Source organism: Pseudoalteromonas sp. Ld19 (genome assembly GCF_045064135.1).
In the GTDB taxonomy this organism is placed as follows: domain Bacteria; phylum Pseudomonadota; class Gammaproteobacteria; order Enterobacterales; family Alteromonadaceae; genus Pseudoalteromonas; species Pseudoalteromonas aliena.
Genome location: NZ_JBISHA010000018.1, coordinates 403699 through 454474, shown reverse-complemented (window position 1 = coordinate 454474; position 50776 = coordinate 403699). Strand labels below are relative to the sequence as shown.

34 protein-coding genes, 2 tRNA genes and 3 pseudogenes (1 of these 39 cut by a window edge) are annotated in these 50776 nt (G+C 37.7%); 15 read left to right on the top strand and 24 right to left on the bottom strand.

Annotation, left to right across the window (positions count from 1 at the left end; all coding sequences use genetic code 11):
* The 3 genes and pseudogenes from ACJJVZ_RS09845 to ACJJVZ_RS09835 form a co-directional block, all read right to left on the bottom strand.
* A partial coding sequence (locus ACJJVZ_RS09845; protein WP_405621624.1) for an amino acid adenylation domain-containing protein occupies positions 1 to 3959 on the bottom strand: 3959 nt, incomplete at its 3' end.
* Between the two features lie 156 nt (positions 3960 to 4115).
* The gene (locus ACJJVZ_RS09840; RefSeq protein WP_405600074.1) at positions 4116 to 10808 is read right to left on the bottom strand and encodes an amino acid adenylation domain-containing protein; all 6693 of its coding nucleotides are present in this window, start codon (positions 10806 to 10808) and stop codon (positions 4116 to 4118) included.
* Positions 10809 to 11684: 876 nt separating this feature from the next.
* Positions 11685 to 12358, bottom strand: a pseudogene (locus tag ACJJVZ_RS09835) (integrase core domain-containing protein); the annotation flags it as partial.
* A 401-nt stretch (positions 12359 to 12759) separates the two neighbouring features.
* Here ACJJVZ_RS09835 and ACJJVZ_RS09830 point away from each other — a divergent pair.
* Positions 12760 to 13331: pseudogene (locus ACJJVZ_RS09830) on the top strand (IS5 family transposase).
* A gap of 534 nt (positions 13332 to 13865) precedes the next feature.
* Here the strand turns inward: ACJJVZ_RS09830 and ACJJVZ_RS09825 are convergent.
* The 10 genes from ACJJVZ_RS09825 to pyrC form a co-directional block, all read right to left on the bottom strand.
* Positions 13866 to 14927, bottom strand: a complete 1062-nt coding sequence (locus tag ACJJVZ_RS09825; protein WP_405600072.1) for a hypothetical protein — start codon at positions 14925 to 14927, stop codon at positions 13866 to 13868.
* Between the two features lie 803 nt (positions 14928 to 15730).
* On the bottom strand, positions 15731 to 16804 hold the full coding sequence (locus ACJJVZ_RS09820; RefSeq protein WP_405600070.1) for a hypothetical protein: 1074 nt from the start codon (positions 16802 to 16804) through the stop codon (positions 15731 to 15733).
* A gap of 61 nt (positions 16805 to 16865) precedes the next feature.
* Positions 16866 to 18125 carry a tetratricopeptide repeat protein gene (locus tag ACJJVZ_RS09815; RefSeq protein WP_405600067.1) on the bottom strand — a complete coding sequence of 420 codons (1260 nt, stop codon included), beginning with the start codon at positions 18123 to 18125 and terminating at the stop codon, positions 16866 to 16868.
* An 11-nt stretch (positions 18126 to 18136) separates the two neighbouring features.
* On the bottom strand, positions 18137 to 18754 hold the full coding sequence (locus tag ACJJVZ_RS09810) for an energy transducer TonB (RefSeq protein WP_007583869.1): 618 nt from the start codon (positions 18752 to 18754) through the stop codon (positions 18137 to 18139).
* Positions 18754 to 19158, bottom strand: coding sequence for a biopolymer transporter ExbD (locus tag ACJJVZ_RS09805; RefSeq protein WP_077537659.1), 405 nt, complete (start codon positions 19156 to 19158; stop codon positions 18754 to 18756). Before ACJJVZ_RS09805 ends, ACJJVZ_RS09810 begins: the two co-directional genes overlap by 1 nt.
* A 14-nt stretch (positions 19159 to 19172) precedes the next feature.
* A complete protein-coding gene (locus ACJJVZ_RS09800) occupies positions 19173 to 19697 on the bottom strand; it encodes a MotA/TolQ/ExbB proton channel family protein (RefSeq protein WP_077537658.1) in 525 nt (174 codons plus the stop codon).
* Entirely contained in the window at positions 19697 to 21061 is a 1365-nt protein-coding gene (locus ACJJVZ_RS09795; RefSeq protein WP_405600064.1) for a MotA/TolQ/ExbB proton channel family protein, read from the bottom strand. The genes ACJJVZ_RS09800 and ACJJVZ_RS09795 overlap by 1 nt, the downstream gene beginning before the upstream one ends.
* A 6-nt stretch (positions 21062 to 21067) precedes the next feature.
* Positions 21068 to 21838 (bottom strand): DUF3450 domain-containing protein, encoded by a 771-nt coding sequence (locus tag ACJJVZ_RS09790; RefSeq protein ID WP_077537656.1) that lies wholly within the window; start codon positions 21836 to 21838, stop codon positions 21068 to 21070.
* Positions 21839 to 23045: 1207 nt separating this feature from the next.
* Positions 23046 to 23249 carry a cold-shock protein gene (locus ACJJVZ_RS09785; protein ID WP_138584805.1) on the bottom strand — a complete coding sequence of 68 codons (204 nt, stop codon included), beginning with the start codon at positions 23247 to 23249 and terminating at the stop codon, positions 23046 to 23048.
* 393 nt (positions 23250 to 23642) lie between these two features.
* Positions 23643 to 24695, bottom strand: coding sequence for a dihydroorotase (gene pyrC / locus ACJJVZ_RS09780; protein WP_405600470.1), 1053 nt, complete (start codon positions 24693 to 24695; stop codon positions 23643 to 23645).
* A gap of 242 nt (positions 24696 to 24937) precedes the next feature.
* Here pyrC and ACJJVZ_RS09775 point away from each other — a divergent pair, with 242 nt between their 5' ends.
* The 4 genes and pseudogenes from ACJJVZ_RS09775 to ACJJVZ_RS09760 form a co-directional block, all read left to right on the top strand.
* Complete coding sequence (locus tag ACJJVZ_RS09775) at positions 24938 to 27307, top strand: EAL domain-containing protein (protein ID WP_405600061.1); 2370 nt, start codon at positions 24938 to 24940, stop codon at positions 27305 to 27307.
* A gap of 689 nt (positions 27308 to 27996) precedes the next feature.
* Entirely contained in the window at positions 27997 to 28884 is an 888-nt protein-coding gene (locus tag ACJJVZ_RS09770; protein ID WP_077537653.1) for a LysR family transcriptional regulator, read from the top strand.
* A 54-nt stretch (positions 28885 to 28938) separates the two neighbouring features.
* Complete coding sequence (locus tag ACJJVZ_RS09765) at positions 28939 to 29262, top strand: hypothetical protein (protein ID WP_405600059.1); 324 nt, start codon at positions 28939 to 28941, stop codon at positions 29260 to 29262.
* A gap of 191 nt (positions 29263 to 29453) precedes the next feature.
* Positions 29454 to 29969: pseudogene (locus tag ACJJVZ_RS09760) on the top strand (YdcF family protein); the annotation flags it as partial.
* Positions 29970 to 29989: 20 nt separating this feature from the next.
* Here ACJJVZ_RS09760 and ACJJVZ_RS09755 read toward each other — a convergent pair.
* Complete coding sequence (locus ACJJVZ_RS09755) at positions 29990 to 30742, bottom strand: Nif3-like dinuclear metal center hexameric protein (protein ID WP_405600057.1); 753 nt, start codon at positions 30740 to 30742, stop codon at positions 29990 to 29992.
* Between the two features lie 150 nt (positions 30743 to 30892).
* Here ACJJVZ_RS09755 and ACJJVZ_RS09750 point away from each other — a divergent pair, with 150 nt between their 5' ends.
* The gene (locus tag ACJJVZ_RS09750; protein WP_096792834.1) at positions 30893 to 31249 is read left to right on the top strand and encodes a hypothetical protein; all 357 of its coding nucleotides are present in this window, start codon (positions 30893 to 30895) and stop codon (positions 31247 to 31249) included.
* A gap of 112 nt (positions 31250 to 31361) precedes the next feature.
* Here the strand turns inward: ACJJVZ_RS09750 and ACJJVZ_RS09745 are convergent, their stop codons facing one another.
* From ACJJVZ_RS09745 to ACJJVZ_RS09725, 5 genes are all read right to left on the bottom strand, one after another.
* Positions 31362 to 34541 (bottom strand): amidohydrolase family protein, encoded by a 3180-nt coding sequence (locus tag ACJJVZ_RS09745; protein ID WP_405600054.1) that lies wholly within the window; start codon positions 34539 to 34541, stop codon positions 31362 to 31364.
* A gap of 105 nt (positions 34542 to 34646) precedes the next feature.
* Positions 34647 to 35471, bottom strand: a complete 825-nt coding sequence (locus tag ACJJVZ_RS09740) for a M90 family metallopeptidase (protein WP_008138451.1) — start codon at positions 35469 to 35471, stop codon at positions 34647 to 34649.
* 175 nt (positions 35472 to 35646) lie between these two features.
* A complete protein-coding gene (locus tag ACJJVZ_RS09735; RefSeq protein ID WP_405600469.1) occupies positions 35647 to 36285 on the bottom strand; it encodes a chloramphenicol acetyltransferase in 639 nt (212 codons plus the stop codon).
* Positions 36286 to 36470: 185 nt separating this feature from the next.
* Positions 36471 to 37511 (bottom strand): Leu/Phe/Val dehydrogenase, encoded by a 1041-nt coding sequence (locus ACJJVZ_RS09730; RefSeq protein ID WP_405600051.1) that lies wholly within the window; start codon positions 37509 to 37511, stop codon positions 36471 to 36473.
* Between the two features lie 426 nt (positions 37512 to 37937).
* Positions 37938 to 39464, bottom strand: coding sequence for a fumarate hydratase (locus tag ACJJVZ_RS09725; protein ID WP_405600049.1), 1527 nt, complete (start codon positions 39462 to 39464; stop codon positions 37938 to 37940).
* Between the two features lie 155 nt (positions 39465 to 39619).
* On the opposite strand from ACJJVZ_RS09725, the gene pabB reads away from it, so the two are divergent.
* The 3 genes from pabB to ACJJVZ_RS09710 all read left to right on the top strand — a co-directional run bounded on the left by pabB (position 39620) and on the right by ACJJVZ_RS09710 (position 43037).
* Positions 39620 to 40978 carry an aminodeoxychorismate synthase component I gene (pabB, locus tag ACJJVZ_RS09720; RefSeq protein WP_405600047.1) on the top strand — a complete coding sequence of 453 codons (1359 nt, stop codon included), beginning with the start codon at positions 39620 to 39622 and terminating at the stop codon, positions 40976 to 40978.
* A gap of 6 nt (positions 40979 to 40984) precedes the next feature.
* Positions 40985 to 41560, top strand: coding sequence for an NUDIX hydrolase (locus ACJJVZ_RS09715; RefSeq protein ID WP_405600045.1), 576 nt, complete (start codon positions 40985 to 40987; stop codon positions 41558 to 41560).
* Between the two features lie 100 nt (positions 41561 to 41660).
* On the top strand, positions 41661 to 43037 hold the full coding sequence (locus ACJJVZ_RS09710) for an L-serine ammonia-lyase (protein WP_405600467.1): 1377 nt from the start codon (positions 41661 to 41663) through the stop codon (positions 43035 to 43037).
* A gap of 95 nt (positions 43038 to 43132) precedes the next feature.
* Here the strand turns inward: ACJJVZ_RS09710 and cysB are convergent, their stop codons facing one another.
* The gene (cysB, locus tag ACJJVZ_RS09705) at positions 43133 to 44110 is read right to left on the bottom strand and encodes an HTH-type transcriptional regulator CysB (protein ID WP_077537641.1); all 978 of its coding nucleotides are present in this window, start codon (positions 44108 to 44110) and stop codon (positions 43133 to 43135) included.
* Positions 44111 to 44410: 300 nt separating this feature from the next.
* On the opposite strand from cysB, the gene ACJJVZ_RS09700 reads away from it, so the two are divergent.
* Positions 44411 to 45169, top strand: a complete 759-nt coding sequence (locus tag ACJJVZ_RS09700; RefSeq protein ID WP_405600043.1) for a hypothetical protein — start codon at positions 44411 to 44413, stop codon at positions 45167 to 45169.
* A 78-nt stretch (positions 45170 to 45247) separates the two neighbouring features.
* On the opposite strand, the gene ACJJVZ_RS09695 is transcribed toward ACJJVZ_RS09700, so the two are convergent.
* Complete coding sequence (locus ACJJVZ_RS09695) at positions 45248 to 46540, bottom strand: NCS2 family permease (RefSeq protein WP_405600041.1); 1293 nt, start codon at positions 46538 to 46540, stop codon at positions 45248 to 45250.
* 118 nt (positions 46541 to 46658) lie between these two features.
* Here ACJJVZ_RS09695 and ACJJVZ_RS09690 point away from each other — a divergent pair, with 118 nt between their 5' ends.
* The 3 genes from ACJJVZ_RS09690 (at position 46659) to ACJJVZ_RS09680 (ending at position 48367) form a co-directional block, all read left to right on the top strand.
* On the top strand, positions 46659 to 47123 hold the full coding sequence (locus tag ACJJVZ_RS09690) for a tetratricopeptide repeat protein (protein WP_405600039.1): 465 nt from the start codon (positions 46659 to 46661) through the stop codon (positions 47121 to 47123).
* Between the two features lie 290 nt (positions 47124 to 47413).
* Positions 47414 to 47857: a SulA-like leucine-rich domain-containing protein gene (locus ACJJVZ_RS09685; RefSeq protein WP_077537637.1), complete on the top strand. Its 444-nt coding sequence runs from the start codon at positions 47414 to 47416 to the stop codon at positions 47855 to 47857.
* Positions 47858 to 47887: 30 nt separating this feature from the next.
* Complete coding sequence (locus ACJJVZ_RS09680; protein WP_405600037.1) at positions 47888 to 48367, top strand: YchJ family protein; 480 nt, start codon at positions 47888 to 47890, stop codon at positions 48365 to 48367.
* A gap of 483 nt (positions 48368 to 48850) precedes the next feature.
* On the opposite strand, the gene ACJJVZ_RS09675 is transcribed toward ACJJVZ_RS09680, so the two are convergent.
* A complete protein-coding gene (locus tag ACJJVZ_RS09675; protein ID WP_405600034.1) occupies positions 48851 to 49153 on the bottom strand; it encodes a DUF6172 family protein in 303 nt (100 codons plus the stop codon).
* Positions 49154 to 49470: 317 nt separating this feature from the next.
* The gene (locus ACJJVZ_RS09670; protein ID WP_405600032.1) at positions 49471 to 49998 is read right to left on the bottom strand and encodes a VC2046/SO_2500 family protein; all 528 of its coding nucleotides are present in this window, start codon (positions 49996 to 49998) and stop codon (positions 49471 to 49473) included.
* A 112-nt stretch (positions 49999 to 50110) separates the two neighbouring features.
* Here ACJJVZ_RS09670 and ACJJVZ_RS09665 point away from each other — a divergent pair.
* Together ACJJVZ_RS09665 and ACJJVZ_RS09660 are read left to right on the top strand one after the other, a co-directional pair.
* Positions 50111 to 50195 (top strand) — tRNA-Tyr (locus ACJJVZ_RS09665).
* Positions 50196 to 50244: 49 nt separating this feature from the next.
* Positions 50245 to 50329: transfer RNA gene (locus tag ACJJVZ_RS09660), tRNA-Tyr, on the top strand.
* A gap of 30 nt (positions 50330 to 50359) precedes the next feature.
* On the opposite strand, the gene ACJJVZ_RS09655 is transcribed toward ACJJVZ_RS09660, so the two are convergent.
* Positions 50360 to 50776 carry the 3' portion of a M48 family metallopeptidase gene (locus tag ACJJVZ_RS09655; protein WP_405600030.1) on the bottom strand. Its footprint extends 270 nt past the window's final position, so 417 of the gene's 687 nt are visible here — the last part of the coding sequence; its start codon lies beyond the right edge, outside the window — the gene reads right to left on this strand; it ends in the stop codon at positions 50360 to 50362.

Below are 50776 nucleotides of genomic sequence, written 5' to 3'. Positions count from 1 at the left end.
AACTTTAGTAATGCAAAGTAATGTCCCTGCTCATCCGCCTCAGTAATGGCGAGTTGGATCAAAGGTGCCGTTTCCAAATCAAACCCATGGGGCCCTTGTGTAACATAATTTTCAAAAGCAGTTTTTAAATCTGGGCCACGCAAATCTAATTTAATTACAGGTAACTGAGCGTGTCGCTGAACTAATTGTAACGCTTGTTGACGACCACGCCATAAGATGGCCGTTCTTAAAACATCGTGTCGATCTATTAACCAGCCAATCTGTGTTTCAAAATGATTTAGGGCTTCGACATCACCAAAAACAAAGCTTGCTGTCGTTACATACGGGTCTTGACTAGGGTTAATTGTATGGACAAACAATACACCTTCTTGCAGTGGTGCTAATGGATAAATGTCTTGGATGTTAGTCATATTACCGTTTACGTTCGCCGCTATTTGCTCAATTTCATTTTGTGACAGCTCAACCAGCGGAAGCATTGCAGGCGTAATATTTTCACAGTTTTCGGGGATCATACTATCCGGTATCTGATATTTATCTTGCGAACAAATTGAAGTTGAGATCTCTTCCGCCATCATTGCTAAACTTTCAGCCTGAAACAAACGCTGAGCTGAACAAATCAAGTTATGTTGTTGAAGTTTTGAGATTAATTGCATGATCAATAATGAATGGCCACCCAACTCAAAGAAATTTGCAGTGGTACTTATTTTTTCACTTTTGAGTTCTAATAGCTCAGCCCAAAGTAGAGTTAGAAGAAGTTCAACTTCATTTTCAGGCGCAATATATTCTTGTGTTGAAAGATCGCTATTCGGCGCAGGCAATAATTTTTTATCTATTTTACCATTCGGTGTTAATGGCCATTGAGCCATTAACACAAACTGATTAGGTACCATATGACTCGGTATGTTAGCACTAATAGTTTGTTTAATTTTCACCAGAAAAAAACATTCATTTTCTTCATCTATCGTTGTCTCATACGTGAGACAGGGCTGTATATAAGCGACTAATTGTTGTCCACCACTTAGTAATGTTCGAGTAACAACTAACGACGTTGTTATTTCTGTTAGTTGGTTAAGACGATGTTCAATTTCTCCCAATTCAATTCGAAAACCACGTAGCTTAACCTGATCATCCATACGACCAATAAACTCTAAACAGCCATTGTCGCAATAGCGTACTAGATCTCCTGTGCGGTACAAACGCGGACTATTATTAACACCCTTTTCTTTATAGTAAGGATTATTAATAAAACTATCACTTGTTAGTTCATGACGATTTAAATAACCTCGAGCAACACCTGCACCACCTAAATAGAGTTCACCGATACTGCCAATTGGTAACCTTTCCTGAGTAAAACCAAGAATATATGCCTGACTATTGGTAATCACTTTGCCAATATCTGGCACTCGGTTTAGATGTGAAGTAAATCTAGCATAAGTCGAGTAAGTAGTATCTTCAGAAGGTCCATAAAGGTTACAAACTGCAACACCTGGCAAAATATCGAAAATCAAGTTAACTTGTTGCGCAGTTAACGGTTCACCAGCGAGGTTAACCACTTTTAAGCTGTCGGGTAACGCATTTGCCTCCAGCAGAGCTTTCATCGCTGAAGGAACTGTATTAATCATACTTATATCAAGTTTTTGCTCGGTCAATGCCAAAGCATTTTTCACAATCACACTTTGATAACCAAAACATAACGGCAAGAAAATTTCGAATACTGAAAGGTCAAAATTTAACGATGTTGAGGCAAGTACTTTTTCCAACTCAAAATCATTAAATGCTTGTTTAGCCCAGTGTAACATTGCCACCGTATTACGGTGCTCTATCATTACGCCTTTAGGATTTCCTGTTGAACCGGATGTATAAATAAGGTATGCCAAATTAGTTTCATTTACACCACTTTCATCTCGGCTTAAATTACTCTGTGAATAACACGAATACTTACTATCAGATAATCCTATCAGTCCATCCAGCATGACCATATTCGCTTCTGGTAATGTCACTTTGGCCATTACTTCACGTTGACTCAACACCACGGATAATGATGCATCATCAATCAAATAGGCCAAACGCGCTTCAGGATAATCTGGATCTAACGGTACATATGCTCCGCCTGCTTTAAGGATTGCCATCATGGCAATAACCATTTCTAGCGAACGTTCAACGCACAAACCGACTGCACGTTCAGGGCCAATATTATGTTCAAAACGAAGATAATGGGCAAGTTGATTTGCCTTGATATTTAACGCTTTATAAGTAAGTGACTGTCCAGCAAAGTGTAGTGCGATACTTTCAGGGTTAGCTGCTGCCTGGATCTCAAATAACTCATGAATACATAAGTCATTGGCATAACTCACTTTATTATCATTAAATTTATTTAGCTGAATCAATTCCCGCTGAGTCAACATTTCGACCGAGGCCGTTGTACAATTTTTACTTTCATCCCAATCAGCTAAAAACTGTAAAGTATTTTGTAAATGATCAGCCAAACTTTCGATGTGACCATGAGAAAATAAAGCCACATCATAAGTCCACTCTATCATCCCTCCTTGCTCACTTAAGGTCGCATTGATATCCAGATCGTATTTAGTAAATATTTCTTCACCATGAAGTGGTGAAATAGTTACTCCAGCTAGATCCGTGTCACCATTATCTTTGTGAGTAACACCATAGTCTGAATTAGTCGTTAACATGATCTGAAATAGTGGGCTATGCGCAGTACTACGAGGTACCTTTAATATTTCAACCAGCTTTTCAAAAGGTAAATCTTGATGCGATTGTGCATCTAGATGCACCTGCCTAAGTTGCTCAAAAAAATCTTGAAGTGATTGGTTGCTAACATTAAGCCTTAGCAATAAAGTATTAACAAAAAACCCAATTAGTGATTCTAGTTCCAATTGTCTGCGATTGGCAACTGGCGTACCAATGACAATATCATGGTTATTGCTATTACGAGAAAGCACTAATGCCAGCGCACCATGCATCAACATAAATGGAGTCAGCGAAAAACGTTTAGCCAGTGCCTGTAATTTTATGCAAAGATCTGCGGGGAATTCTCGAAAAACTAATGCCCCATCATAAGATTTAATCTCAGCCCTCGGAAAATCAAGAGGTAAGCTATGCACTATAGGTAAATCAGCTAATTGCTGTTGCCAATAAGTCTTTTGCGACTCAAGTATTTCACCTTGTAACCAATCCCTTTGCCATTGAGCATAATCACTATATTGAATTTTTAATTTAGTCAGTGGATTGGTTTTACCAGCACTATAAGCTTGGTACAAAGTAAAGAACTCTCTGAGCAGTATCTCCATTGACCACCCATCCGTTGCTATATGATGCATATTAATAAACAAAACACCTTGCTGTATTTTATCATCGGGTAAAGTCAGATAACTGACTCGGATCATAAAATCTTTTTCCAGGTTAAAAGTTTCTTTCGACTCACTGGTAACAAATTCAGCTATACTTTGTTTCTGTAACTTCTCATCATCAATGTTAGACTGTACGTGTTTGATAGCAAAATCTTGGACCTCACGTAAAGTCTGCACTAGTCCTTTTTCATTTTGACAAAATATAGCTCGGAGCACTTGGTGTCGCTCAACAATTTTAGTAAATACACGTTCTAATATGGAAATATCAACATCACCAGATAGTTTAAATGCCATCGGCATATGATATTCAATCGAACCACCTTGGATCTGATCTAAGGTGTATAGACGCTGTTGCGCAAAAGAGATCGGATAGTTTGTCTTATTTTCTCTAACAGTCAGCTGACTAACAGAATGGACTTTACTCAATTTTTCTAAAGTATCAATAATGGCCATTTTATTATTTTTAATTTTTGCTGCAATATCTGCTGTAATAGCACCATTCTTTGCCTTTGATTTTAACTTTTCGTTTTCAAGGTATAGCCTGATCCCAGCTCTTTCAAGCTCAACTAGCAGTTGTTTGATATTTTCCATAATGACTGACTAACTCTAATTTATATTTGTTAAATTCTCTTAATTGCAAAAGCAGAAACCTGTTGAACCACATCCTGCTTTTACCCATAAAAATGTATCGTTATTTGACATTCAATAAAGGTATTCTTGGCTGTTATGATAAATAGATGGGTTGACTTACCAATCCGTTTCCTCAAACCCTTCTTCGTTATCTGTTGCTTGATAAGATAAACGACTTAAAAGATAATCAATATGCAATGACTGATCCTTTAATACCGTTATAGCGAATAGCTCTTTTATAGAGAACTCAACCGAAAATTGATTACGGATCAAAGTTTCTAATCTGGTTATCAAAATTGAATTGCCTCCCATTTCAAAGAATTTAGCATTGCACCCTATTTCTTCTGGTGCGATACCCAATAACTCGGACCATAAATCAACCATTGTTTGCTCTGTTACTGTTTCAGGTTTTATGTATACTAATTGCGCTGAATCACCAACTAATTCTGGTAATGCTTTTTTGTCCACTTTACCATTTGCAGTCAATGGCCAGCTGTCTATTTTAATAAAGGATGTGGGCACCATATAATCAGGTAAATTGACTGAAAGCTGCGTCTGCACTGCAAAAGTCAACTCGGCCAATGAAAGTGACTGTGATATATCTTTGGGGTTAATATAAGCAACCAAAAATTTAGTGCCATTTTTGGCCTCTTTTACTACCACTAGTGCCGAATCCAACTCGTTACATTGACTAAGTTGCGCTTCAATTTCACTTAATTCAATCCTGAAACCACGTATTTTAACTTGTGCATCAATACGTCCAACAAATTCAATATTACCATCCGGCAGTATTTTTGCCAGATCACCTGTTTTATAAATAAGCTCACTATCGCGATGCCCAGTTAAATTATAATATGGGTTAATGATAAACTTTTCGGCTGTCATTTCTGGACGCTGATGATAACCGCGAGCAAGACCGTCACCACCAATATGTAGCTCACCAATAACACCAGGCGGTACCAATTCAAGGTATTTATCCAAAACATACAAACTCACATTATGTAACGGTTTACCAATCGTTATTTTCATTCCAGGATAAAGTCTTTGATACGAACAACACACTGATGCTTCTGTTGGTCCATAAGCATTATAAAAGGGGTATTTTTCAGACCAAAGGTCAACTAATTCAGGATCACATGCTTCACCAGCCACAATAAGCCCTTGTAGTGCCAGATCAGACCTAAAATTCATCATTGCAAGAAAAGCAGGAGGCAAGGTCACATGTGTTATTTTTGCATCATATAGTAAATTACCAATAGCCTCAGGTGATATACGCTGGTCTTTATCAGTAATCACTAAGGTAGCACCATTTAATAACGCCATAGCATATTCCCATGTACCAGCATCAAAGCTCATAGAAGCAAAATGTAATACTTTACAGCTAGGTTCAATGTTAAAAGCAACGCGTTGATTTTTTGCTAAATTCACGATCCCCCGATGCTCAAGTAACACTCCTTTAGGTTTTCCTGTGGACCCTGAAGTATAAATTTCATATGCTAAGTCCGTAGATGACAGCTCCAATTGTGTAACTGCTATATTTTCATCACTATATTGCGTGAATAACACATCTTTTGGCGAAAATAGTTCATCTATATTTATAGCTTGGTATCCTACAAGATCGATTTCATTAGTGGTCGATTTTTTTGTAATAATGGTTGTTATACCAGAATCCTTTAGCATATAGTCTAATCGTGCTTTAGGGTAACTAGGATCTAATGGCACATACGCCCCACCAGCTTTAAGTACTGCTAAAGTAGCAATAATCATTTCGAGTGACCGATCTAAACATATTCCAATTAAAATATCAGACTTAACAGTACTATGATCAAGCAAATAATGGGCAAGTTGATTAGCCTTACAATTGAGTTGCTTATAACTCAATTGTTGCTGCTGATATACCAATGCAATTTGTTCCGGAGCAAGGTGGACTTGCTGCTCAAAAAGTTCATGTATACATAAAGCACGTTCATACTCACAAGCATTATTATTCAAAGCTTTAACCAAATAATCACTTAACTCATTTGGCACTACATTTAGCTCTATCGGTGTCTGCTTATTTATATGTGCTATATCGCCTTGCCCCAGGCGTTCTACTAACAAATTAAGATGCTGACTTAATTCCTCTATATGTGAGTGGGTAAACAATGATTGATCATAAATCCAATTAATTTGTAATCCGTCTTCTAAGAGAGAGAACTCAACTTCGATATCAAATTTTGCTATACAAGCATCAGCCAGTAATGGCGTTAATTGAAGGTTAGGTAAAATGGGAATAGTGTAATCTTGCTTATCTAGTTGGCCAGTAAAAGAAGCCATCAATTGACAAAGTGGTGCAAGTGCCTCACTTCTAGGTACTTGTAACGCATCAACTAATTGCTCAAATGGTAAGTCTTGATGGCTTTGAGCGTCTAAATGGGTCTCTCTAACATGCGTTAAATAAGTATCAAACGACGCTTGCTCAGTATCCACCCTAAGTGCCAAGATATTAACAAAAAATCCGATCAAAGGTTCAACTTCAACTTGCATTCTGTTGGCCACAGGCGTACCTATAACAATATCAAATGTATTACTATAACGACTAATGGTCAATGCTAATGCCGCATGCAGTAACATAAACGGAGTCATTTGATAATCTGTAGCCATTTTGCACAGTTGCTGAGCCTCCTGCAAAGGCACACGGCTCATTACCATAGCACCTGAATATTGCTTCTCTGCTGGTCTGGGGAAGTCTAGTGGCACACTGTGAACACTTGGTACACTATTTAATTTAGTTTGCCAGTAATCCAACTGCTGTTGCAACACTGTACCTTGCAACCAATTACGTTGCCACTGAGAAAAATCAGCATACTGGATGGACAATTCGTTAAGAGGACTTGGTTTACCTTCTATGAATGCATGATATAAAATAAAGAACTCACGTTTTAGCTGATTTAACGACCAGCCATCCGATGCAATATGATGCATATTAAGCATTAATACTCCTCGAGCTTCAGATAAAGAGATATAGCTTGCCTTTAGCATTAAGTCGGCCGATAAATCAAAAGGAGTTTGTGCATCCTCTAATAGTTGTTGTTTAACTAGTGACTGAGATTGTTGAGCCAAATGACCAAAATCTAGGCGCTGAATGATAAATGGTTGTGCTGGCAGAATGTATTGTTTTGGCCCACTTTCACTTTCTCGATAAACGGTCCTAAGCACTTCGTGCCGTCTAACTATTGCTGTCAAAACCTGCTCTGCACTAATTAGGTCAAATGAGCCTTCTATCTGAAACGCCATCGGCATATTATATTGTGGAGATCCACCCTGAAACTGATCTATAAACCATAACCTTTGCTGTGCAAAAGACAAATCAAATTCATTCTGTTCACGACTCTGCGATAAAATTTGAGGCCTCACTACTTTACTGCTACAACCAATCAGGTAAGCTAATTGCTTAATTGTACTCGACGAAAAAATTTGCTTTACCGTCACTTCAACACTTAACAGCTCGCGGATTTCTGATACCAATCGCACCGATAACAGTGAATGACCACCCATCTCAAAAAAATCATCTGTTGTAGATAACTGTGGCAACTCAATATTGAGCAGACGAGACCAGATCTTAGCAAGCTGCCATTCTGTATCAGTATCAGGTGCAACTAAATTACGATTTGATTGGATAGAAACGACAGGGGGTAAAGCACTTTTGTCTAATTTACCATTACTAGTCAACGGCCATTCAGCAATTACAGCGAATACGCTCGGAATCATATACCCAGGTAGTGAATCTTTAAGTGTAACCTTTATTGTTTCTATTAGAGCATGCTCTTTTGCCTCTGTCTCACATGTGAGACAAGGACGAACATATGCTACTAGTTGTTTATTTCCAGTTACTTCATTAACCTCTGCTATAACAGAATCAACATTTTCCAACGCTTCAATCGCATGAACTACTTCACCCAATTCAATTCTAAATCCGCGAATTTTAACTTGATTATCAACTCGTCCAATAAAATTTAGACGACCATCACTATTATAACGAACTAAGTCACCTGTCTTATATAAAACCTCATCATATAACTCAGAGTAAATAAAGCTCTCATTGGTCAGTTTCTGATTATTTACATAACCAAGAGCAACGCCTTGACCAGCAATATACAACTCTCCGACACATCCTAATGGTACTGGAGTTAATCCTGAACTCAAAACATAACAACAAGTATTAGCAATCGATCTACCAATACTTATATCACCTGAATCTTCAACTAATACTCGATAAGTACTTGCGACATGAGTCTCTGTAGGACCGTAATGATTATACAGTTTGCATTGTTGATGAGTAATCAAAAACTGTTGGATATTTTTGGTCATTTTAAACACATCACCAGCGACAAACACCTCTTTTAAACAAGGTAAACCATTACCTGTCGTATTGACATGCTCAGTAATTAAATCAAGCACAGCTGGAGGCACAAATAAGCGTTCAATATTTTGCTGATATAACAACTCAGCCAAATACTCCAACTGATCTTTTTGCTGTTGAGAAATTAATGTTAAACAACTCCCTGTCAGCCAGCTAGTTGCCAATTCTTGAGCTGATACATCAAACGTTAATGGTGTAAATTGTAATGTATTATACGCTTGAGTGATGCCATCAATCTCAGCTTGATGCCTAGCCAAATTTACCAATGTGCCATGCTTTTGGCACACTCCTTTTGGACGTCCTGTAGAGCCTGACGTATAAAGGATATAAGCAGCATCGGCTATCGTTATTTCGGGCCGCTTAACGTTTATATGGTTAATATTTTCATTCTCGAGGATATCAAGCCCCATGACAGCTAATGAAATCGAATTTCCTGGACAATCCGCACTTGAATTACACAATATTAATGCTAAATTTAGCTCATCAACAATATAACTTAATCTATCAGCCGGAGCAGTACGATCTAAGGCAACATAAACAGCTCCGGCTTTTAATATTGCTAAAACTGCACAAATTGTAGATTGTGAACGTTCACCATATAAACCTATTGGCTGTCCTTTAGTTACTCCATAATTAGCAATTAAAATATCAGCTATAGTGTCCGCTCGTTCATTAAGAGTCTGAAAAGTGAATTCAATATCATTTTTCTTTAATGCAACTTTCTGAGGATTAATCATTACCTGATGTTCAAACATACCATGCATAGATGTGAAGTTAAGAGGTAGCTGTGGCCCTATCGCTATTTTAGCTGCTAAATTATTCTCCTCCGAGCTAAACATTCTTACAGCGGATATAGGTACCTTTTGTAATTTTTCAGACGCAAAATCAGCCATATCTGCAAACGACACTAACACAGACAATAAATGTTGATTTAGCTGTTCTATATGTGCTTTGTTAAACAAAGATACGTCGTAGGTCCAAGCTGTAGAGGCACCATCACTATTTAATGCCATGTGAATATCAAGATCGAATTTAGTCGTGAGATTTACCTCACTCATTGGCTGCAAATAGGCATTTCCCAGTTTCAATTGTTGCTTTTCATCTTTATGTGCTACAAATTGATTATTGGTTGTGAGTAAAATCTGAAATAATGGGCTATGAGCATTATTTCTTGGTACATTTAGCGCTTCTACTAATTGCTCAAATGGAACATCTTGATTATCTTGTGCCTCCAAATGTACCTGTCTGAGATGCTTAAAGTATGTAAGAAGATGGGTATGCCCAGTATTAACCCTGAACACCAGTGTATTAACAAAAAAGCCAATCAGTGGTTCAAGAGTTGCTTCTCTGCGATTTGCAACTGGACTACCGATAATAATATCATCACTACCACTATGGCGACTAAGTACCAATGTCAGTGCAGCATGAAGTAGCATAAATGGCGTTAATTGACAAAGCTTTGCGAATTGCAATAGTTTTTCAGCAATATTTTCATCTAGTACGGTAGAAACTAAATCGCCTTTATATTGTTTTTCAGCTGGTCTATCATTGTCTAAAGATAATTGATGTAGCACAGGCGCTTCGTGTAATTGCCGTTGCCAATAATCTAACTGATACTGCAGTCGATGTTGTTTAAATTCATTTTGTTGCCAATGGGCAAAGTCTAAATATTGTATTGGCAAATCAATAAGCGGTGATGATAAGCCTTGTTCAAAAGCCTGATAAATAACAAAGAACTCTCTAGTTAAAACATCCATAGACCAGCCATCTGCAGCGATATGATGAACATTAAAAGTTAAAATACCATTGCTACTTACTTCTTTATTATCTAAGGCAACATAACTAGCGCGAATCATTAAATCTTGGCTTAAATCAAATGCTCTAATTGCTTCTTCACATAAGTACGCTTGCACGGTTTCGTACTGTGATTCGATATCACAAAAATCTTTATAATCTATAGTTAATTGGATATCTGTCAGAACTTTTTGGAGCGGCTCACCTTGATAGTCCTGATAAATAGTTCTTAATATTTGATGCCGTTTAATTACATCATTTAGTGTTTTTTCAACAAGCGTAATATTTAGGTGCCCTTTAACATTAAAGGCAATAGGAATATTATACTCACTAGAGTCTTGTTGTAATTTATCAATAAACCACAAACGGCGCTGAGAAAATGACAGAACACCAGAGTTTAAACCTAAGCGCTCCGGAATAACTTGAGGTTGTTTGTCTGGTACAACAACAAGATTATTTTTGATAGTACTAATAATTTCCGATTTATTATTCTTTAAAAAAACTTTTTCTTCTTCTGTTAAAAACTTAATTTTACCCCTGACCAATAATTTACCTTGTTCATCAACAGTAAGCTTTATTCCTTTCTCTCCGAGCTCTAAAAAAACCTGTTTCATATTATCGCTTTTGTGCAGTCAAGTTAATGAGGAAACATAGCTGACAAACAGGCCTATGCCTATGAAAAATAGATATTTATTAACAAACATTACATACTACAGATTATAAGGGTCTGCATCTAAAACATATTAGATTTCAATTGGTTCGCTAAATTAAACTAGAACAACATATTGCCTTTTAGAACTTGGCTAAACCATATTTATAAATTACGACAAGAATATTTTTACGTGTGAAGTAAATTATTTAGAACTAACTTTAACTTTGTTATATGTCAAGAACATTACATATTCTCTTTATAATAGGCATCTAATAAATATAAATTACAGCTAATGATTAACAAGAAAAAATATAGATATATTAAATTCTACTTACAAACTACTTTGCGCTCATTTAGTAAAGTAAAAGAAGATGAAGGGCAAACATAAATACCATTACAACCATCTTTATTGCCAAAGTCATATGCTATCTTAAAAATATGATGTATCAAATGTACATCAATGTTTTCTGATGTTATCTCTTGCAAATTTAAAAGAGTGCTAAGTTCCGTTAATGCGTCATTACCCATCTTACTAGTCCATGTTATAAATAGTTTACAAAATGCTTTCTTATTATACGTATAATAAAAACCTTTTAGCTACATTTTTTTACAAAAAAATAATTCCATAATTGATAAAGAAAAACAAATATTTTCATGCATGTTCATAACTGAAGAGACTATTCCATTATGCGCTTTATTTTCCAACTAAAATAGAATGGATAAAAAAGTAGTCAGGTAAATATAAGCTGATCCACGGTTTGTCGAGAGCTTCATCGCAACACAGGTAAGTGTGGTTATCGTTTAAAACACTCACAATACTTATGGTAGTATCACATTTTTAATGAGGGTTAGTAGTAAAATCTCTGTCATGTAATTGCTTCAACTTTTGTATTGGTATAATACCGCCTAACCCGATGTTAGATCTTTCATCATTATAAGGCCATAATAACTCTGTGGCTTTACCTTGTAACTCACTAATATCACTGTAGGTATAGTGACTTAACCAATCATAACGCACTGTCCGATTAAAACGCTCTATATAGGCATTTTGCTGTGAGTTTCTAGGTTGAATAAACTGTAATTTAATATAATTACCTCGTGCCTAGTCAGTTAATTTATGACTAATATATTCAGCCTGATTATCACATCTGATGGCTTTAGGTCTCCCCGCTATTCTATAACTTGATTTAATAAACGAATAATATGCTCGACTGGCAATGATAAATCAACGTCAATCACCAGTCTTTCTCGGTTAAAATTATCAATTACATTAAATAAATGAAACGCTCTGCCATCTGAGAATTGTTCAGCATTCGATAATAAATTTAGGTACTGATAGTGGCTCTGGCTTTTCGCTCTTTAATCGTTTATTTGGTTTTATACTGAGATTTAATTCGAGTTCACAGTAAATACTTTGAACCCACTTATGGTTCAATGTATAGCCTTTCCATTGCGTAAATATAAAAAGCATAGGCCAACCCCCAAATTACGCTGCCATTCGCTGAGGCCTAGGGTGTGTTGACCTTTCGTGATTGATTTTACAGCAGACTGTTTGGTATTTAGGCAAGGCAGGCCCTATGTAGTGTGGTTATTCCCCATAAATAAGCGATAACGCAGCATAAATGCAAACATGCGCGGCCCTTTGAGTTCTTTCTAGAGACGATTGACTCTTTGTTGCTCGGTTTTTACTTATTCTTACAAGGATGTAAGCCATTAGAGTAACGCAGGAGCAGTTACCGAGCCCACTAGGTTATAAACCTCGCGTCGCGATTAAATCGCCCCTAGATAGAACAAATTTTAATCCTGAAAGGTCAACAGGCTCTAGGGGCTGTTGATCTTTCAAGTATACTTTTTAAACAGCATAGTGAGCAGGTATAATTTACTTCGCCAAAAACAAAAAATAGCGACTCACTATGCCAAAGCTAATGTTAACAGATGAACGTTGGGAAATCCTGTACAAAGCAATGTTAAGTTCAGGGAGAATTTATGATAAGCCTGCACATCGAATAACGATGGAAGGAATACTCTATCGGATGCGAACAGGTTTGCCATGGCGTGATTTACCAAAATAATTTGGGTGCTGGAGCAAGGTCTTTCGACGATTTAACCTATGGTCAAGCAAAGGGGTTTTATCTCATGCTTTCAATACATTAGTGGATTCTGAAGACGTCGAATGGCTCTTTATAGATGGGAGTATTATCAGTGCTCATCAACATGGAACGGGGGCAGCTTCTTCAGCGACCGAAGACATAGGGAAAAGCCGAGGAGGCAACTCAACCAAGATCCATTTAGCGGTAGATAGCGGCGGCTTACCTGTTTACTTTGAGCTTTCACAAGGACAAGTAAACGATATCGTTCATGCAAAAAGTTTGGTAGAATTAAAAATTATCGAGCGATAGCAACAAGATACGATAAGTTATCGCGTAATTATTCAAGTATGGTTACGCTTAGTTTTTTGATGATGTGGCTGCCAGTGCATGCGTGAACAATTTATATACAGCAAAGATCAACAGCTCCTAGTAACAAATCGGCTATCTAAGGTTTTCATTACTCAGCTTTGACGAATATCGACAACACGCTTCACTTAGCATAAACGTACGGCATACTAACGAAATACTCATTTTTTGAGTATTAACGACTTCATGTACAAGTTGCTTTCGCTAAGAAGTCTTTACCACTTTATTGCCATGGCTCCCTGAATACTCCGGCCTTAAGGCGCTCCCAAGCACACATCTTTTTTTAGCGCCGGTTTTGATCTGCAAGCTCTTTCATTCTCGTCATTAAAGACACATCTATGCCACCACACTCAGCATCTCATTTATAAAAGGTTAAGCTACACATACCATGTTCACAAAATAACTCAGAAATAGGCAGGACGCATAATGCTTGCTTTAAAATAGCGAAGATGTGGCTGTTAGTAAAATATGATTTTTTTCATAATTTTCTCTATATTTACAATAAGAGAAAACTCTACATTTGACTTCTATTATTTTTCGGGGAATTGATTACCTTATTCTTTTTAAACTTTATTGAGGTAATCCACCAATTTATTTAACGCAGCACTTACTGATTTTTTATCCTTCCAATCCAGTGTATCCCAATCCACGTTAATATCCATTTTAGTAACATCCTGAGTTAATAGCTTTTTTAATCCACTCTGGGAGTTTAATGATTGAATAGTAAATGAAGGCAGAACTTTTTCTGATAACGTTCTAATCCCTTGTATCTGCTGTTCAATCAATTTCGAAATTGCTTTTTTATCAAGTACATCAAGGGTTGATTTTAAGTGTTGTGTTTTATAATTACTCTCTATCGATAGTATAAGTTTTTTCATTTTTATAAATGAATAACTGCAGCCATTTTCATAGGCTATAGTCACTGATGGATAGCGAACAAGTACATTGTAATTATCATATGCACCCATTGAAATACCAAGGGTTGAAACTATTTCTCTTATAGTTAATCGTGACATACCAGATAATGCCCTAACTTTATTAAGAGTATCAATTTCAATACGGGCATTTAAAAAAGCTTGTAGCTTTCCATATTGAGGTAAGTCTTCTCTACTTGCATTTTCTTGAAACTGCTTTACCTTTGTCAATAGCGGCTTTGTATCATAAACTTTGAACTGAGCAACCGCTCCATAGCCTTTGGCATATACCAATGCAAAAAATCGTCTATGTCCAGTTAAAATTTGATATTTTCCATCTTCAAATGGAAACACTGTTGGAACTTGTATCATTTCAGATACTGAAATGTTGTCTCCTAATTCAATGATTGAATTTATCGTTTGTGAGGCTCGCTTTCTGTCTTCGTTACTTCGCGTAATACAATTTATAATCACTGATTTACCAATCAGAACATGATCTTCAGCGTGATACAACTTGATAAGTTGCCCTTTACTTAATTTACGTGCAACAAATAGCTTAGCGTGCTCATCACCTATAAAAATCGACGGTAAAAACCTTCCATTGGTTGGATCGGGTGCTACAGAACTAAAAAAAATACTTTTATATTCAAATGATTCATCATTTAATTTTTCTTTACTATTTAACTTATTTAATAGCATTTGCTCTAACATAGCTTAACCCTTTAAATGCCCTAGTCTAAAGTTAATTACCATGACACTAAATAATGGCATCACAAAAACTGGTCTACGTCGAAACAACCTAATGAAAGTCTCAGCTTATACCTCTTAAATATAATAGCGAAATAGTGATAACTTTTCTACTCAATTGTTACATAGAAATGACAATTATTAATAATATTACTTTTACGTTCTTATTGTTTTAGCGTACCGGAAATCTTCCAATTTTAATGGCTGCTTGCAGTAGAATATCAGCTTTGTCATAGCTAAGTTTTTATCGGTGTTATTGCGCCTAGACCATTGCTAAACCGTTCGTTGTTATATGTCCATAATCAATCTGTGGTTCTATCTTATAAATCACTAATATCATTGTAAATATTAAGGTTTACCAAGCTGAGTAAACCGTAATTCAATATTATTATCTAACGCCCAATTTGCTAATTTATCGCTCATATGGAGATTACCATCAGTCTTGAACCAACAGATATTTTCTCAGGACTCCATTTTTATTTTACTATCAATTGATAATAATCGTGTTGGTGGTGTTTACGGGCAGATAAGTATAGCGTGTTTTAAAGGGTAACCACGCCTCCCTATGTTGCGATAAAGCTTTCGACAAACCGTAGATTGATGGATAGCCATTTTATTTGAACTCAACCCTGTATTCTTTAAGGCATAAATTTGGCGGCGTGGGTCAGTTGTTTATATATTTTCATTGTTATATATCTTGTCGCAGAAAAAGCGAACAGTCTATATTCAACTGAGCACTTTTTCTATCCATTCAAGTTATGTACTTACTATTTGAATCCAAGTAAATTTTGATTTGACTGCATAATTTTTTTAATAAAGCTAAATGATTGCCCAGGGTAGAGTATTATATCTTCAACTAAATACTGAGCCTCTTGTTGGGTTATTTCTAGGCGTTTCATTAGATTCACTTTTGCTTGTGGTAAAGTCCAAGCATGATAGTGAACACCAATATCTGATTCCATCATTGCAAGCATAAGCATTTTATCTTTATCAGACATACTCATGTTGCTCGCCATCGTAGGTAAATCTTGATAGGCAGACTGCCAATCAAGCCCCTCAATTGGCTGCTCATCTGACAAATACTGAACTAAAAACGATGTTTGATGAGAAACCGATAATGTGTATTCAAACGCTACTATGCTTAAGTGCTTTATTTGTTCATTAACAAGAGTGACCCATTCGAGCGGTGAATGAACTTCGCCACTAAAATAGTTAAGTTTACTTTGATACCACTCAGTCCCATTAGGTAACCCTCTTAAACCCAGGCTACCACGAGGCTTGTAATTAGCCAAATAATCGCTAAAAGCCCTTATATGACTTTTAAGAGCGGGTTGAATACCATAACTGTCAATCGCACCCAATAGATAGCTTTTCAGCAGCTGTAGTTCTACTTTATTTAACTTTAAATTGCTTTGTCTAGCGTTGTTTAATGTGCTTTGATTTAGTTTAAGCCAAGTGACAATATTGTCAGTCCCTTTATCTGAGCTATCCTGCTTAAGCATATTTGTTAATACATTAACTTGAGCTGGCCACGGAAAGTAACGTGCGGGAAAGCGCTCCGCAATTACGAGATAATTAACCTGTGCAATTTGGTTTGATTTAAGCTGCATGTCCATCAAACTTTGATAGATAGTGTGACGTTTATTGAGGTAAGTATCCGAAAAAACGAATTGCTCGTTAGTCACATTTTCACTGTTTAAAACATTAGTTCGCACCAGTGAAGTGTTCAAATCTTTTAAAGCGCTTTGCGCTTCTTCAAATGAGTTATAGACCGGCTCCTGCCTAGAGCACGCAACTAAAAACAAGCACAATAGTAATGACAAAAATAATGTTTTATACATAATAACTCCAATAAAAAAAGCCCCAGAGGGGCTTTTTAAAAATTGCTAAAACAAATTAAAGTTAAATTTTAACACCGTTGCGAGCGGCTTTATCTTTAATATACGTAGCCCAACCTTTTGCAAACTTACGTGTGCGAGGGTCGTCCATTGCTTTTGTAATAGCAGCATGAGCTTGCTTATACTTACCTTGATAGTAATACGCTTCAGCTAAATCTGAGTAAATTGTGCCCTTTTTATCAGAACCCAATTCTAGTGCTTTGTTCAAACGAACAACAGCAGCACTGAACTTCTCAGATTGTAAAAGTAATGAACCAGCTTTGCGGTAAAGCTCAGCATCTTCATCAAATTTAGCAGCCTCTTCGTAATACTTAGCAGCTTTTTCTAGATCTTTAGAGCGATGGTAATTACTAGCAATCGCGCTAACATTCTGCTTAGTACGTTTTACTTTCTCTGTTTTAACGGCCTTTTCAAGTGTTATAGCTGCTTTAAAAGGGATTTCATTTAAAGAATAAAAGTTAGATAAAACTTTATACTCAACTTCATTTTCGAAGTAACCGTTCTTGTATGCAACTTCCATCGTTGCTAAGCCTTTCTGATAATCTTCAGTTTGTAGGTAATACTTACCTAAACTAACCCAAGCTTTTTTATCATCAGGCCATACACGGACAATTTCTTCGCCAATTTTAACCATGTTTGCATAATCTTTAAGCTCAAAGTATGCGCCAAGTTTTAATTGGTAAGGGCCTTTGTTAGGCTCTTTTTGAAGCTTTATTGCCTTATCTGCTGGTTCAAAAACATCACGGTATTGTTCTAACTGATAGTTAGCTTGAGCAATACGTGTATAAACCGTAGGGTCCTCTTCACCGGTAAAGTCCATCCAAGCTACATAAGCTTTTTTGGCTTCTTTGTACTTTTCAGTACCAGCAAATAAATCACCTAACAATTTTAATGTTTGTTCCTGATCAGCAAAGTTCAAAACATCAGGGGCAACTGCTTGCTTAGAATATTTAATCGCATCGTCATACTTTTCTTTTTGAGCGTACATGCTACCTAAGTAACGATTTACGGTCGCTTTATCAAAGTCATTCGAAGGTTCGATCTCTCTAAGCAAAACAATTGCTTCGTCAATTTTTTCTTCGTTGTACAAGTCAAACGCTTTAATTACTTTTTTACCAGTACGCTCGCCCATGATTTTAGTTTTTGCTTTTTTACGCTCTTCAATCTTTGCGTAATCTGGCGCTGCTAAAACAGATGCACTTAAAGTAACACCCGACACAGACATAAGAATTGCAAGCGCAGTTACTTTAGAAAAATTTCTCATTACTCGCCTCCTTAGTTGCCTTGGTTAAGTTTAAAGTCTAATTGAACTTGTAAACCTGGTTGTTTTTGTGGTTTTCCGTCAATGATCTTAGGACGGTACTTCCACTTACGCAATGCACGTTTAGCTTCACGGTCAAAGATACGTTTTGGATCGGCGTCAATTACTTCAACGTCAGTTACTCCACCTAGCTCATCAATTGTGAATGAAAGTTGAACCCAACCTTCTTTACCATCACGTGCTGCTTGCGTTGGATATTTTGGTTCTATACGAACGATAGGTGTCGCATCACCATCTCGTCCAAATGCACCAGGACCACTTAGTCCACCTGCCGAACTACCAACATCAATGCTTCCCATATTAAATGACATAGCACCAGGATTTGGATTATTATTCTCCGGCTGTGGCGGCTGCGGTTTAGGCGGCTGCTTTGGCGGTGGCGGAGGCGGAGGCGGTACACGCTTCCTCTCCTGCACCTTAGATTCAGGCGGATTCGTCATTATTTCGACTATGATCTGCTCTTTTTGTTCCGTATTACGGTCAGCCCCACCAGAGATGAGAAATGCCATGAAGTAGAACAAGCCGAAAGTAACTGCCCCACCTGCAATCAGTGAAAACAGAAAACGAATCATTACTGATCTCCAGCTATTGAAATTCTCAGGTTATCACCCGTCGCTTTAATCTGGTCCATAACTTTAACCACTACACCGTGTTTTGCTTCTTTATCAGCCTGCAAAATCACAACTTCAGTAGGTTGCTCTGCTAATAAACTCTCGATCTTTGCTGAAATACGTTCAACATCAACTTGCTGTTTATCTATCCAGATTTCGCCGTTACTACGAATCGCAATAAAAATATTTGCATTTTTTTGCTTAGTAGCTTGGGCTGCTTTTGGTTTATTGACCTCGATACCAGCTTCTTTAACGAACGATGTAGTTACGATAAAGAAAATAAGCATGATAAATACGATGTCAAGCATCGGTGTCATATCTACCGCTGCATCTTCTTCTTCACGAAAACGTTGTTTACGTGCCATATTTAATTCTCTCTCTAGTGATGAGGCATACTATCTATAAGTTTGGCTTTCACCATTTTAGCTTTTGTCTCAAGACGTGAACTAAAAAACACTCCAGATAACGCCGCAACCATTCCAGCCATTGTCGGTATTGTTGCCATTGAAATACCTGATGCCATTAAACGTGCGTTACCAGTACCTTGACTAGCCATAGTTTCGAAAACCGAAATCATGCCAGTAACAGTACCCAGTAAGCCAATTAAAGGACAAACAGCCACCAATGTTTTAATCAACAACATACGCGCATCTAACTTCTCAGATGCTTCAGAAATCCATGCTTCACGAATTCTATGTGCGTACCAAGACGTAGTGTCTTGGCGGGCATCCCACTTTGCTATAATTTCTTTCGCTGTGCGAGGAAACTCTGCAAGTAAGAACCAATAGCGCTCAATCATTAAAACCCACATAAGAAAGAGTGCCATTGCGACCACGTATAAAACCTGGCCGCCTGTGCCAACAAAATCCCTGATAGATTCCCATATCTCCATCAGGACTAGCATTAGGCTTTCTCCTTCTCCGCGTGAGTAGCAACGATACCCGCGCTTTGCTCATCTAGGATGTGTAATACCGACTTACTACGACCAGCTACTAAAGCGTGAAGTAGAATTAGTGGTAGTGCAGCAATTAGACCCAGCGCTGTTGTAACAAGTGCTAGAGAGATATTACCGGCCATGATCTTCGGATCACCCGTACCGAACAATGTAATCGTTTGGAACGTCAAGATCATACCTATTACTGTACCTAAAAGACCTAGTAAAGGTGCAATTGCAGCAAGAATCTTGATTATATTGATACCAGCTTCGATGCGTGGCGTTTCACGAAGAATAGCCTCATCAAGTTTAAGCTCAAGGTTTTCAACATCTTGATCTTTGTTATCATGGTACACTTTAATAATACGACCCAGTGGGTTATTAGTATTTGGTGTAGCAACATTTTTAAGCTGGCTCTTAATCTTACTTGTAGTAAGCGTAAGGTCAACAAAGCGAATAAGAGTAATTAGCATACCTAAGCCTAATAAAGCTGTGATGATATAACCAACTACGCCACCTTGATGGAAGTATTCCATAAGTGTCGCTTTTTGAGTATTGATACGTAAAATCGCACCACGAGTCGGATCGATGTAAACACCAGCGTAGCTATCTGATGATGTATTCTCAAGCGCTGTGATACCGTCTAAAATATAGCTATCAGGCTGTTTACCTAAAGGTTGGATAGACTTTGTCTCTGGTGAATAAATCAAGTAGCCATCATCTGTAACTAAGTTAAAGTTACCGATACGCGTTACTTTTTTCATTGATGGGTTACCATCAAGACCAGCAACCTCTGTTTCAAAAGTTGAAACTTTAGCTGATTCAGTCATCTCAGTTTGAAGTGAAATCCAAAGTTCTTCTAATTCGCGAACTGTTGGAAGTTCTTTAGCAGCTGCTAATGAACGTAGTATTTCTGCACGGCCAGGCTTTTCAGCACTAACTAGTGATGCTTCAATAGAACCAATAGCGTCTTGAGCTGCACGACGTACAACACCAAACATTTCACCTAAAGTACCTTGAGCGCTTTGAAGAGCTTGCTCTTTTTCAGCTAAAGTATTTTCGTTTTGTGCATACTGTTTTGCAAGGCTAACACCACGAGCTTTTTCTGAAGCAAGTTGGCTTTTCGCTTTGTTAAGTAATGCTTGCTTGTCAGCACGTTCTGATAAGAACTCTTGCTCACGTTGCTTGTTAATTTTACCTTCAGAGATACGCTCTTGCTTAACTTGCTCAAGAATTTTATCTAGAGCTCCAGTATTTGCATGTGCATTAAGCGCGGTACCTGCAGAAACAGTTAGTACTGCTGCAACAGCAAAACCTTTAAATAGTTTCTTCATTATTGATTACTCCGCGCCAAAAATTGGTAGTTTAACAAGTTCTAATGTCGCTTGCTTACGCGCCATACGAATCACTTCTTTAACAGGTTTTAGGTATTCTTCACCTAATTCTTTCCACTGTTTCGTGTTGTTATCCCACACCCAAGCATGTTTCAAGTCAAAAGACTGAGCAACGTAAGTGATACGGCCTAGTTGACCAATATCAACATTAATGCTTTTACCATCAACTTCGAGTGTACCTTGCGAAGCTGAAACCAATGAGCTGTATGCTGTTTCAATTGTGTATGCTTCAAGTACTTGACGGAACTTTTCAGACGTCGTTACAGACGCAGAGACCATTATTTCACGAAGTCTTTCTACACGTGCTAAACGTGTTTCTAGATTAAATGGAACGTCCGCTTTGATGAATTGCTCAAGCGTATCGATCATGCGATACATCAAAGGCACAACGTTTTGTTTAGTGCCGTCAATAGTCGCTATTTGACGATCAAACGATTCAATCGATGCATTTTGGCTATCAACCAAACGTGACACGTGATCGTTATACACTTTCATAAGTTCAGTCTCATCAACAATACCACGGTACTCAGCGATTAGCTCTTGAGTTTGACCGTATACATTGTCAATTTTAGTTTGAGACTTAACAGCAGCCTTTTGAATTTTTTGACCTGCTTTTTGCACGTCATTCAAAGGATCTGCAATCACATTGCTGCTTGCAAATGCAAATGCGCCAACCAACGCAGTTGCTACAAGACTCTTTCTGATTTTAACAGACATAGTTCCCAACCAATTAAGTAATGTTACTTTTATAATTTAATTATCCCCCATAGGGAACAACCCTGATATCTTTTAATAGATATCAACCTTCCAATAATGCTAAATGCAATAAGCGCTGTCAACTTGATGTTTACCAATCAACGTAAATAAATATCCCACCTCAAGGCTACATTAAAGTATTAACACTTAAATATTAACATTATTATAACCAACAACTTCACTAACATTGCGACTAAAGCCTTTGAACAGGTATGTTCATATTAATTACCTTCATAAAAAAAAACATAAATGCAACATTTAGATAAAACTGAATTTTAACTAAAAAAAAACAAAAATAAATATACGCATATATTAAAAAAGTTATCTTTCAGAGAATATCTTTACTTTTTTACTCATTTAAAACCTTTTATCTTAAAAAATAAACACTCTATCGCACAATAAAACATCTCTCAGATATTTTTTATCCATTCACATACCCAAACTCAATATGAAGCCTAGCACTTAGGATTATACAAGGAGTAAATAAACTCAAGCTTGAATAATAAACCTCTCTCAAGTGGCTAACTATTAACACGTGAATTCGCTTTACTATCTCTAAAAATCACCTATTAAAAAGTACCAAGGATATTTTTAATAGGTATGTTAATAAACTTAGTAAGCAGAGTTTAGGCTAAATAATGAATAAAGAACTACCTGATAAAAAAGATATAAAGGAATAGTTAATAACAAGACAAAATTACAATATATAGTTGTTCTATCATGAGCAATTTTCAACCAACCTGCTTATATATGGGGTCTATTTAATGTTAAGAAAATCACGCTAGAACTAGGCAAAAATTTTTATATCTAGTTGTTCTAAATACGAAGTTTTTAACGACGTTATAGTGCAATTTAATTCGTTAAATTGATCAAAGATTTATGCAGTTTGGTATTACTTAATTCACTAAAATGATCGTATAAGAATAAAGTTATTATATTTCAAATCTTACTTTGCTTACTCGGATGATTTTGTGAGTAACTTTGTAAATATTGAATTGAGTACAATGCAATGCTGCTAAAAAATGTTAGACGATTTTATAGGCATAAGAGAAGTATATTGAAAAATGTTTAATGGCTTTAAAATAAAATAATAAGGAATATTAAGAAGGGGAATTATGGTGAAACAGATAACTGTTTCACCAAGATGAACGAAGGTTCACATAATAAATTATGCTGCTTCTACGTTCTCAGCTTCAGGGCCTTTTTGACCTTGCTTGATGCTGAATGTCACTGCTTGACCTTCGCTAAGAGTGCGAAAACCAGAACCAGTGATTGCGCTGAAATGTACAAACACGTCAGGACCATTTTCTTGTTCAATGAAACCAAAGCCTTTAGCTTCGTTGAAAAACTTTACTTTACCAGAAACCGACATACTAAATTTTCCTGTAAGTCAATAATTAAAATTCAGCCACATAATTATGGCAATATCCTCCCTGAGTCATGCTCAAAAATATGGAGGTACAGTACAGGAACAAGTAATAACCTAACCGGTAACCTTAAACGCAGCACAATATCCGTAAATTCAATACATAAAAACTCAAAGCGAGATAAGATTAACACATTATTTTTCTTTTCGCTCTATTAATTGAATAAATATTTATTATAAATAGGTTCTTGCTTTGAAACATATTTAAATGACTATTATGCAAGCAAAAGTAATCGTTTTTATGATTAAATATTATTGAAATATTTAATCATAAAGTGCAAATATCCCTATTTATTTTTTTCAAAAGCCATTGGTCAAGTGGCTCTTAATCGCGATTAATTATTTAACTGACCAATTAATCGTATCTTCAGCTTTAATAGGTACCACTTCAGCGTCACCTAAAGAGTAGCTCGCGGGTACTTTCCACGGTTTTTTTTCTAATGTAATGGTATCTGTGTTTCTTGGTAACTCATAAAAATCTGGGCCGAAGTGACTTGCAAAACCTTCTAGCATATCTAATGCATTTGCGTCTTCAAATGCTTCTGCATAGAGCTCAATTGCCGCATGTGCGGTATATGCGCCAGCACAGCCACAAGCAGCCTCTTTTTTATCTTTATAATGCGGAGCTGAATCTGTTCCTAGAAAAAACTTTTTATTTCCACTTATCGCAGCAGCCATCAACGCTTGCTGATGAATATTTCGTTTCAATATCGGTAAACAATAGTAATGAGGGCGGATCCCACCCGCTAACATATGATTACGGTTATACAGTAAATGATGCGCTGTGATTGTTGCAGCAACATTAGCTGGTGCATTTATTACAAACTCTACTGCATCTTTGGTTGTAATATGTTCTAGAACAATTTTAAGTTCAGGAAAATCACTTACAACATCTCCAAGAACTGTTTCTAAAAATACTTTTTCACGATCAAAAATATCGATAGAAGAATCGGTTACCTCACCGTGAACTAATAAAAGCATACCCATTTCTTGCATTGCTTTTAACACTGGGTAAATATTTTTAACTGACGTAACCCCCGAATCAGAGTTAGTTGTCGCGCCTGCAGGATATAACTTAGCTGCAACTATCTGAGAAGTTGCTTTTGCTTTTTTTATTTCTTCAGGTGTTGTTTTATCAGTGAGGTACAACACCATTAATGGCTCAAAATTACCTTGTGGTTTAACTGCCATAATACGCTTTTTGTATGAAAGTGCAGTATCAGTACACGTAGCCGGTGGAACTAAATTTGGCATAACAATGGCGCGACCCATATAGCGACTAATATCGCGCACGGTATCCTCTAGCTGATCGCCATCACGTAAATGGACATGCCAATCATCAGGGCGAGTGATCGTTAATGTTGTTACTGAACTTGTGTTATTACTTGTCATCATCTTGTTCCACGGCTGAATTTATCCGATCATAGGCATTTGATGTTTTCGAGTAAAGATTTTATTAAAAAATAATCAGTTAAACTGGCCAGCCTCTTTCCCATAATTCAAGATACAGCGAGGAATAATGACTAAGGTTTACAGTCACCAAAAAACATTCAGCGTTATATTTTGTAGAATCGTTAATATTAAGTTAAATTAGTTCCTGAATTAACACATAATAAGAAAAATACTAATTGCCTATGTCGAACAAAATCGATACAAATAAAGCGCTTGAAATTAAAACTGAACAACTGAGTATAATTAACCAGTTTTCATCAAGCTTGTTGCAGCTTGATACTCTTGAAGAGTTGTTTAAATGCGTCACCACAGAAGTGGTAAATAGACTCGGTTTTGTTGACTGTGTTATTTATCTTGCAGATGAATCAACGCGTACATTAAATCAAGTTGCCTCTATGGGTATCGATGACGAGCGATATAAATACCGAGCGCAAAGAAAAAAAATTAATTTTAACGAAGGGATCACAGGCTTTGTAGCCACAAATGGGGAAGCTATTATACTCGGTGATGTAAGTGCAGATAACCGTTATATCGCAGATGAGCGCCCTGCCCAATCAGAACTATGCGTACCACTTATATACAAAGAGCGTATTTTAGGTGTGATAGACTGTGAACACCCAATAAAAGATTATTTCACAAATGCTCACCTTGAAATATTAACAACTGTTGCGCACCTGCTCAGTGCTAAAATTAATCAAGTCAATACCGTTAGTAGCTTACAGAAAACAGTCGTCCAATTAAATGACGCACAAAAATTAGAAAACAGCCTTTTACAAATTGCTAACTTGACTTACGAAGCCAGTAATTTAGATGTTTTTTTTGAGTCCTTACATAATATTATTAATAGTCTTTTAAGAGCAGATAATTTTTTCATTGGGCTCTATGATAAACAGATCGACATTCTTGATATAGTTTATATTGTTGAAGAAGGTATCCATACCAACACCCACCAAAAAATAGCAAAGAATCAATTAAAAGACACCGCTTCATATTACTTACTACAAAATGAACAGACGCTGCTTCTAGATAAACAACAATATATGCAGCACATTGAGCAAGGCCATTTTAAAATGGTTGGCAGGCAATCTGAATCTTGGCTTGGGGTTCAGTTTAAAACGAACGAGCGGATCAGTGGTGTTATTGTTATTCAAAGCTATGATAGTAACTTACAGTACAATGAACACGACGGTGCGCTGTTAACTTACGTCAGTCGTCAAATCAGTATGGCGCTTGACAGACAATTAACTCGCCAAGAACTTGAACACCGAGCCCTACATGATGAACTTACAGGACTTGCCAACAGATCATTATTAATAGAAAGAATTAAACATGCTACATTGCGCTTAGCAAGGGCAAAAAAAGGAACTTGTCATGCACTTATGTACTTGGATTTTGACCGATTTAAGAGCATTAATGATTCTCTGGGTCATGAAGTCGGTGACCATTTTTTAATTAAAATATGCGAGTTGATCAAAAGTACGGTACGTAGTACTGATACATTTGCACGTTTAGGTGGCGATGAATTTGCCATTTTCATGGAAAATATTACCCATAAAAATCAAGTCAACGAAGCACTAAGGCGCATCCAAAGCGTTCTTTCAAAACCGCTCAATGTCGATGGGCATTTATTACAAGCATCAACCAGTATCGGTATCGCATATAGTGACAAAGTCGATGATGAAGCCTATGTGCTCTTACAACAATCCGATGCAGCCATGTACGAAGCTAAATCGACTGGCCGTGGGCAAGTTAAGTTTTTTAATAATACCATGCGAAAAAAACTTAAAACGCATGCAGATATAGAAAATGACTTACAGCACGCAATTGAACACAACGAGTTTGAACTTTATTTTCAACCTATCTTCACTATCTCTACTGGCGACATTGTTGGTTTTGAGGCTTTAGTTCGCTGGCATCATCCCAATAAAGGCTTCGTTTCACCTAATGACTTTATTCCGATCGCTGAAACCACTGGCCAAATTATAAATCTTGATTTGCACCTACTTGATTTAGCTGCGCAACACATTTCAGATTGGCATCAGCAAGGGTATCGCTTTTTAAAAATTACCGTTAACGTATCATCTCGTCATTTTGCAAGCCTTGATTTCGTCGCGCAAATTCATGCTATATACAATAAATATCAGCTTCCTTTAGGCTCTCTGTGCTTAGAAATTACAGAGTCTGGCTTAATCGAAAACTTAGCGCTAGCTACTCAAATTATTGAAGGTTTATCGCCTTTAAAAGTAAGATTATGCTTAGATGATTTTGGGACTGGTTATTCCGCATTAGGTTACCTGCATCAACTGCCTATTCATGTTCTAAAAATAGATAAAAGCTTTATAGATCACCTTCAAGATTCAACCAATCCTTTAGTAGAAGCCATTTTATCGCTGGCACAATCGTTAAAGCTTGCCGTCGTTGCTGAAGGAATTGAGACTGCCGAGCAGTTAGCTATATTACAAACAACACAATGTGATTTTGGCCAAGGCTTTTTAAAATCTAAACCTGTCACAGCAAAAGAGGCTATAGCACTTATCGATAAGCCGCTATAAAGTGCCAGCTTGTAAATCACTGCCGGTATTACTTAAGCAGACTCTGGGTAATAAATTTATCTCAAACAGCTATTTCAGCGCTAACTGCGTTGAAAATCCAAGGTTAGAGAAAAATAAGTTTAAATATCATTTTGGTTCACTATGGTAGTAAACCTTTTAATCGAAGTGCAGGTTACTTACTATTTTAGTTTTTCACTTGATACATTTTTTACCGACAAAAGAGGTACTAAAATTGTGTAATCGTTGCAATGACAGGTACTCTAATAATTGTTCAGATAGTTAAAAACTAAGTTATACCAACCTGCATAAATCTTTGATCAATTTAACGAATTAAATTGCACTATAACGTCGTTAAAAATTTTTTATTTAGAACAACTAGATACAAAAATTTTTGCCTAGTTCTAGCGTAATTTTCTTAACGTTAAATAGACCCCACATATAAGCAGATTGGTATTAAAGCAAGCTATTCCATAACAGATATATTTTCAATATCAAACATGAAGTAAACTCATCTACAACTGTTCCAATCAGTTTTTTAATTACGTAAAAAATTAATTTTTTTAATATTTAATCTATTTATAATAAAAACCCCTTCATTTAGCCATCTAGACGTTGAAACGCATTCTATATAGAGGTAGTATGTAGTTAATCTGAGCTGTATTTACTTTTCCCCATGAGAATTTTTAAAGATGATTGGTATTAAACATTTAAAAACCATTGCAACACTAAAAGAAACCGGTTCCTTGGTTAATACAGCACGAGAGCTATTTTTAACACAGTCAGCTTTATCTCATCAAATCAAAGATTTAGAGAACAAATTAGATTGCCAATTGTTTGAGCGTAAAACTCAGCCAGTGCGATTTACTCCACAAGGCATGCTATTGCTTGAACTTGCACACGAAATACTGCCTAAGGTAGAAGCAACTAAGTGCCGATTAAAAGAAAGTTTAAACCAGCCGATTTCTCAACTTAGCTTGAGCGTAGAATGCCATGCGTGTTTTCATTGGTTACTACCAACAATAAAAGAATTTAATAACTTTTGGCCCGATATAAAAATTGATTACGAACGCGGATTTAGTTATGACGCTATTCCTGACTTACTAAGCGATGAACTCGACTTAGTTTTGACGTCTGATATACGTGAGCCAGATAAACTCGAATACGCCCATTTATTCGACTTTAAACTCAAACTTATTGTCGCTCCAGATCACGATTTAGCAAAAAAGGCCTATGTCACCGCACTTGACTTAAAAAACGAAACCATTATTTCATACCCTATTCCACGTGAACGCCAAGATATTTTTAAACACTTCATTCAAAATGCACGGTTTGACGGCACGTTAAAAACGGTGGATCAAGGGCTACTTATTTTTCAATTAGTGAGTGCTGGGATGGGCGTTGCTGCATTACCTGATTGGTTAGTTACCCCTTATGAAAGCCAAGGCTTAATTAAGTCTATTCCGCTAGGAGCACTTGGGCTTACTCGCCCTATGTATTTAGCGATGAAAAAAGACATGAAAGATAACCCTGTTTATCGTCACTTTTTAAATACGTGTAAGCTAAATAACGGTCGATAATCATCAATATAATAAGTAATATCGCTGTAATTAACCCTACAGCGTTTAACTCTTATGTTTGGTATTAAAAAAATGATTGGTGGCTTACTTATGCCACTACCTCTATTTGGTTTATTTGCGTGCCTGATGCTCCTACTCGCATTTAAAGGCCGCAAATCAGCTCTCTTCTTATCTACTTTAAGTTTAATTGTATTACTTGCATTGAGCACCCCCTTTATCGCCAATCTAATTATCCAAAATAATGAACCTGCGTCGCTTGCATTTGACACCCTAAAGCATCCAAAAATAGATAAAATAGTGGTACTAGGGCGTGTTGACCTTTGTGGATTGAAATTTGTTCAATCTAGGGGTGATTTAATCGCGGCGCGAGGTTTGTAACCTAGTGGGCTAAGTAAAAACCGAGCAACAAAGAGTTAATCGCCCCTAGAAAGAACCCAAAGGGCAGCGCATGTTTGGCATTTATGCTGTGTTATCGCCTATTTATGGGGAATAACCACATCACATAGTCGCTGCCTTGCCTAAATGCCAAACATACGGCTGCAAAATTAATCACGAAAGGTCAACACGCCCTAGGTTGCGGCATAAACCCAAACCCAACACTCAGTGCAAACAATCAATTAGGTAATTGTGCGCTAACGCGCTTAGTAGAAGGTGTAAAACTTGCCAAGCACTACCCTAATGCAGAGCTTATAGTTTCAGGCGGGGGTTATCAAAATACTACTAATAGCGGGCTTATGTATCAAACAGCGTTGAGTTTAGGAATTAATAAAAGCCGTATATTCCAAAATCCAAAAGCAATGGATACTGGTGAAGAAGCTAAGTTACTGGCATCAAAATTAGTCGACTTTAAAGTTGCACTAGTAACATCAGTACTGCACATGCCACGTGCAAAAGACTTATTTAATGCCCAAGGTATTGAAGTCATAACCGCAGCCACTGATTATCATAATTTTGCTGCACTGCCGTGGAGCAAACAGTTTATTCCTAATGCCCAAGCTTTACTCGTTGTCACACAATATAGTCACGAAGTAATAGGAAGTATTTGGATAGATATACGCCGTTGGATAAATCCAGAGGCGCTTTAATTCCCACTACAAAGCTGATACTAAACAGGATTATCTATATCTATAAATGTCACATCAAAACCATGCTCTTGCGCTAATAACTCACCCAAAGCTTTTACACCATAGCGCTCTGTTGCATGATGCCCTGCTGCAAAAAAATCAATGTTTTGTTCACGCGAACTGTGTATTGTTTGCTCCGATGCCTCACCCGTTAAATACGCATCAATGCCTTGATCTGCAGCTAAATCAATATACCCTTGTCCACCACCGGTGCACAGCGCTATTGATTCAATCTTAGCAGCGCGGACTAAACTGGTAAGCGGTGTGCGATTCAGCACTTTTGCGATTTTTTCTGCAAATTCTTCACCTGACAGCGGCGTTTTTAAACGCCCTTTCATCGCCACGCTATTTACAATAGGTTCAAGACCAGCTTCTATTTCAATATCGAGTAACTTTGCAAGTTGCGCGTTATTACCTATTTCAGGGTGAACATCAAGTGGCAGATGATAAGCGAATAAATTAATATCGTTTGCTAATAATACGCCTATACGGCGTTTTTTCATTCCCGTAATTGGTTGAGATTCTCCTTTCCAGAAATAACCGTGATGGACCAAAATAGCATCCGCTTTTTGAGCTATTGCTGCATCAATTAATGCTTGGCTTGCGGTTACACCCGTCACAATTTTTTTTATCTCGTTTTTACCCTCAACTTGCAAACCATTTGGGCAAAAATCTTTAATTGTATGAGGTTTCAAAATGTCGTTTAATAGTTGGTTAAATTCTCGACGTTGCATATAACTTACCTTACTAAGCACTGAATTTTGTGCAAATTTTGGCGTTTATGGCGTAAAAATGAAAGGAAAATCGCAAAAAATTGAAAAACTGATTCAAAATAGGTATAAATACGTCTTCTTTATCTGTGTTCACAACGTATAGGGTCTCTGATGAGCAAACTAGACAAAACAGAAGTGTTATCTGCCTTTGAAGCAGCGTACGAAGCTGCCAATGGTAAAAAACCTGAAATCACAACTAAACCTGGCTGGTACAGCATCGATGGCGGTAAAAATTTACGCCTTGCTGATTTAGTAGAGCTGACTGAAGAATTAAGCTCTGGTAAAACAACACCAAAAGCGCCTGCTAAAAAAACTAAAACCAAAGCGGCTGCGCCTGTAAAAGCACAGAAAAAAGCCCCATTCACTGTTGTTACCGAAAATGAAGAAGGTTACACAGCGGAAGAGCTTTGGATTGTGATTTTAGCTCGTAAAGATCATGACTGTCGCTTACCGCGCGGCGTTGTTTAATCAACGTTTATGATTTTTAAAAGAAACCGCGTTAAGCGGTTTTTTTATGCCTGCTGTTTTCAAAGCTAAAAAAAGCGGCTATGTAGCCGCTTTTTTAAAAGATTAAAATAAATTATAACTTTTCGAAGTAAAGCGGCTGGCGTTCTTTTTTGCCCACTTCATTCATTGTCTCTGCATTGAATAATCGACCATTGATCATGGTGTAATCCACTTTATCCGAATCTCGAATATTTTTAAGCGGATCGCCATCTATAACCATTAAATCAGCCAGTTTGCCCACTTCAAGCGAGCCTACGTTTTTATCAAGCCCTAAATACTTAGCCGGATCGAGTGTTGATGCGCGTATTGCTTCAAGCGGTGTCATTCCACCTTGTGCAAACATCCACATCTCCCAATGTGCGCCTAAACCTTCACGCTGACCGTGTGCACCTAAGTTAACGAGCACACCTAAGTCTTGTAACTCAGCTGCTACTTTGGCGTTGTTGAAGTGGTTATAGTGATGATCGGGCGCTTTAATACGACGCATAGAACGTGGTAATAATTGATTTTTAGGCACAAATTTACTTAAACGCGGGTGATTCCACACATCAGTTTTATCGTACCAGTAGTTCTCACCCCAAATGCCACCATAAGCGACTACAAGAGTTGGCGTATAACCAACATCACTTTGCGACCATAACTGCTTTATATCGTCGTAGATGTGCTCTACAGGGATTGAGTGCTCAATACCTGTGTGTCCATCTACAATCATACTCAAATTATGTTGTAATAATGAGCCGCCTTCAGGTACGACCATCATTTCAAGCTCTCGGCCTGCCTCAATAACTTGTTGGCGCTGCTCTCGGCGTGGTTGGTTATACGATTTAACACTAAACGCCCCTACTTTTTTAAGGCGCTCTAAATGAAATTTAGCATCATCAAGTGAGTCAATATGCGACGTATAACCTGCCATATTTGCGCCATACAAAATAGTACCGGTTGAGAAAATACGCGGGCCAACGATCATGCCTGCTTTTTGCATTTCACTCGCGGTAAATATTTCAGAGGTATCGTTTGATGGATCGTGAATTGTAGTGACACCTAGCGCTAAACCTGCAAAGTTTTTCCAATTTTGCTCCGGTATAATTTCATCGCTTGCTTGCGAGCCATGAGCATGGGCATCAACAATACCAGGCATAATTGTTTTGCCTGTTACATCAATAACCTCAGCACCTTTAGGGATGCTTATATCGCTGGCTGAACCAATTGCTTTAATATGCTTGCCATCGGTGATAATAACACCATTTTCAATAACCTTTTCGCCGTCCATAGTAATAATTTTTGCACCAGTAAGCGCAATCATGCCTTTAGGCTCTGCCATTTTTTTACTGAAACCGATACTATCGCCACTTTTCACTTCAAAGTCGGCATCTTCGGCTTTGTTGATAGCAAACATGCCATCAAGGCTTGCATGATAAAGCTCAGGCCCTAATGTCCAATAAAGCGTGTTGCTCTTAGCGCTCCAACTAATGTTTTCACCCGCACGCACCGATAGCTGCTCTATAGGGAACTGGCTATCTTTAGGCCCAATATTAATTGTTTTGCCATTTTCGACAAAGGGAGTCACAAATACTTTAAATCGCTCAGCAAACGCTAAATATTTGCCATCTGGTGATACTCTAAATTCTGTCGCATGTTCTGACTCGTACAGTTTACGAACTTTCTTACTTTCAAGCTCAACCATACTCAATGTGGGTTTTGGCCAAGGACTCATAATGTAAACGCGATCGTTTGCTGCACCAAATTGTGGTTGATAACCACTTTTTGAAATAAGTTCACTCTTTCCGCCTTTGGTGCTTACGCTGTAAACACCTGGATTAAGTGACCATTTAGGATTTAAAATACTGCCGCCAGTGGCTTTACGATAAACAACCGTCTTTCCATCTGGACTAAACGTTGCCTCTACATACTTGCCTGGCTGCGTAGTAATGGTATCGCCACGACCACTGCGAGCAGACACAACACGAACTGTGCCTTGCTTGTTATCATCCCATGTGGTGTACACTATTTTTTTACCATCGCGGGAGTACTGCGGAAATAATTCGTAATGATCAGTTTGCTTTGTTAAACGCTTAATTTTACCCGACTCTAAATCACGTTTATAAATATGCCCAAGCGCTTCAAAAATGGCCGTTTCGCCATCTGGGCTTACCTGCACATTTCGCAGCATTTTTACATCAAACTCATCAGTATCTAAGTTTTGTGTAAAGCGCACCGCTTTTTGGATTTTTTTAGTCGTTTGCACTTTAAAAGGAATGGTTTTTATCGATTTTTCAGCAACATCTAATGTGTGAATTGTACCACCAGCCCAAAATACCAGCTCTTTGTTATCTGGCGTCCATGCAATAGTAGGATAAACCCCATGAATAGCCCATGTCTCTTGCATGTCACGCTCAAGCTTATCGTAAAGCTTAGTGTGCTCACCGCTGGTTAAGTCATATAAATAAAGACTAGTTTGAAAATCATCGCGTTTTATATAAGCAAGCTTTTTGCCATCAGGTGACGGCGTTGGTCTTATAGCACCACCCATGCCATCAATCACGGTTTCAATTTCGCCCGTTTCGCGGTCGTAACGTTTAATTTTATAAATACCCGCTACAGAATCCTTTGAATAATGAAAGGTTTTACCGGGTGTTGCATCATGCGAAAAATAGACATATCTGCCATTAGGTGAAAACATTGGCTCACCTAAATCTTTTTGATCGTTCTCGCGTTTTGTCAGCTGTACACCTTTACCGCCTGCTTTATGGTACAACCACACCTCACCCGCACCCAGTGAGCGGCTAGCTGTAAAGTGTTTACGCGCAACTAAATAGTCACCATCAGGACTCCATGCAGGGCTATTTAGTAATCTAAAAGTTTCGTCGGTAACAGCGTGTTGATTTTCGCCATTTAAGTCCATTATCCAAATGTTATCGCCGCCACCTTGATCTGAGGTAAACGCAATATTTTTGCCGTCAGGGCTAAAGCGAGGTTGCATTTGCCATGCAATATCAGAGGTGAGCTTTGTGGCTATGCCGCCACTCATTGGCATAGTATAAATATCGCCAAGTAAGTCAAATACTACCGTTTTACCATCTGGGCTTACATCAATATTCATCCAAGTGCCTTGCTCAACGCTAATTGCAGCATCAACAAATTGCCCTTTAGGTGAATCTACTTGCCATTTTTGTTCATCTTTTTCAACGGCATTCACTTGCCCTATCGCTAATGACACTGATAGCGCCAATACTGTATGAAGCATTTTTTTCATGCGTTTCTCGCTTGTTATTGTTGCAGTAAAAACTATTTCATATGATTGCAACAAAAACAGGCAAGACTTACCAGTGTTATATGATAAAGCGCGGTTTATATAAGTTTAATGCCAAACTATAGGGTCAAATTGATAGTAATTAACGAGCATACTATAAATTTCAGGATCGTATCGGCGCAGCTCTGCGGGCTTTTCAAGGAAGGTTTCGGTAATAACAGCAAAAAACTCAGCTTCATTAGTTGCACCATAGCTGTGAATAACGTGTGGCATGCTATAAGCAACATGACTTTTCAACTGCGTAAACGCGCGGCTAAATACGCGACCCCACTCTTTGTAATCTGCTGAGCTTTTTAAAAGTGGCGTGCCTGTTGTTTTTCCTGTTTCTTGATCCAGTTGATGCGCAAATTCATGAAAAACTAAATTATGTCCATCACTTGGCAAGCGGTTACCTTCAAGCACGTCATGCCAACTGAGTACTAGTGTGCCGCCAGGCCAAGACTCACCAAGCCTTACCGCATTATGGTAACTCACAAGCCCTGCACTGTCGCGTGTTGATTGCGGGGCGTAATAAGCACTTGGGTATAATAAAATTTCTTTTACATTTTTATATAACGGCCAAGGTTTATTAAGCACTAATACACACGCATCAGCGGCTACAATTAACTTCATTGCGGGTGTCAATTTTAAACCATCACAACCAACAAAGCGTTTTTCGTTTAAAAACCACGTTATGTGTCGCTCTAATTTTTCTCTGTCGGCATCGGTCATTTTTTTATAGATAGGCATACAACGCAGTAAAATATCTTTTTGCTGTGAATTTAAAGCAAAGTCTTTATATTTACTGCGCCATAATCGGTTTTGAATTGATGGCCAGCGCCAGAAAATCACCACAAAAAGAATTAAAACAACAATTAACAGTCCATTTATCATGGGGATTTCCTGAGCTAAGGTATGCTATATAAATATGTCCAGCGAACGTGCTTTTCAAGCATACAAGGTTATGTATTTGAATATAAAGTAATTCACATCGCATTGCTTATAGATTTATTATCCAGAGTTCAGGTTAATTACTGCTTTGCACTGCAGTCAAATGACGTATTTAAAGTTAACCTTTGTAAAAGGTATCAAATGTATTCTGCAATGTGTTTATAAACTTTGCTACGTGCAAACCATCCATTAATGAATGGTGTACATCGATAGCTAAAGGCATTGTACCGGTGTGTTTATCAAACTGACCAAATACAAATTTAGGAATACCTAAACTCTCACCTTCACTAAATGCATGCGAAAACGCACTAAAATTCAGCCACGGCAAAACAGAAATATGAATTAAATCAGCTTGCCCCTCCGTTTGGGCAAACGCATCAGAAAATAACGGCTGTAATTTCGCTTTTGTGCTTACATCACTTGCATGATCTGCAAACTCTTTAAAATCGCTTGCGCTATTAAAATAACTAAAAACAAATGTATCGTTTTCAGTAAGCTCAACCACACTTGCACGCACATTGTTAAGTAGCCATGGTTGATTATCGATTATGCGTAACATTATTGAATCGTACGACTGGCATGCTTTTAAGGTGCAATATACATATGCTTGAAAAAAAGAAAATTGATTGGTTTTGCAATAATCATACAGTGCTTGAACATCTAAACGCACACACACGTTAAAATAAGGCTGAGAAAAGTGTTTAAATAATTCAAAGTGTTGCTTTCTAGGCCAATTATCTAAATCGATAGGCTGCATGAGAGAAGTTGAGGAAGTCATAATTTGCCGCACAAAATTAAAAATAAAGTGTACCGCTGTTCAATAATAATTGCATTAGGGTCTGTTGATCTTTCAAGGTTAAATCTGCAAAGATCAACACCCCTTAACTTACAGATAAACAAAGGGTGTGCAATTGCACACCCTTATATAAATTCGGACTTAGATTACAGACCGTTTTTAATGATCTCTTGTGCTAATTCGTCAGCAATTAAATGCGTTGATTTTTGCTCTTTTTCACTACGAGCAAAAATTTCAGTTAACGTATTAAAAATACCTTCTACATGCTTATTAGAAGCATCGCTGCTGTACCCTTCTGGTGCGGTTTCGTAATAAACATTAATAATACCACCGGCGTTAATTACGTAATCAGGCGCATATAAAATACCTTTTTCACGAATAACTTCACCGTGACGAGACTCTGCCAGCTGATTATTAGCACAACCTGCAATAATAGTCGCTTTTAAACGCGGTATAGTTAAGTCGTTAACCGTTGCGCCTAATGCACACGGTGCATAAACATCAACATCTAAGTCGTAAATGTCGTCAATACCAACCGCCGTCGCGCCAAAATCACTTACTACGCGATCAATTGCAGCTTGGTTAATGTCAGTTACAAACAACTCAGCGCCTGCATCGGCTAAATGCTTACATAAACCATAAGCAACAGCACCTAAGCCTTGAACAGCTACTTTAATGCCTGAAAAATCTTGGTGTCCGCGTTGATGCTGTAGCGCTGCTTTAATTCCTAAAAAAGTACCGTATGCTGTAAAAGGTGATGGGTTACCACTTTTACCTTCAAGCCCCAGTACGTAATTAGTTTCTTTATTCATCAAAGCAACATCAGCACACGTGATGTTTACATCTTCGGCTGAATAATAACTGCCATTTAATCGCTCTAATTGACGACCAAATGCACGAAATAACTGCTCAGATTTAATTACTTTTGCGTTACCAATAATTACAGATTTACCGCCACCAAATGGTAGACGCGCAACTGCATTTTTATAAGTCATGCCTTTTGATAAACGTAGTACGTCATAAACAGCATCTTCGTCATTCGCATAATCCCACATTCTACATCCGCCAACGGCTGGACCTAGCTTAGTATTATGTACAGCAATAATAGCTTTTAAACCCGACTCTTCATCAGAACAAAAAACCACTTGTTCATGGTTATCAAATTCAACTCGATTAAACACAGCCACTTAAAATACTCCGAAATAGTTAACCCGTGAGAGGGTATGCGCGCTGGAAATTGACGAGACTTTATCACTTCATATTCGTGTTCGCTACACTGACAGAAGATAAAACCAATGAAAAAACACCATTGAATTAAATAATCAAATTTAAACTTTTAAGTAGATAAAAAATCCATAAAGCGGCGGTTAGTAAGTCTTAAAAACTACAGGTTAAAGCAATTATACAGTTCACGTTTACGTGAACGTAAAATCATCATTGTGTGTAAAGTTTAGTATACAAGTACTACTTACCCGCCACATACTGCTGCCTATAGGTTTTCAGTAAAAAGTGAGCTTTTTCGCAAACTGGTCAGAGCTGTAAGCTTGATAATAACCCTATTTAAAAAACAAAAAAGCGAGCACTCGGCTCGCTTTTCAAATGCATAACTTGCGCTATTTTAACTTGCTATCAAGCTCTTCAATTTTAGCTTTCCAGATTGCAGGGCCTTGCGTATGCGCATTAGCGCCTTCACTGTCTACTGCAACGGTCACTGGCATATCTTCAACTTCAAATTCATAAATAGCTTCCATACCTAAATCTTCAAAAGCAACTACGCGTGCTTTTTTAATCGCTTTAGATACTAAGTAAGCTGCGCCGCCTACAGCCATCAAATAAACAGATTTATGCTCTTTAATAGATTCAACCGTAGCTGGTCCACGTTCAGCTTTACCAATCATGCCTACAATGCCTGTTTTTTCTAGCATCATATCGGTAAATTTATCCATACGAGTTGCTGTTGTAGGGCCTGCAGGGCCTACTGCCTCATCACGTACCGCATCTACAGGACCAACGTAATAAATAAATTTATTATCAAAGTCTACGCCTTTTGGTAAGCCTTCACCTGAATTGATCATATCTTGCAGACGTTTATGCGCTGCATCACGACCGGTTAAAATAGTGCCTGAAAGTAAAACGGTTTCGCCCATTTTCCATTCTTGAACATCTTTTTTAGTCAGTGTATTTAAATCAACACGACGTGTGCCTTCGCCTACTTCAAATGTTACTTGTGGCCAATCTTCCAGCTTAGGTGCTTTTAAATTAGCAGGGCCAGAACCGTCAAGCGTAAAATGTACATGGCGAGTTGCCGCACAATTTGGGATCATTACTACAGGTTTTGAAGCTGCATGCGTTGGTGCGGTTTTAATTTTAACATCAACAACCGTTGTTAAACCGCCTAAGCCTTGTGCGCCAATACCTAATTTATTTGCACGATCAAAAATTTCTAAACGCAATTTTTCTTCAGTTGTTTCTGCGCCGCGCTCTATTAACTCGTGAATATCAACTGGGTCCATTAACGACTCTTTAGCCATTACTGCTGCTTTTTCAGCGGTTCCACCAATACCTATACCTAGCATGCCTGGCGGACACCAACCAGCCCCCATTGTGGGTAGTGTTTTTTCTACCCATGCAGCAACATCATCTGACGGGTTTAGCATAACCATTTTACTTTTGTTTTCAGAGCCGCCGCCTTTAGCCGCAACCATGACTTCTACTTTTCCACCCGCTACTAAATCAATATGCACAACCGAAGGCGTGTTATCTTTCGTGTTTTTTCGCGTACCAGCAGGATCTGCAACAATAGATGCACGTAAAGGGTTATCTGGGTTTAAATATGCACGACGAGTACCTTCATCAACCATTTGTTGAACGGTTAAATCTGTTTTATCCCACTTAACATCCATACCTACTTTAACAAAACAGGTAATAATACCGGTATCTTGGCAAAGTGGACGTTTGCCTTCGGCCGACATACGTGAGTTAATTAAAATTTGTGCAATGGCATCTTTAGCCGCTTTACTTTGTTCTTTGTTATACGCTTTTTCGAGTGCTTGAACAAAATCAAGTGGGTGATAGAACGAAATATATTGTAATGCATCTTCTATGCTATCAATAAAATCTTGCTGACAAATTGTACTCATAGTGGTTCCTTAAGTTACCGTTACGCGTTGTCGCGTAATCTAAATCAAACCGGTGACGGTGGTTTGCACTGTTTTTTGCAGCTTAGTGCTGCCAAAAAATTTGACTTATGATACCCTCCCAGCCCGTTTCGAGCCAGTTCTTAAAGGGGTAGTAAATGCTAAACAATAAAAATAATTGTATTAAATTAGCGATAAAGCAAAGCTGTATTGATGTATTTGCACATTTTTCACATTTGCCTTACGCAATTTTATTAGATTCTGCAAATAGTAATCATATAAACAGCCGTTTTGATATTATTGCCATTGAGCCGCAAAGTACCCTTGAAGTAAGAAATAATAAAAGCTTTTTAAATAATATAGAAAGTAGTGATAACGGCTTTGAAATTATGAATAATGAGCTTTCACGCCTTGATAAAACAAAAGCCGATTACAATTTACCCTTTAACGGCGGCTGGCTTGGTTACTTTAGCTACGATCTGGGGCGTACAATTGAAAACATTCCTACAATTGCTATTGAAGATATTAATCTTCCGCAAATGGCTATTGGTCTTTACTTAGATGCCCTTATTTACGACAAGCAGCAACAAAGCTGGTTTTATGTATCGCAGCCAAATACCGATCGATTAGCGCTTTATCAGCAATATTTAAATACACACGTTAAATCCCAAGTTAATACGCAGTGCTTTGCCCTAAACAGCGACTGGCAATCAAATATGAGCAAAACGGAATACGCTGCAAAATTTGCCCAAATTGAAGAGTATTTAAAAAGTGGTGATTGCTATCAAATTAATTTAGCGCAGCGCTTCAACGCTCAGTTTGAAGGCTCCCCTTGGGCAGCTTATGTTAATCTGCGTGAAGCAAATAAAGCGCCGTTCTCAAGCTTTATAAATCACCCTCAAGGGTCAATTTTATCAATTTCCCCTGAACGCTTTATATCTGTAAATAATAACGTTGTAGAAACCAAACCTATTAAAGGTACATTGCCGCGAAAAGCGGATGCGTTAGAGGATCAACGCCAAGCGCAAATACTCGCAGCATCAGCTAAAGATCGCGCTGAAAATGTCATGATCGTTGATTTACTGCGTAACGATTTAAGTAAAGTAGCAAAACCTGGCAGCGTTCACGTCCCTTCCCTTTTTGCTATTGAAACCTTTCCGGCAGTGCATCATTTAGTGAGCACGGTAACCTCAGTACTTGACGAGGGTAAAACTGCAGTCGATCAGCTAAAAGCGGCTTTCCCGGGTGGCTCAATCACCGGTGCGCCCAAAATTAGAGCCATGGAAATAATTGAAGAACTAGAGCCACACCGCCGTAGTATTTATTGTGGTTCAATTGGTTATTTAAGTGCCTGTGGAAATATGGACACCAGTATCACTATTCGCACCTTGGTTTGCCACAAAGCGCAAATTTACTGCTGGGCCGGTGGCGGAATAGTCGCTGATTCTAAAGTCGAATTGGAATATCAAGAAACTTACGATAAAGTGAATAAAATTCTTCCCTTATTAAAACAGTAGGTCGCTTTGAATAGTGAACACATTATGGCGCGGTTTCTGTTAAGCCCTACAGCTGCGCCAAATCAGTTAAAAGACACGCGTAAAAAACGCGCGAGCGCCGTGATGCTACCAATTATTGATGTAGATAATCATGCACATATTTTATTGTGTAAACGCCCTACTTATTTACACCATCACCCTAGGGAGATTTGTTTGCCCGGCGGCAAGTTTGAAGTAAGCGACATTACTCTTCGCACCACAGCACTGCGCGAACTAAAAGAAGAGCTAAATATTGCCGAAAGTAACGTTAATGTATTAGGCCACTTACCCGAGTATTCAACTTTAACGGGTTTTAGTATTAGCCCCTATGTAGGTTTACTGAATAAAAGTACCACGTGGGAAAATGACTATAACGAAGTACAAGCGAGCTTTTTACTGTCTATTACTGAGTTAAATAACGAAGCTAACTGGCAACCCTTGCCTTTTCAACGATTTGGAAAAACTGTAATATTGCAAGGATTTAAAACACCGCATGGATTACTCTGGGGTGCTACCGCAAATATTATAAAAAACTTTACAAAACAACTCGCCCTACCAGTTTAAATCTTTGTTATTAGTAGTTACACAGTCACAATTCCACGTTATCATGCTCGACCGTTCAAAGAGCAGCTTAGTGCTGAGAAACAAAGTAGAGACACACATTATGATCAGTGCATTTGATATGTTTAGCATTGGTATTGGCCCTTCGTCGTCGCATACCGTTGGCCCAATGCGCGCATCACGCTTATTTGTTAATGAACTTCAAGAAAAACAATTATTAGCAAATGTGACCGATATTAAAGTAGAGCTTTATGGCTCACTAGGTCAAACAGGCGTAGGCCATGGCTCAGGTAAAGCTGTAATACTTGGCCTAGCTGGTTACGACCCTGAAACAATCGATGCCAATTTAGTCGATGATATTTTAGCAACTATTGAAAAAGATCAGGTTATTTATTTAAACCAAACACACAAAGCAAAGTTTCCAAAACAAGGCGCAATTGTTTTTCATCGTCGCAAAACGCTTCCTAAGCATTCTAATGCAATGGAAATTATCGCCTCAAACAACGGCGAAAAAATTTACAGCAAAGTATATTACTCTATTGGCGGTGGCTTCATTGTTACTGACGAAGAGTTTGAAAACGAAAAACAGGCAGCCCTCGATATTAGAGAAGAAAACCCCGCCCCTTTTCCATTTGGTAGTGCAAAAGAGTTACTAGAAATGTGTAAAGAGTCAGGGTTGAGTGTTTCAAGCTTGATGATGAAAAACGAAAAGACACTGCGCACTGAAGACGAAGTAAAAGACACACTGTTCCATATTTGGCAAGTAATGATGGCCTGTATCGACCGTGGTATGCGTACAGAAGGTATTTTACCCGGTGGCTTAAAAGTAAAGCGTCGTGCGCCAAGCTTATACTTAAAACTAAATATAGAAGTCAGTAACGATCCACTGCGTGCAATGGATTGGGTTGATTTATTTGCTCTTGCAGTTAACGAAGAGAATGCGGCTGGTGGTCGTGTAGTAACCGCCCCAACCAACGGTGCTGCGGGTATTTTACCCGCTGTACTTATGTACTATCACACGTTTGTAAAAGAAGTAGACCGCGATATCGCCACGCGTTATTTGTTAACGGCCGCTGCTATTGGTATTTTATATAAAAAGAATGCCTCTATTTCGGGTGCCGAAGTAGGTTGCCAAGGTGAAGTTGGCGTAGCGTGCTCAATGGCAGCCGGTGCATTAACTGAAATTGTTGGTGGCAATGTAGTGCAAGTAGAAAACGCCGCCGAAATTGGCATGGAGCATAATTTAGGTCTCACCTGCGACCCTGTTGGTGGCTTAGTGCAAGTTCCATGCATTGAGCGTAATGCAATGGGCGCAATTAAAGCAATCAACGCTTCACGTTTAGCTATTCGCGGCAGTGGCGAGCAAAAGGTATCGCTTGATAAAGTGATAAAAACCATGCTTGAAACTGGCAACGATATGAAAACAAAGTACAAAGAAACCGCTCGCGGTGGGTTGGCCGTTAACATTATCGAATGTTGATCTGCTCTCTATAAAAAGAAAAAGCCGCCGATTTTAAAATAGGCGGCTTTTTTCTTATTCGTTCAATGTAATTACCAGAGTTCGGGGCAGTTAAGCTATTTAACGGGTAACTCTATATCTGCAAATAATTTATCTACGTCATCTTGGTTGCGTAATAAACTTGCTCGCTCTACTCGCTCTTTAGTTAAGTGCGGGGCAAAACGTTCTATAAAATCATACATGTAAGTACGCAAAAAACTACCCTTTCTAAAGCCAATTTTGGTTGTACTTGCTTCAAATAAGTGACTCGCATCAATACACACTAAATCGGTATCGCTCACTTGATCTATCGCCATAGAGGCAACAACACCTACGCCTAACCCTAAACGTACATACGTTTTTATAACGTCAGCATCGGTTGCAGTAAATACAATATGTGGTTCGAGCCCATGTGCACTAAATGCTTTGTCTAGCTCTGAGCGCCCCGTAAAACCAAATACATAGGTTATAAGTGGATATTGAGCAATATCAGCCACAGTTAAACTATTTGCTTTTTTAGCTAATGGATGATCTTTAGCGACAACAATACTGCGATTCCAATGGTAGCAAGGCAACATAACTAAATCTGAATACAAATGCAGTGCTTCTGTTGCAATAGCAAAGTCGGCATCACCGCGTGCTGCTGCATCCGATATTTGTTGCGGTGTACCTTGGTGCATATGAAGCGATACCGCAGGGTATTTTTTCATAAACCCTTGAATAACATTCGGAAGCGCATAACGCGCTTGGGTATGAGTCGTAGCAATATTTAACTTACCCTGATCTGGTAGCGTATGTTCATTTGCGACTGCTTTTATACCTTCGACCTTCGATAAGATTTCACGTGATATATGAATAATTTCTTTACCCGCACTCGTTACATGCGTTAAATGTTTACCGCTGCGACCAAATATTTGTACTCCTAACTCATCCTCTAGCATTCGTACTTGTTTAGAAATGCCGGGCTGTGAGGTAAATAAGCTCTCAGCAGTGGCTGAAACATTTAGTTTATGATTTTGTACTTCTACTATGTATCTGAGTTGTTGTAATTTCATGGCTGCATATTTTAACGTTGTTATTCATATTATATATAAAGGCAATAGGTGTTATGTCCAAGCATTATTCTACTTTAATCGTAGTTTTAGGCCAGTGCGTTTGCATTTATACGTCTGGAGCTCAAGGCTAGCACAATAAATATACTTCAGGTAGCAATGATTATTCCGATTTATCTTATAATTACGTAGACTTTCAATACATTATTAGTCTATTTTTAAGTTAATTATTGTAAAACTACCCCGTTACCATATATTTAATGTAAGATTAATTAATTAGCTTATGAATCCGAGAATTACAACATGATCGTTTCTATTATAATAGTGCTTATAGTTGCACTGATTGTGATTGCGCTTTGGGTTAATGCCGTTCAGCAACACAAAGAAAAGCAAGAAGGCAAACGTCGAAAAGAGCTTACAAAACAAAAAGCGATAATAGAAGAAACCGAAGAAGCATTAATGAATAATGCTAATATTCCATTATCAGAACATATTATAAAAGTGTTGCAACGACGTATTTATGAAGCACTTAATACCATGGTTATTAACTCGCCGAGCTCTAAAGCACTAAAAAACCGTTTAACCGAGGCAAAAGAACATCTAGCAAGTAATGTTCAAGGTAATAATAGTGATGCACTATCTATCCCAAGTAACGATAAACAGCTTGTTGGCCTTATTCAAGGTATTAAAAAACTACGTGCAATTTTACGATCAGAGCATGCTAAGGGTAGAGTTGATAGCCAAGTTTTTTCAGGAGAAGACAAACGTCTTGAAAGGCTTCAGCTTAGAATAAACATAGAAAGTCAAATTAAACGTGGCGTATCTGCACAAGCGGCGAGCATGGTTGGCTCTGCAAGGCAATATTTTGAAAAAGCCTATGCAACATTAAACTCTGTTTCATTCGCTGATGAGTACGTAACAGCAAAGCTTCAAGAAGTTGAGGGTTATTTAGAGGCGATAAGTGTTGAGCTTAGAGCTTCGAACGCCACAGCACTTAAAAAGAAAAATGAGCAAGAGCAAGACGATTTAGATGTATTATTTGCCCCTAAAAAGAAATGGTAAGCATTTATCTTTTTTAGTTAAGCCCATACAATTATATGGGCTTTTTTATGGTCAGTTGTTAATATTCATCAGCATCTATCACGACAAAAACGCAAACTTAACAACAAATAACACAGTTAAAATCCAGACACTAATTGAGACTTCATCTCGCTTGCCACACAGCACTTTAACTGCAGTATACGATATAAAACCCAGTGCAATACCATGTGCAATAGAAAAAGTTAATGGCGTCATTAATAATACAACAGTCACCGGAATAGCATCGGTCATGTCATCCCAATTTACAAATTTCAGATTTTGCAGCATTAATACAGCCACATATAAAATGGCTCCAGCCGTTGCGTAAATAGGCACCATCTGCGCAAGTGGTGCAAAAAACATCATTAGTAAAAAGCAAATACCAACAACAACAGCGGTTAAGCCTGTTCGCCCACCTACAGATACACCTGCAACCGACTCGATATAAGATGTTGTTGTTGAAGTACCCAACATTGCACCTGCAATTGTGGCAGTGCTGTCTGCACTCAATGCTCGTCCTAAGCGAGGCATATTGCCCTTTTCATCAGCCAATCCCGCTTTTTGTGTTACAGCGACTAATGTCCCTGAAGTATCAAATAAATCAACAAACAAAAATGCAAAAATAACACTGAGCATTGAAAGCTCAAGTGCCGCACCAAAATCAAGCTGCATAAAGGTAGGAACAATAGAAGGCGGCATAGCAACCACACCATGATATTCAACAAGCCCTAAACCTAGTGCTATAACAGTCACCAATAAAATGCTAATTAAAACACCACTTTTAAAATCGCGATATAAAAGTGCTGCAATAATAAAGAAGCTAAAAATAGCTAACAATGGGCCCGCTGATGTTATATCGCCTAGCTGGACTAAAGTTGCTGGACTCGCGATGATGATCCCTGCATTTTTAAGCGCAATTAGCGCTAAGAATGCACCAATACCTGTTGCAATAGCCTGTTTTAAAACTAAGGGAATCGCATTAATGATCCACTCTCGAACTTTAAATAAGCTTAAAAATAGAAATATACAGCCCGACATAAACACAGCACCTAATGCGGCTTGCCACGTATACCCCATTCCCAGCACAACACCGTAAGTAAAAAAGGCATTCAATCCCATACCAGGCGCAAGTGCTAATGGATAATTAGCCCATAAACCCATAATAAAACAACCAATAGCAGCAGCAATACATGTAGCGACAAAGGCTGCTCCTTGATCCATTCCTGCTTCAGCTAACATTGCAGGATTCACAAACACGATATAAACCATGGTTATAAATGTAGTTACACCAGCGATACACTCACGGCGAACCGAGGAACCATTTTCATTAATTTTAAATAAGGCTTCGAGCATAATAAACTTATGATAATAAAAAGTGACGAGATTTTATCATAAAAATAATTTTTTACAGGACATTTTACCTTGCGGTATACTAAACTATTGAAGTAGCTAAGATAACAAAAAGACGAATATGATAAATACAACACCAACAGGTCAGAATTTAGAGCAACAATTAGACAATATATTGTCTTTTGTAACGCAACCTAATAATGCTAATTTAGCGCCAAATAATGAGGATCGCCCGCAAAGCTCTCTTAATAAGGCACTATATTATTTAAAAAATGACCAACATCCACTTGCCGCAAAATGGATGCGTTTGGCTGCTATGTCGGGAGATCACCGAGCACAATTTTATTTGGGACTGTTTTTTGTTAAAGGGCAAGGCGTACCGCAAAGTGTTTTTCATGCTGCAGCATGGCTAAGCTTATCAAGTAGTCAAGGTCATGAACCTGCGACGGCGGCTTTAGCCGATCTACGTAAACATATTGAGACCAAACGCTTTAAAGATGCACAATGTTATGCTGCTAGTTTGTATGAGCAAATTCACCAGCTGCAGTTTTCTCATTTGATCTCTCATACTTCCCCTACAGAATAATCATCTACGTATTTTATTCATAAAACACCTGTATAAAGTCACCGTAAGAAACGCTGCAACCACCTGCTGGCTAAGTCATAGTAGCAATAGCACTCTATAATTAAAATTTAAGCCAGAAGTGGTATAAAATATAAAAACATTAATTATCAAAGACCTACTTAAAAATTAAATCTAATTGAATATTTAAAAAAGAATAACTGTACAAATAAATAGCAAATAATACTTGCGCAAAAGCACTGTATAAACTACTGTATATAAATACTGTATATAAACCCAGTGAGATAATTAAGATGTTACAGCCTATTACAATTAGAACAGTTAAAAGCTACCAGCAAGACGATAAAAGTGATTGTGTTAATTTAATTCAGATTGAAGATGAGATATCTGCGACATTTGAGTTATTAAAGGTGCTACATCAGTACAATAATCTAAACGCTTGGACATTATTAATCGCACCGGATAACGTACCTAGTAAAGCATTACTTGATTCATGCTCTATTGATACAAGTAAATTACTTGTTATTAGACAAAAGCACCTAGTCAATTTAGAGTATGTATTAAATTCGGCGTTACATAACGGTAATTTTTCAGCAGTAATTACATGGACAGACATAGTAAATAACCAGTTACTTAATAGCTTATCTTTAGATTTGAGTAAAACACGAACAAAACTTTACTGTTTTACAAATAATATTCAAATTACAAAGATACCCCATAGCCAACAAGCTTGTTAAACTAACGCTTTTATACTGTGTAGAACAACTATGAACTCACTGAACTCTATAAGCTGTTTATGTGGCAGCCAGCAAGAATATGCAGACTGCTGCGAACCTCTTCATTTAGCAAAACAACAAGCTCAGACTCCTGAACAACTAATGCGTTCGCGTTATACGGCTTATGTACTTAAAAATGCAAAATATGTTTACCAAACCTATGCAAGTGAAAAACAAGCTGAAAATCCTGTTAAAGAAATAAAAGATTTTGCTAACAGCTGTCGATTTATAAATCTTGATGTCATTAGCGCACACCATGACGAAGATAAAGGCGAAGTAGAATTTAAAGCTCAGTACTTTTACCAAAGTCTGTTTTGTGAACTTCACGAAAAATCGCAATTCATTAAAGAAAATGCTCAATGGCGTTATTTAGATGGCACTATATTTCCAGTTACGGATATTAAGGTGGGTAGAAATGATGATTGCCCATGTGGTAGTAATAAGAAGTACAAAAAATGCCACAGTGTGTAATATATAATTTTATTTAACCATTTACATAAGTAAGGATTGTTGATTATAAACAGTCCTTTATTGATATAAATACACTTAAGCCCTCCTCTACTCTTGTAGCTACCTTATTTATGTTTATGTTTATGTTTATGTCAATTATTGCAGTATGTAGTTAGAGCTTAAACGCTACATTTACCAGCGCACCAAACTTGCTTATACCGATTCGCTTAATAAAGTGATCTATTTTGAGGGAAGGAAATCATGTCGATAACAAGGCAAAAAATTTGTTATTTAGTTGTTCTATATCATCAGAAATTTTTAACGAAGTTAGCGTCAGATTTAATCCCTCAAATTGATTAAGTATTATTGCGGATTGGTATTATTTAAACATGCCTCCTCTGTTTTAGTTAACAACCAATAAACGCTCCACACCTAATATTTATAGCGTAAAACAAAAAATGAGCCACTTGGGCCCATTTTATAATTTCGAATACTGACTAAATATTATTCGTCATCATCTAAGTCTAACTGTTGACGCTGAGCTGGTCGTGCTAAAACCTCTACATAGAAAGAGGTCAAACCCTGCTTTTCAATTTCACCAATTTGGTTACTTAATTCAGCTACGTGCACAACTTGCGCATCTTCAGCTGTGTTACCAAACTTACAGTCAAATGCCCAATAATCTGCATCTTCAGGTAGTGTTTTATTGCGCTCTCGTTTCAAATATTTTTTCACTTCATGCTTTGCAGCATCAACCATACGAGGGTATTTGATTTTCTCGTGATTCAGCGTGAATGTTTTCTTCATTACGTTCCTAATTACCTTGGTTTAATGATAGCGGCATTTCATGTCATACCATTTGCGATCATTATAGCAATTGCAATTAACTTTTGGATGCTTTTTTTGCACTAAATCAATTATTAGCCAATATCATTAAATTAATCAGTAATAGTGATGCGAAAACACAAAAAACAACATATAGGGTTACTCGATATACCTAACTTTTAAAGCTGTAAGAAGGTAAATCAATCGGTAAGTAAGAGTTAATTTTCTAGGTTAAATTACAATATGCATTTGTCCCTGAATCACATAAATAACACGCTTGCTTGCTATTAGATATTTTCTCAAGCAGTAACTAAGTGTAAAGGCTCATGTAAAGCATCGTTATTAAGGAGATCGTAAAAAGCAGCAGCGTCCATCGCTGGATTAGAAAGTTGCGTTTCTGTGTTTTTTATACGTCTACGCACAGCAAGCTCACAATTATCAATGATATTCAACGGAATATGCGTCACATCATCTCTTATAAAGAGGGGCTCTGGATTCAAACAATGATTCAATTTAATATCGTTCATTCCAGAGCGTTCTCCAGTACTGATCAATAGTGAAGCGTTATGTTGACCAATCAACATATCAAACTTATCTGGCGCTAAAAGCTGCTTAGGACCCACACCCAATTGTTTGCGAAGCGCATCATCGGTAATAATTGCGTCTTCGAGTTCTGTTTTTGGTAAGTGAAATTGGCTAAAATCAAGTGCGTCATGCGATAACATTGCGAGCAAAAGAGAAAACTCTCCTCTTCGCTGTTCGTGCACACTTTTGTTAAGCCGTGTGCTTAATTGGTTCTCTGTGATCAACAAACCATCGATTTGCATAGTCTTTAGCCGATTGTTGTAGGTTATAGATATTTATCGGCTTTTTTTTATTTTTCTTTAGTTTTTTTCTTTACTTAAATACATATTTTGCTATTATCAGCGCCGTTGCATTGGAGGGGTTCCCGAGCGGCCAAAGGGATCAGACTGTAAATCTGACGGCTCAGCCTTCGCTGGTTCGAATCCAGCTCCCTCCACCACTTTTCTTACCGCTAAGTTAAGTGGGGCCAAATGTAACAAAATTAGTGTGGAGGGGTTCCCGAGCGGCCAAAGGGATCAGACTGTAAATCTGACGGCTCAGCCTTCGCTGGTTCGAATCCAGCTCCCTCCACCACTTTTAATCTTCCCTAGTAAGCAATAAAATCTAAAACACCCATTGTAAGCTCATTCCATTAATTTTTAACCATTGTGATGCTGATTTATGATCAGGGTAAAACATTTCAACTCGCTGCCAAAATGCTTTACTGTGGTTTAAATGACGCAGATGTGCTAACTCATGAACTATTACATAATCAATTATGTGCTGTGGTGCACCAATAAGGTGTAGATTAAAGGTCAAATCACGTTTGCAGTTACAGCTCCCCCACTTTCTTTTATAAATCGCAATATTCAAATTGCGTGGTAAAGCCTCGTTCATTTGTGTACAAAAATACGTAAGTCGCATTTCTATATAAGCTGTTAGCTGCTCTTTTAAATACTCTTCTAATAATTTTTGATACTTTAATTGTTGATGTTTAACACGTTTAGATACCGTAATTAACAAGCCAGCTAGTTGTGGTTT

What these genes read in the sequence shown, in the direction of transcription:
- ACJJVZ_RS09840 (WP_405600074.1), bottom strand. Translation starts at nt 10,808, where the DNA reads ATGAAACAGGTTTTTTTAGAGCTCGGAGAGAAAGGAATAAAGCTTACT.
- ACJJVZ_RS09825 (WP_405600072.1), bottom strand. Translation starts at nt 14,927, where the DNA reads ATGTTAGAGCAAATGCTATTAAATAAGTTAAATAGTAAAGAAAAATTA.
- ACJJVZ_RS09820 (WP_405600070.1), bottom strand. Translation starts at nt 16,804, where the DNA reads ATGTATAAAACATTATTTTTGTCATTACTATTGTGCTTGTTTTTAGTT.
- ACJJVZ_RS09815 (WP_405600067.1), bottom strand. Translation starts at nt 18,125, where the DNA reads ATGAGAAATTTTTCTAAAGTAACTGCGCTTGCAATTCTTATGTCTGTG.
- ACJJVZ_RS09810 (WP_007583869.1), bottom strand. Translation starts at nt 18,754, where the DNA reads ATGATTCGTTTTCTGTTTTCACTGATTGCAGGTGGGGCAGTTACTTTC.
- ACJJVZ_RS09805 (WP_077537659.1), bottom strand. Translation starts at nt 19,158, where the DNA reads ATGGCACGTAAACAACGTTTTCGTGAAGAAGAAGATGCAGCGGTAGAT.
- ACJJVZ_RS09800 (WP_077537658.1), bottom strand. Translation starts at nt 19,697, where the DNA reads ATGCTAGTCCTGATGGAGATATGGGAATCTATCAGGGATTTTGTTGGC.
- ACJJVZ_RS09795 (WP_405600064.1), bottom strand. Translation starts at nt 21,061, where the DNA reads ATGAAGAAACTATTTAAAGGTTTTGCTGTTGCAGCAGTACTAACTGTT.
- ACJJVZ_RS09790 (WP_077537656.1), bottom strand. Translation starts at nt 21,838, where the DNA reads ATGTCTGTTAAAATCAGAAAGAGTCTTGTAGCAACTGCGTTGGTTGGC.
- ACJJVZ_RS09785 (WP_138584805.1), bottom strand. Translation starts at nt 23,249, where the DNA reads ATGTCGGTTTCTGGTAAAGTAAAGTTTTTCAACGAAGCTAAAGGCTTT.
- pyrC (WP_405600470.1), bottom strand. Translation starts at nt 24,695, where the DNA reads ATGACAAGTAATAACACAAGTTCAGTAACAACATTAACGATCACTCGC.
- ACJJVZ_RS09775 (WP_405600061.1), top strand. Translation starts at nt 24,938, where the DNA reads ATGTCGAACAAAATCGATACAAATAAAGCGCTTGAAATTAAAACTGAA.
- ACJJVZ_RS09770 (WP_077537653.1), top strand. Translation starts at nt 27,997, where the DNA reads ATGATTGGTATTAAACATTTAAAAACCATTGCAACACTAAAAGAAACC.
- ACJJVZ_RS09765 (WP_405600059.1), top strand. Translation starts at nt 28,939, where the DNA reads ATGTTTGGTATTAAAAAAATGATTGGTGGCTTACTTATGCCACTACCT.
- ACJJVZ_RS09755 (WP_405600057.1), bottom strand. Translation starts at nt 30,742, where the DNA reads ATGCAACGTCGAGAATTTAACCAACTATTAAACGACATTTTGAAACCT.
- ACJJVZ_RS09750 (WP_096792834.1), top strand. Translation starts at nt 30,893, where the DNA reads ATGAGCAAACTAGACAAAACAGAAGTGTTATCTGCCTTTGAAGCAGCG.
- ACJJVZ_RS09745 (WP_405600054.1), bottom strand. Translation starts at nt 34,541, where the DNA reads ATGAAAAAAATGCTTCATACAGTATTGGCGCTATCAGTGTCATTAGCG.
- ACJJVZ_RS09740 (WP_008138451.1), bottom strand. Translation starts at nt 35,471, where the DNA reads ATGATAAATGGACTGTTAATTGTTGTTTTAATTCTTTTTGTGGTGATT.
- ACJJVZ_RS09735 (WP_405600469.1), bottom strand. Translation starts at nt 36,285, where the DNA reads ATGCAGCCTATCGATTTAGATAATTGGCCTAGAAAGCAACACTTTGAA.
- ACJJVZ_RS09725 (WP_405600049.1), bottom strand. Translation starts at nt 39,464, where the DNA reads ATGAGTACAATTTGTCAGCAAGATTTTATTGATAGCATAGAAGATGCA.
- pabB (WP_405600047.1), top strand. Translation starts at nt 39,620, where the DNA reads ATGCTAAACAATAAAAATAATTGTATTAAATTAGCGATAAAGCAAAGC.
- ACJJVZ_RS09710 (WP_405600467.1), top strand. Translation starts at nt 41,661, where the DNA reads ATGATCAGTGCATTTGATATGTTTAGCATTGGTATTGGCCCTTCGTCG.
- cysB (WP_077537641.1), bottom strand. Translation starts at nt 44,110, where the DNA reads ATGAAATTACAACAACTCAGATACATAGTAGAAGTACAAAATCATAAA.
- ACJJVZ_RS09700 (WP_405600043.1), top strand. Translation starts at nt 44,411, where the DNA reads ATGATCGTTTCTATTATAATAGTGCTTATAGTTGCACTGATTGTGATT.
- ACJJVZ_RS09695 (WP_405600041.1), bottom strand. Translation starts at nt 46,540, where the DNA reads ATGCTCGAAGCCTTATTTAAAATTAATGAAAATGGTTCCTCGGTTCGC.
- ACJJVZ_RS09690 (WP_405600039.1), top strand. Translation starts at nt 46,659, where the DNA reads ATGATAAATACAACACCAACAGGTCAGAATTTAGAGCAACAATTAGAC.
- ACJJVZ_RS09685 (WP_077537637.1), top strand. Translation starts at nt 47,414, where the DNA reads ATGTTACAGCCTATTACAATTAGAACAGTTAAAAGCTACCAGCAAGAC.
- ACJJVZ_RS09680 (WP_405600037.1), top strand. Translation starts at nt 47,888, where the DNA reads ATGAACTCACTGAACTCTATAAGCTGTTTATGTGGCAGCCAGCAAGAA.
- ACJJVZ_RS09675 (WP_405600034.1), bottom strand. Translation starts at nt 49,153, where the DNA reads ATGAAGAAAACATTCACGCTGAATCACGAGAAAATCAAATACCCTCGT.
- ACJJVZ_RS09670 (WP_405600032.1), bottom strand. Translation starts at nt 49,998, where the DNA reads ATGCAAATCGATGGTTTGTTGATCACAGAGAACCAATTAAGCACACGG.